Below are 57,671 nucleotides of genomic sequence, written 5' to 3' on the forward strand. Positions count from 1 at the left end.
GACTTCCACAATGATTGAAGGAACAACACAGACCATATTATTTATTCCCACTACCCCCTATCCAACTTTGATGAATCAATATAGAAGGAAACGGATCATTATTACAGAATATAAAACTATAGCTAGAATCAAGGTTACTAAAAATCTTATGTAACCTCCCTAAACTGGCAAAGATAGTAGAAAGGATGGTGATAAAGTTGAAGAGAATAACCATTTCATTAGTGCTTGTCAGCTTGTTAACATTGACAATAGGCTGTGGAGGCGATTCAACCTCACAGGAGCCGGGATTTTTAAGTAACGCGGACTTCGCTGAAGAGGATTATAAAAAAATCGTAGCCTCTAATAACGAGTTAGGATTCAAGTTATTAGCAGAAGTTGAGGCAGATGAAAATAACAATATTTTTATTTCCCCTACTAGTTTATTGCTAGCATTGTCCATGGTATATAACGGCGCTGATAGCATGACAAAAGAAGAAATAGCAAAGACATTACAAGCTGAAGGAATTGAAGTAAACGAGCTAAATAAAGCAAACGCCTCTTTGATAACCATGCTTCATAACAATTCAGACCACACGAAATTGAATATTGCAAACTCGATTTGGCTAAATGAGAACTTTCACTTTCAAGACGATTTCACAAAAAGTAACACTGATTATTTTAACGCAGAAATACAGGAAATAGATGTATCCGATAGCGAGTCATCAGGAATGATTAATGAATGGGTTAAAAAGTCAACGAATAATAAAATCAAAAAAATTGTAGCATCTCGATTGGATCCTGATTTAGTTGCAATACTTATTAACGCAATTTATTTTAAGGGAGAATGGACATATGAATTTAATAAGGATCAAACAGAAGATCGAAGCTTTCATTTAAAAGACGGGACAACAAAAGATATCCCGCTTATGACACTAACGGAGGAATTACTTTATTTGGAAAACGAAAACTTTCAAGCGGTAACACTTCCTTATGGCGATGATGAAATGAGCATGAACATCTTTCTGCCAAAGAAAGACTCCAGTTTAGAAGAGTTTAAAAAAACACTAACAAATGAAACCTGGGAGCAATTGGGCTCGGAGTTCCGTCCCAAAGAGGGCACGATAATGCTGCCAAAATTTCAATTGGAATACGAAACATCGCTGAATGAAACATTAAAGGATCTGGGTATGACGACAGCATTCAATAAGGATGCAGACTTTTCGAAAATGATTAAAGAGGATAACCCATTATGGATTAGTAAAGTTAAACAGAAGACGTTTATCAATGTGAATGAAGAAGGTACAGAAGCAGCTGCAACAACATCAGTTGACGTCGTAACAGAATCAATAACCATCGATGGACCATTTCGTATGGAAGTTAATCGTCCTTTCTTCATTGCAATTACAGACAATGAAACAGACACGATCGTATTTATGGGGGGAATTTCCAATCCACAGAAAGAAGACTAACGCTTTCCATCCTCGATATGATCTACAAAATACCAATTTAAAGAGCGGCTTCGTTCAATTTGCATTTTAGAGCAAGAATTCCTGTTCTTGCTCTTTTTTCGTTCATCCTGTTCCTAATCTCCCAAGTCCGGAGACATAACGCCAAATACATAACGCTTGTGAATCAGGGACATTATCCCAGACTATGAATAAGATACTGTAAAATCTTATAAAAAGGAATGATAGACATGGCATCCCAAGCTTTACCTGTTTCCATCCAAACAATGGTCCTCCAACAACAGGGCACTACTATTTATTACCCACAAGTGATTGGCTTACAAAATGCTCATTCACAGCAAATCATTAATCAAACAATCGCTCAGCTAGCCCAATCCTTGATCCATCAGCAATATCAACAGCAAGGAGCTGATTCATTTACGGAAATGATTGGTTCTTATGAAATCAAAACCAATGAACGTCACATTCTTAGCCTCACACTAACTAATTATGCAATTGCATATCATCATGCAAATGGTTTGACGATAATGAAATCATTAACGTTTGATAGCAAAACCGGGAAACAATACCAATTGAAAGACTTATTTAAGCCTAACAGCAATTATGTAGAAGTTCTCACGAGAATCGTCCAAAAACAGATTAAAGAGCGAGACATTCCGTTGTTGGATGGCCTTTCAAAGATATCACCTAACCAAGACTTTTATATTGCGGACAAATCACTTGTACTTTATTTTCAGCCCATTGAAATCACACCTCACTATTTTGGATTTCCAATGTTCCCTATTTCTGTTTTTGAACTAAGTGATATACTTGATGAAAATGGACCACTTGGCAAAATGGCGGTTAACCAATAATACATGAAAATATAACGATATATTGCATATACCAACAAGCATTTTTCATGTATACTAATATTAAATAAACGATAAAAAATTTAGTAAGGATGAATTGTAATGCCGATACCAACAGATCATTCCAAGCCAATCCGCAAATCTGCCAAAGAAAACGCATTTAGCCAATTACAAAAATGGATCATAGACGGTACTTTGCAGCCTGGGGAAAAGTTGAATGACTCGGAACTTGCAGAAGCGCTCGGAGTCAGTAGAACACCAATCCGTGAATCATTGCAACTTCTTGAGGTTGACGGTTTTGTGAAAATGTATCCCGGAAAGGCAACACAAGTAACAGATGTAGAAAGGGAGTCCATTAATGACCTTCTTCCACCTTTAGCGGCACTGCAAGCATTATCAGCGGAACTAGCTATCCCGCATTTAACAGATGAGGTCATTACGTTACTCGAAGATACAAACAAGCGATTTGCAAATGCGATCCGTTTAGAAAATTATTTTTCAGCACTTAAAATAGATGAGGAATTTCATCAGATTATCGTTGATACCGCAAAGAACCCGTTTATTCATAAAATGGTCGCCTTCTTGCAGTCACATGTCCGGAGATTGTTTTTTCATAACTCGATTATCTTAACAGCGAAGTCGATAGAAGAACATGATACCATCATTACACTAATGAAGGATCACAACGTCACAAAAGTTTCAGCAATCATGCAGGAAAATTGGCTTCGTGCAATTGAGGAGTTTCATAAATTAAGATAAAAAGTTAAGCCGGTCTCCCCTTCTAGGGAAACCGGCTTATTTTATGCCTCAACAAAAGATAACCGTTGTATCCGTACGATCGTACCTGTAAGTGCAATAACGATTAAGGCTGGGAAGAACCATCCAAGCCCCTGATTGTATAATGGAAGAAACTGTTCATAAAGAGAAACAATCTGTTGCAACCATCCAAAATAGTTAATTCCCAATGAATCACATAATGATTTCAACCCATCAATAACACTAATTATAAACGTAACTACCGTTGCTGACGCATACACCAATCGTGAATGGTTAAACAAAGGTGACAAAAACGTTAAAATCATTAAAACAATCGCAAGCGGGTATAGGAACATTAGAACGGGAACCGAGTACGTAATAATATTTGCTAATCCGAAATTTGCAATTACAAATGTAAAGGCAGAAAAGAACCAGACAAACTTTTTATAGCTGACTTTCGGTACTAGTGTGTGAAAGTACTCAGCACAAGCCGTTACCAATCCAATACTTGTTGTCAAACATGCTAGCGTGATAACGATTGCCAGCATCACCGATCCCAGCGTTCCAAAATAATAGGAAGCCGCACTACTGAGAACTGGTCCACCCGTTGCAAAAAGTCCGAATGTTTCCGTGCTTGTTCCGCCCAAATAAGCAATACCAACATAAATGACTCCAAGTAGCGTAATTGCCACTGCACCAGATCTTGCAGTTGCAGATAGTACACCACGTGTAGATTTAACACCCATCGAACGAATCACATTAATAACAATAATGCCGAAAACAAGTGAAGCGAGCGCGTCCATTGTGTTATATCCCTCTAGGAATCCCTGTAGGAATCCTCCGCTTGCATAAGCATCCTGAGGCGGTTGAATGGACCCCATCGGTTTAACAATAACCATGGTCAGCAGAATAACTAGGAGAACAACAATTCCAGGTGCTAGTATTTTCCCAACATTGTCCACGAGTTTCGCAGGATTCAAAGACAACCATAGTGTGACAGTAAAAAATAGGAACGTAAATAGGAGTAACCCTCCTTGTTGAAATCCCTCACTCACAAATGGTGCGATTCCAACGTTATATGCAACTGTACCTGTCCGTGGTGCTGCGAATAATGGTCCAATCGTCAGGTAAAGCATTGATGTAAAAAAGATCGCATATACAGGATGAATTCTACTTGCGAGTTCTTCTAAATTCCGACTCCCAGAAAAACCCATTGCTAAGATTCCAACGAATGGTAATCCGACTCCTGTGATCAAAAATCCTACCACGGCTGGCCAAATATTTGTCCCGGCATATTGCCCTAGCTGTGCTGGAAAAATTAGATTACCTGCCCCAAAAAACAATGCAAACAACATAACTCCTATTACAAAATAGGATGAAAATGATAGTTTGTCCTTCATACCATTCGCTCCTTCTACGATGTAAACTTGATTAACAAACATAAGTTATATGCAATATATCAGTTACGCTATAATACTATCTTTTTGCGCAAAATGCAATATATTACATAATATTCTTTGATAGTTTATAAAATTTTTGACAACTCGACTTTTTAACACCAACTAAAGAAAACGGAAATTCTTTTATTTGCTGAAAAATTGGTATATCCTATTATTAGAAAATATTATTGAGAAAGCTTGGGGGAATTTTGGATGACGATGAAAAAGACACTAACACTCGCTGGTTCTGATTCAAGCGGTGGTGCAGGTATACAAGCAGATTTAAAAACATTCCAGGAAAATGGCGTGTATGGTATGACCGCCCTTACATCTATTGTTGCAATGGATCCAAACAACGGCTGGAACCATAATGTTTTTCCAATTGACGTAGCCATTGTCGAAAAACAATTGGATACCATTTTATCGGTTGATGTCGATGCAATGAAAACAGGCATGCTTGGTTCGGTAGATATTATTGAACTTGGGGCAAGGAAAATTGATGAATACAATCTTGACAAATTTGTCTTGGACCCTGTTATGGTTTGCAAAGGAGAAGATGAAGTATTACAACCGGAAAACACTGATGCAATGCGCGAATTGCTTCTACCACGGGCATTAATCACAACACCTAATCTGTTCGAGGCAGGACAACTTGCACAAACCGGCCCAATCAAAACCATTGATGGTATGAAACAAGCGGCAATAAAAATCCATGAACTTGGGGCAAAAAACGTCGTTATCAAAGGCGGAAAAGCACTTGATCATGAAAAAGCGATTGATCTCTTTTATGATGGAAACGACTTTACCTTGCTGGAGAAGGACAAGCTTGATACAACTTATAACCACGGGGCTGGCTGTACATTTGCGGCCGCTGTTACCGCCAACCTAGCAAACGGAAAATCTGTAAAAGAATCGGTTGAGGCTGCAAAAGACTTTGTCACGGCAGCAATTGCTCACGGCTGGAAACTAAACGAATATGTAGGACCGGTTATGCACGGGGCTTATAACAAATTTGCTGAATAATGGTCATTAACTTCGGGGTTAAATAATGTCTCCGAAGCATAAAGAGTCCCTTGTAGTTTAACTACAAGGGACATTGTTTTTATTAAGGTTTCATTGCATCACGCTAGCAAATTACTGAGACTCTTCCAGCTGGTTTTCAATGTTTGTCATAATTTTACCGGCTTCCTCCCAATTCCCCTCAGACAATGCTTGTTGATAAGCATCAAACAGCTCAGCTAATTGTTGCAATGTTTCATCTGCATCTGTAATCGGCTGTGAAGGCTCATCTGGCTTTTCGTCCTCATCTCCACCATCGCCTTCTTCCGACCCACTTTGATGTTCAGGATCAATTAGATTCAACATCTTATCAAGCGCCTTGTCAAACGAAGGCTCCATGACAATGTTATCTCCATAAGCCAAGATGATCCGCTTCACTTCAGGAAGAGAAGTAGCATTGGAAGATTCAATATAAACCGGTTCTACATAAAGAATCGTATCTTCTATAGGAACTGCTAGCAAATTCCCTCGAATAACTTTTGATCCGCCTTGCGACCATAAATTTAACTGTTTAGAAATGTCACTATCTTGATTGATCCGGTTTTCAATTTGTTGTGGTCCGTATATATTCTTTTGTTTTGGAAAACGATACACAAAAATTTCACCATAGTGATCTCCATCATTGCGAACGCCCATCCATGAAATCATATTTTGCCGCTTTTTCGGTGTATAAGGCATCATTAAAATAAACTCTTCATCTTTTTCTTCCTGCAACTTCATAGTCATGTAGTATGGTTCCATCACAATATCTTCATTGAAGTATTTTTCGGTAGGGAACTGCCAATAGTCCTCCCGATTGTAAAATACCTCCAGGTTTTCCATATGATAGGTTCCGTACATGGAAGCTTGTGTTTTAAACAATTTCTCCGGATAGCGAAAGTGTGCGCGAATATCATCCGGGATTTTCTCCGTAAATAACTTCGGAAACATATTTTGATACGTTTGCATTAACGGATCATCAGGTTGATTCACATAAAAGTTCACTTCTCCTGTATAGGCATCAACAGCCACTTTTACAGGGTTCCTTAAATAGTTTTTGTTACCTTGATAAGGTTCTGAATAAGGATAACGCTCTGCCGTCATGTAGGCATCAATAATCCAGACAAGACTACCATCATCCCGGACCACAATATATGGATCTTTGTCATACGTGAAAAATGGTGCAATTCTTTTTATTCGATCCTTAATATTCCGTGTATCCAGTAATTGGCTATCTTCGGTAATTTGGTCCGATACTAGCATTCGGAAAGACCCTTCATTTAACGCAAATAATAAACGGTTGATACCTTTCAATGGAACCCCAGAATCTGCTTCAAAGTGACTTTCGACATTCTCATCTCCCGATGGGTAATCAAATTCTTCTACCCCACTATTGACAATAACATTCTGGTAATCCTCTTCCCCAAAATAGATCTGTGGACGCGTAACATCTAACGCGCCTTCTGGTGGAAGGTTTTTCACCATATACTCAGGTTGACCTTGCTTTGTCACTTGATTCACGTGGCTCATTGTAATCCCATATCCGTGCGTATATCTTAAATAACGGTTCACCCATGTTTTAGCTTGATCAGGAAGGTCAACCGTACTCAATTCTCGTGCTCCTAAAAAGACTTGTTCATAATCACCATCAATTTTATAGCGATCAATATCGACATCATTAAAATTGTAGTACGTACGGAATGTTTGCAACTGGTTATAAACTTCAAGAAGCGGCCTTGAATCATTCACCCGTATATTTTCAATTGTTTTTTTGTTTCGATCCAACATTGCTTCATCCAGCGAATAATTTCCAGGGTGCTCCATTTCCTTAATACTATCCAAATCGTAAGCATCTCTTGTTAATGCTACATTGTGTTTCAAAAAAGGCTTTTCTTTGGAAAATTCATTTGGCGATACAAGAAAATGCTGCACGCCGACAGATGCCAGTTGTCCAACGATCACCAATCCAATATATAGGACAATAGGAGCAACCATTGATCTTAATTTTCCCCTAATCAATGCTACAATCATCCAAATTGTTCCGATAAGTGCAGCTGCCGCAAGTACATATGACTTTGGAATATTGATAACCTTATCTGTGTAACTTAATCCGTAAACAGCACTTTCTTGAAAAATATTTACCTGGTTTGTTAAAAGCGTACCATAAGGCCCTAAAAGATGGTTACCAGCTAAAAGCAGCCCAATGATTGTAAGTGTTACACCAAGATGTAATTGTGCCAGTCTACTTGACCGATACATTTTAAATGCTGAATAAGCACCTGCTTCTAGTAACAAGAAAAAGATACCCAATCCAAGTAACAGATAAATGATAAATTTTAAAAATGGCAATACAAACATATAGAACGATATATCCAAGTTAAAATAGGGATCTGTTTCCCCAAATGATGCATGATGGATAAATTTCAACATCTGCTCCCATCCGATTCCTTGTGTAACCATACTGCCAATTAAACCAATTAGGACCGATATGCCAAGCATAATCAATGTCATTTTTTTACGCGAGAACATAATCTTCGGCAACTGAACTTGATCAAAGTGACTAATATATGATCGTCGAATCCAGAAAACCGTAAAATATGTACATATCGCAAATAACACAAATCCAATCACACCAAGAAGAACTTTACTCCCCAAAACGGTAGTAAATACTTGTGAAAATCCAAGGGAATCCATCCAGATGTAATCCGTTATCAATTGGTTAGATAATAAACCTATGATCATGATTAATACAATTACTAAGAAAACATACCCAATCCAGCGCAATACGTTTTTCCATTTTCTAGACTGCGTAATGTTAAATGTTTCTTTAAAGTCCAATATTACCCTCCTCCCGACCTTTACTTATTAGTCTATGTAACTATTCTATTCATATAGACGTACGAATGAAAAGGGAAAAGGTTTCAGTAGTTTATTCATCTCCTTATTAAGTAAGGGTTGTCACGAAACAGAAGATACCGTTTAAACGCATTATTTAAAGCCTATTGGGAAACGTAAATGACGAAAACTATAACAGAAAGAAGATGATAACAATGGCCAACGAACAATCAAATCGCAATAATCATCAAACCAATATTGAAAACGAAGATACGCTGACAAATAAACAAGGACATCCTGTTACCAACAATCAGGACATCAGAACCGTTGGAAATCGGGGCCCCGCAACGTTAGAGAACTATGATTTTATCGAGAAAATAAGTCATTTTGATCGGGAACCTGTACCGGAACGGGTTGTACATGCGCGTGGAGCCGGTGCGCATGGTTATTTTGAAACATATGGAACAGTTGGAGATGAACCTGTTTCAAAATACACACGTGCAAAAGTTTTTCAAGAAAAAGGGAAAAAGACGCCTGTATTTGTTCGTTTCTCCACGGTTATCCATGGAAGGCATTCCCCAGAAACATTAAGAGATCCCCGTGGATTTGCTATTAAATTTTATACAGAAGATGGGAACTGGGATTTAGTAGGGAACAATTTGAAAATCTTCTTTATTCGCGATGCGATGAAGTTTCCTGACATGATTCATGCATTTAGGCCAGATCCAGTTTCAAATATTCCAGATAGTCAGCGTTTTTTTGACTTCTGTGCTAATTCACCCGAAACCTTCCATATGGTTACATTTGTTTACTCACCCTGGGGCATCCCTGCAAATTATCGGATGATGCAAGGCTCCGGAGTAAATACCTATAGATGGGTAAATAATGAAGGAGAAGCAGTACTTGTCAAATATCATTGGGAGCCGAAGCAAGGCATTAAAAATTTGACGGTTAAACAAGCAAATGAGATCCAAGCATCAAACTTTAATCACGCAACACAGGATTTATACGATGCGATTGAGCAAGGTGATTATCCTGAATGGGAACTTTATGTGCAAATTATGAGTGATGATGACCATCCAGAATTGGATTTTGATCCGCTTGATGATACAAAACTTTGGCCTGAGGATCAGTTCCCATGGTTACCGGTTGGCAAGCTTACTTTAAATAAAAATCCGGAAAATTACTTTACAGAAGTAGAGCAAGCAGCATTTGGAACAGGAGTACTTGTAGATGGCCTTGATTTTTCTGATGACAAGATGCTGCAAGGTCGTACATTTTCCTATTCCGATACACAACGCTATCGTGTTGGGGCCAACTATTTACAGCTGCCAATTAACGCAGCCAAAAAACGAACGGCAACAAACCAGGAAGGTGGACAAATGCGCCATGAAGCAGAGCATGCACCTGGAAAAAACCCTCACATTAATTATGAACCTTCCATATTAGGTGGATTAAAAGAAGCTGAGCAAATCGGTAAAGAACATACACCAAAGGTTGAAGGAAAACTTGTTCGTGAACCCATTGACAGACAAAGCAACACAAAGCAGGCTGGACAAACCTATCGCAATTTTGAAGACTGGGAAAAGGACGAGTTAATTTCAAACCTAGTGGGAGACCTCTCTCAATGTGACCAAAGAATTCAAGATAAAATGGTCGCTCTTGCGGAAGAAGCAGATGAAGATTATGGCCGTCGTTTACGAGAAGGTTTAGCAAATTCCGTAAAAGATGGATCAAGCCAAAATCCAATTGGAAATAAGGATAGTGAAAAGGCTCCTAAACAAGCTGAACAGAAGGGGAATGATGCAAATCCGTATTAATTGATTTAGCTAAACTTATTTAGTTAAGTGATGATTTAGAGCCTAATCAATCAAATAAGCAAAGCAATCGGTCACCAATCAAAACCCACGTTCGTTAAATAAAGAATCCACCATATGTTCAATAACGCTAATCCATTTAGATTATCCATGACAGAGAGCTTTCCATCTAGAACATAACTAGGATGCGCTGGAACAGATGGTGGATCTGTTTTCACTTTTTAGGGTGGATTTTTGCCCAGATCAAAAACAAACAGACAAAATCTTATTCACTTTTTGCGGTTGATTTTTTAGCGGTTTTATCCTTTGCATCTGTTCCGGACTTAGAATTACTTTTATTTGCTGTAGTTTTACTTGATCCTGCTTTGCTGCTGCTTTTAGATTGTGTCTTTCTCTTTGTATTAGACGACGTTTGTTTTGTAGAAGCTGATTTGCTTTTCGTACCCTTTTTACTGTGTGCTTCTTTTGTATTCGTTGCTTCCGTCTTTTTCTCGTTTGTTTTTACCTTTTCTTCTTTTGGCTCTTTATTTTGTTGTACTTTTTCTTCTTTTACTTCCTTCTCAGCGGCGTCATTTTCTTGTGCTTTTTCCATTTTATCTGACTGTAATGAAGCACCTTGTTCACTGTCCACTTTTTCACTTTCCTCAGCTTTATCTATATTATTACTGTCGACCTGTTTTGATCCATTAGATACTCCGGTCTTAATTTCAGTAATTTGAGCTTTTGTTGCATCGCCAAGTTCTTTTGTTTTATCGACAGTTTTTTTTCTTACTGTATCCGCCTGAAACTTAATGTCACCATGCAATTCTCTGCCGGGTTTAGGAGCAAAAAGCAATGCTGTCGCTACACCTAACATACTACCAACGATTGTTCCTGTCACAATCCCTTTGCCAGTTACTTGTTTTTTGTTTTGTTTCTTTCTCTCTGCCATATTTGTACCTCCTAAAATATATAAAATGTTTTTTCTATAGTAAGTCCCCATCTATAATACTAAAAAATATGGAAGATGAACATACTTGGAAAGGTAGCCATATAAATTAAATAAAAAAAGAGTTAGATCCAATTTTTTGATATATTTTGCGAAGCGAACTAACCAACAAAAAGTGCTCAAACTAATATCGGCTCAAGCACTTTCCATTGATAAGTATTTTTTATCTGTTTAATCCGTCGCAATCATATCCAGCCATTTAATGTCCGCTTCTAAATGGAGTAATGCTCCTTCAACAAGCATCTTCATTGTTTGATTCCCAATTTGGTTCATCTGTTTTTTAAATTGTGTAAGGTGTAGTACATCTTTTATAATTGTCTGCTTCTGAACCTGAATCATACTTTGTTTTTCTTTATAATCTACATGGCTAGCACAAAGATATTTGAAATAAAACTCGTCTTTAAGCAAAGATCGCTCAACAGGTTTTTTTAGCCAGGTCCACAATTCCTTTTTTCCCTGTTCGGTGATCGTATAAAGTTTACGGTCCTTCTGATCATTTCCTGGTGATTCAACAAGATTATCCCGCTCTAATCTATCAAGTGTTGTATACACCTGACCGGCATTTAACGGCCACATGCTTTGAACAAGTTGATCAAAACCAGTTTTTAGCTCATAACCATGACTTGGTTTTTCATATAGTAATGCAAGTAATGAATGTTTTACAGACATAAGTATCCCCGCTTATTCATAAGATATCGCTTCCTTAACAGGAACTCGTGATGCTGTGATGCTTGGTAACCATGCTGCAGCCATTGTAAATAGTATACCACCTGCAACTGCCAAAAATAAACTTACCCATGGAACCGTAAAACTTAATAATGCCTGCGCCTGATCAGATTGTGAATTTAAGTAGATAGCAAGGATGCCATATGCAGTTCCTACAACCACACCGGTAACACCAATAATTAACCCCTCTGCAATGATCATAAGTTTGACTTGCCCCTTTGTAAAACCGATTGCTCGCATTGTACCAATTTCCTTTATCCGCTCAATTGTATTCATGAATAAGGTGTTACTAACTCCTATAGCAGATAGCGCTATAACTAGAAGAAGCAGTCCCTGCATGAGCTCATTCATTCCAGTTACCGCATTGGTCGATTGCTCAACCTTCTGTGATACACTGGAAATACTTGAAAGTTCATTACCATATTTCTCCGATAAATTTGAATAGACAAACGGAGTGCTTGTTTCGCTGGTAGATATTGCCACATGAAATAGGTGGGGCCAATTTAGAACATCCCCCAGAATCGACTCTTCTACAAATGCCAGGTAACTTGTATAATGGGAGGTCTGCACACTTCCTTTTACATAGAAATTAGTCTTTCCAGAAGGTGTATTTAATGTAATACTATCTCCAACTTCTCCTTTCCACTCAGCTAATGCACGCTCTCCGAGATAGAGTATCGGAAGCTGAGTCACTTCATTGACTTCATTTGAAATACGAAAGACTTCGGCTTCATCAGGGTTACCTGAGTAGCTCATCAGTGAAAATTCCCTATCTTCGCCATCCTTTGTTTGCCACGTTATATTTGGAATGTCTGCAAATCGATAGACATTTGTAATACCTTCCATTCCTTGAATAACGTCAAGATCGTCATCCTGCCATGGTGTTTCCTTCGTGACATGAAGATCTCCACCAAACGTACTACGAACTTCATCTTCCATTCCATCTGGAAGTGATTCAAGGGCTGCACTCATGAACATTGCTAAACTGACGCCAATCGCTAGCATCGCAGACGTACTGGCATTACGATTCTCAAATTGTTTAACAGATCTGACCGCCTGTTTTCCAGCGTATTGAAATGTAATCTGAAAAAAGGGACCAATAATCCATTGAATTATTCGCATAAACAATGGATACAAAAGTACAAGGCCAACAAAGAGTAGTAAAAAAGCCCAAGCGTTATCGATCAATCCTATTCCAGTACATATAATACCAGCTATTATTCGTATAATATTTGCTCTTTTGCTAATTTGTTGTGGTACTGCCTTATCTACCATCGCTTCCATAACTGACGTTTTTCCTGCCTGATAAACGGGGAAAACAGCAGTCAGAAAAGGAAACAGTATCCCGACGATTGCCGAAATAATAAGTGGAGATGCCAATTCCAAGTCATATTTGATATTTTGCGAGGCAATTGCTGACATTAGCATTTCCTGAAAAAAATCACCAAACCAAATACCGATCGGAAGAGCAACAGCGGTTCCTATTATCGAAAGAAGCCCGATTTCCTGCAGAACAAGACGATAGATACCTCCATTTGTGTAGCCCAGACTTTTCATTACTGCAAACTCTTTTCTTCGTTCAATAATGCTCGCATAAATCATATTAAAAGCAATAAATCCGCTTATAAATATAGCTAAAATTGCTATTATATCAAATGTATAGTATAGACCTTCCACATCATTATTTTGCATGTCATCCATAACAACTGGCTGCACGAATAAATCAGAAGATGCAAACTCTTTTTGGTAAGAGGCAAGAAGCTTATCCTTTTTTGATGTTTCCTTTGTTTCAAATCGATAGTTTGTGATTTGCCCTTCCAATCCAGTCCAGTTTTGCAGTATATCAAGCGGAACCATAACTTGTGAATAACCGTATTTTGCCTGTTCTTTAGTCCGGGGGCTACTCAGCATCGATCCTTCATAAACAATTGCAGTAACTTCTATATTCCCCATATTTTTAAATGTAACCGTATCGCCAATCCCTTTTTTCCAAAGCTTCGCAGCATTCTCTGTAATAATAAGCCCTTTCCTTGAAAGGTCCCCCTTTTTTACAGTTAGCTCAATTAAACCGTTATCAAAACTTGATACACCTGTAAGCCTTACAGATGTTTGTGCGGAACTCATTCCATCTATTTTAGCGAATCCTCGTTTCAATAAAATGGCATTTCCCATTTTAAATTCATCGCGTGCGAGTAACCAGTCTAATTCTTTCTGTTGAAAAACATGATCATTACTTTGAACCTGGAAATCACTATCACCCATAGACATTTTTTCATAGCTTTCAAGTGTGTTTGAAGTCGTCTGCTTTGCAATCAGCATCCCTGTCATAACAACCACACCGAGAATGATGGAAAAAAGCGTAAAGAAAAACCGCTTTTTATACCTCATTAAATTACGCCATGAAACGCGAAAGGAACTCAGCATAATCATCATCCTCTCTTTTTACTTCTGTCTCAATAATCCCATCTTTAAACAAAATAATTCGATCAGCATAGCCCGCCGAAAACATGTCGTGTGTTACCATGACAATTGTCTGCCCCCTATCTTGATGGAAGGAAGACAATAGCTCTAAAATATCGCTTGATCGCTCCCTGTCCAAGTTACCAGTCGGTTCATCTGCAAGCAAAATGGCTGGTTTGTGGATTAGCGCACGTGCTATTGCCACTCGCTGTTGCTGTCCGCCACTTAATTCATGCGGAAAGCGTTTGTCATAGCCCTCTAAATCCACTGCTTCTAAAAGTTCATGTACAGCTGCTGAATCCACCTTTTTGCCACTTGCATGCAACGGAAAGGCAATGTTTTCATAGACTGATAACGTTGGGAGGAGCTGATAGCTTTGAAACACAAAACCAATCTTTTCACGCCTTATAATGGTCCTTTTTTTCTCTGATTTCGTTTCTAATTCCAGGCCATCAAGTGTAATCGACCCTTCTGTAGGAACGTCCAGCCCTCCAAGCAGTTGAAGGAGTGTGCTTTTCCCGGATCCACTTGGCCCCATAATTGCTACAAACTCACCTTTTTTCACGGAAAAGTCAACACCCTTTAGAACCTGTGTCGCCTCACTCCCAGTTTTATACTCTTTTTTTACACCTTTCATTTGAATCATACTTGTCACCCTTTCGAATTAGATGGATATATTGTATATGACCATGAATAAATAAAATCAGCGATAAAAACAATCCCCCAAACCATCGAAATACCATAAATCGTCTCATTCGCATATGGCGTTTCTCTAACTTTTTCTGTACCGATCCATGATAAGTCCTTCGCATATTCCAGGGATTGGGTTACACCACCAGTTCCGTAAATCCAGAATGCTATTTGAACAACAACGAATACAATAAGATGTGCAATGGAACTCCAGCGATATTTCCTGGCCACATATTTTGGATCCTTCTGTCTATTCATGATTTCTATATCTTTATTTGAAAGAAGTTGGACATTACGCCATCCCCCAATTACTTTACGCATCCAACGATCTAATTTCATAAAGTCAAAAATTCCAAATGTACACGCATAAATTACAAAAATCGTAATAACGATCTGAAATCTTGATATTTCACCTGTTTCCTTATAGATCAACACCGCTAACATAGCTTCAAGAACCAATAGTGCAACAAAACCAATAAGGAACAGCAGGCTAAAGTTACGCTTATCAAAAAGGTAACGTACAACTCCAAACAAAAGCAGTGAAGCAAGGGACAACACTTCTACCGTGATGAACAATTCCCATTGATAAGTAAGAATTAGATCAACCATTCTATCACCTTCATCCATTATATACTGAGTATCTATTCACTTAGTATATAGATACTCAGTATATAAAGCAAGAAAAATTTCATTAAAGCTAAAAAAAGGACTGAACCCTAACAGATCCAGCCTTTAATAAAGGCATAAAAAACACAGGGGTACACAAGCTATTTTACGAGGTGATAATAATGACGGATAAACAAAAGAAGAAATTCCCATTTCCGACCAAAGCAAATATAGATGGTGAGATTAGTGTCAATAACGGACTAGACACGAACAATCCGATAAAGGAAGAGGATAATTTTGCAGGAGATTCTGTTGATGAACACAAAGAGTTGGAAGCGGCTAATGAGGAAATAGCAGAAAGAATTATATCGCAGGTAAATAATAATTCTTAGTATCCAACCTTCCCCTATTGAAAAAGTGGTATGAAATCGTTGTTCATACCACTTGTTATTTAAACTGCACATCCCGCCTACGAATTCGCCAAAAGTACAAAAGGATCAAAACAACGGCATATACGAATACATACATCCATTCCAGCAATAAATGTGTGTTTATATATAAGCGATCATCCCCTAGCAAATCAACAATGGAAAACGCCGGTGGAATGAGCCAAGTTACATAAGAAATAAATTGTGGCAGCGCATCTTCCAGGCCACCTTTTACGAGAGAAATAAGTAACACCAGTACAAGCAGCAGCCAGGAACTAACTGTTTTGGCCCGTGTCATCCAGCTTAGAAAAATGGTAATCGAAATACTTAACAAGGATATTAGTAGATGAGAAACAACAGCAATGAAAATATCCTGAAATGTGACTGAACGATCAAATGCCCCAATCACAAACGGATAGAAAATAGCAAATACGGATAGTACCGAAGTGATGAGAAACACAGACAAAATCTTACTACTAAAAACCTTAATAATACTTTTAACGTGTACAACAGTAATCTGCAGTTGCACTGAATCTGTTATTTGTATGACGGTTACCGATATCCAAGCCGCAATAAAATAAAGAACAGCACAAGAAATCCCGTAGCTGCTTAATACAGGATTTGGCGTATACGTGTAGGAAATGATCGTCCAAAGCAAAAAAAGGCATACAGGGGGGACAAACTGATATGATCGTATATAATCCTGCATGCAATACGTCATCAAATTTTTCATCTTATTGCCTATCCCTCCCAGCATCTTTAGATTCCAATTTCGGTAACACATTCATCTGACGAGAGACAAATTGAATGGTTCCACCTAATGTAAGGATGTTGCTAATTACTTCGTTACTTTTTTCGGCATATACAGTAATAATATGGGACGATGTGGACTGATAAACATGCTTGATAATGGTTGTTGAACTGCAAACAAAAGATACTAGCGTTTCAGATTTCCCTGTAAATTCAATTGTTCGATAATGATTGTTTATCCCAGCCACCGATGTTTCCTTTATTTGTTGTTGTGTCACATGAATTTTTCGATCAGCTAGTTTTTCAGCAAGATACGACTCATGGGATGTAAAAACAATCGTTGTACCTTCTTTTTTTAGCTGTGTCAACGTCTCTATCAGCCTTTCCTGCGAATCAGAATCTAACCCAGATAGCGGTTCATCTAGCAAAAGAAGCTCGGGGTCGGTTAATAAAGCCTGAATAATGTTCACCTTTTGCTTATTTCCTTTTGATAAATACGGCGTGTTAGTATGCTGATAAGCTTCCAAACCAAATTCCCTAATAAGTTCTCTACTGCGCAACTCCAAAACACTAGCTGAAAGCCCCTGAATCTGACCCATATGCTTTAAGTATTCATTAGCTGTAAAGCGTAATAATTTAGGGGGCTGTTCTGGAACATAGCCCATATTTTTTGTTGATCGTTTGACGTCGCCTTGATTGGGAACAATTAATCCGGCGATAATTTTAAGCAAGGTACTTTTACCCGACCCATTTTCCCCGGCAATGGCTATACACTCACCATTCTTTATCGATATAGCTACACCTTTGAATATACATTTTTTATGTACGGTATAATGGATATTTGTGAGTTGTAATACATTCATTTTGGGCTCCTAAATTACGATATTCTAATTTAATTCTTCTTAAAAGTTTTAGAGACAACTTATGCATTATGACACCCTTTTTAGCGACTTTTCCACTTTATTATATCATAATTGATAGAATATTTTATCTCCTAAGTAAAATTGTTCCCTCTACCAATTAAATTAGCAATTAATTCATTTCACCCATAACCATTGCCCTATTTCAAAATGATTAGTCATCCTTTAATCTAGTAATTGACCAAAAATTTGAAAGGGGTTTCACAATGAAGAAGATTAGGCGAACAGGAAAAATTGCACTCATGCTTTTTGCAACACTGCTTATAACTATACCGCTTAGTAACAACTCTGCAAATGCAGAAACGGCTGGAGAAAGCACTGTCAACTTAAGACTTATGGAAACGACGGATATACATGTCCATCTTGCAAATTACGACTATTATCAAGATACGGAAACAAATGAATTTGGGCTAGCGATGACAGCAACGCTAATCAAGCAAGCCCGAAGCGAAGTTAACAATAGCATGCTATTTGATAACGGTGACCTAATCCAAGGTAACCCACTTGGGGATTACATCGCCCAAAAAGGTCTTGAAGAAGGAGAAGTACATCCCGTCTATAAGGCGATGAATCTATTAGACTATGACACGGGAAATATTGGTAACCACGAATTCAACTATGGTATCGATTATTTAAAGGAAGCAATTGACGATGCTAATTTCCCATATATCAATGCAAATGTCTATTATGATGACGGTGATGACGATCCAACAAATGATCAACCGTTTTTTGAACCATATATGATTCTACCTAAACAAGTAGTAGACTCAAACGGCAATACTCAAACAATTAATGTTGGAGTCATAGGCTTTGTTCCACCACAAATCATGCAATGGGACAAAACGAACCTAGAAGGAAAAGTAATTACCAAGGATATCTATGAAACAGCTCAAAAGTATGTTCCAGAAATGAAGGAACAAGGTGCTGATATTATTGTTGCAGTTCCGCATTCTGGACTGGGGTCTGTTGAATTAAAGGAACGCGAAGAAAATGCCACTTACAATTTAACAGAAGTTGAAGGCATTGATGCAATCATGTTTGGCCATGCCCACGAAGTCTTTCCAGGTAAAACATTTGCGGGAATCCCTGGTGTTGACTTAGAAAAGGGAACGATCAATGGTGTACCTTCCGTTGAAGCAGGATTCTGGGGTAACCACTTAGGAATCATTGATCTGAAACTCCAAAAGAATGGAGACAATTGGGATGTCATCGATTCCGGCGCCGAAGTACAATCAATTTATGATGACAGTACCGGTGAAGCACTTGTTGAACCGGATCAGGAAATTCTCGACGCCGTTTCCGAAGATCACCAGGCAACACTTGATTATATTCGATCCCAAGTTGGTGAAACAACTGCACCAATTTATAGTTACTTTGCACTTGTCAAAGATGATCCATCAGTTCAAATTGTTTCAAACGCACAAAAATGGTATACAGAAAAGGCTGTCCAGGATACCGAATATGAAGATTTACCAATTTTATCTGCAGCCGCACCATTTAAAGCTGGTGGCAGAAGTGGAGCCAGCTATTATACGTATATTCCAGAAGGTCCGATTGCCATTAAAAATGTATCTGATCTTTACGTGTATCCAAATACCTTGAAAGTCGTAAAATTAACTGGAAAGCAAATTCACGAATGGTTAGAAATGGCTGCAGGACAATTTAGCCAAATTGACCCGAACGCTTCGGAAGAGCAGTCCTTAATTAACAATGACTTTCCGACATATAACTTTGATGTGATCGATGGTATCACATATGAAATTGATGTTACGGAACCAACCCGCTATAACCAGGATGGTGAGTTAATCAATCCGAATACCCATCGCATCGTGAATTTACAATACAACGGTAAGAACGTTCAAGACGAGCAGGAATTTCTTGTAGCAACAAATAACTACCGTGCCGGTGGAGGAGGTAACTTCCCGAATTTAGACGGTAGCCAGATTGTCCTTTCTCCACAAGCGGAAAACAGGCAAGTAGTAATTGATTATATTCAAGAAAATGGCACAATTGATCCATCTGCAGACGACAACTGGTCATTTGCATCGATTGACAGTAATCCAAAGCTCACATTCCAATCTTCATCGGATGCACAGCAATTCATCCAGCAAGACGGAAATATCACATATCTCGGTGAGGGGACAGACGGCTTTGCCAAATATGCGATTGATCTAACGTCAGATGTGGAAGAAGAACCAGTAACACTATCATCAGTTAAACAAACTATTACCGCATACAAACAATCTGGTGATATTGATCATCCACTGGCCCAAAAACTTGTCAACAAGGTAAAACAAGCCGAACATCAATTAAATAAAGGCCATCATCATCAGGCTGTTAAGAAGATGGAAGGATTCTTGAAACATTTGAACAACAAAGCGATGGGTAAATTCATTAACGCAGAAGCGAGAGAAAATTTAAATAATACTGTTCAAGATTTACTTAATAGCTGGAAATAAACGTGAGAGCTCCATTTATTTAAATCCCCTGTGGTAAACATTACTCCACAGGGGATTTTTTCTTAACTTCATATACAAAAAGGAGATATATCCGATAAAAATTTTTTCACGCCAAAAGAATTTATTGAGGATTGCTTAACATTTCGTACAAGTCTTCTCTTTTCAAAATAAATCCAACTGCCTTGGTGAAAGTCCTTCATATTCAATGCCAAGCATTTTTTGAAACTCTTTTGCATTGCCGGCTGCATCCCCACCTGAATTATTGTTGAATAAAACGATAATATCCTTCGTATCCTTTGTCAGCTTCATGATTCTGTTTTTCCATTCCAAAAGCTCATTACGATTATATTTGTATAAATAGCGAACTTCTCGCCAGTTCGTGGCAGCTCCGTTCGGTTTATTCCATCCATGCAGGTTTCTACCATGCATCCGTACTAATGTCACGTTTTCACTTGTTGTCACAGGAACAATAGGGATAGATCCATCTCCTGCTTGTGGCTCATCAACAATGGAGTGAATCCAGCCCTCTTGCTTCATAAAAGAAAGCGTATTGGCACGATACTTATCACTAAACCAAGTTTGATTTCTAAATTCAAGCGCAACCGGAATATCTCCCATCATTTGCTTGCAAAACCGTAAATAATCCACATTCTCTTTCTTGCAGTCAAACCATGGCGGGAATTGAAATAGCACCATTGCCAGCTTGTTTGCATCCTGGTATGGCTTTAAAGATTCCTTGAAGGCCTGAAACATCTCTTCTCTTGTTTCAAAAGGTAACTCTTGACGCTGGTGTCCTGTCATTCCTTGATAAGCCTTCACAACAAAGCGGAAATTTTCCGGTGTTTCCTTCACCCACTTTAAAGCATTTTTGGTAGGCTGTACCGCATAGAAGGACGCATCGACTTCCACAACTGGAAAATGACTGCTATATTCAGGTAGTTTATCTTTTGCTTTCATGTGAGCAGGATATAGGGAATGATGGTCTCCCCATCCCGTTAAACCTATATAGATCATCATGTTCCCTCCTACTAATATTTTAGCATAGAATTAAAAGTGGAAGTCATATGACGATTTACAATTATTAAGAGCAAACATTTCTAATACCTCTTTTATCCTGTACAGATCATCACAACATTTTGATCAGGATCACGAATGGTAAAAAAAGCAAAATCATCAAAATGGACAATTTCTGATTCAATTTGGTATCCAAGCCTATTCACGTATTCATACGATTTTTGAATATCATCGGTATGGAAATTAAACAATGGATAGTTGGAGGATTGATCTTGCTTTAAAACCCCCTCTGGACCCCCATCCAACGTTAATCCTGTATGATGATTAATCTGCAAATTGTATACCGGTTTGGATACGTTTGATAAGTCAAACTCCTGACCAAGTAATTGAGAGTACCATTTAACTGAACTTGCTAAATCACTTACATGCACAAAGATAGTGTTAATTTGATTTTTAATCGGACTTGTCAAGCGATCACTCCTTCAGACTTTTATAATGCGTATATATTATACTTATACTTCGCTATAACCATATAGAAATCCTTTTAATCATACTCGCTTTCTTTCCACTTTTTCATAAAATGGATAAAATAATGTATTTCATCATAGTATTAAACTAATTGGACATGCATCAGCTAGAGTGAGGGAAGGGAGGTTTTACCTGTGAATTTAATAACAGCCACCAAACAAATCCTCATTCGATTTTTTGCGGAGCGGTTTTATGACCAATCGGCGCAAATGGCTTATTACCTTATGCTATCATTGTTTCCTTTTCTAATTTTTCTCTTTTCACTTATTGGCTTTCTGCAGGTAAATCCTGAGAATATTCTTGTCATGATTGAACCATTTGCTCCTCACGATACGTACATTGTTGTCCGTAATACATTGGAAACCATATTGAATAAAGGACGAGGTGAATTGTTGTCCTTTAGTCTTATAGCGGCTTTTTGGCTGGCATCAATGACCATCCAATCCCTTGTCCGCTCATTAAACAAAGCTTATCAAATCAGACGAAAACAATCGTTCTTTTTGCAGGGGATTATAAGTGATTTACTGCTTACTTTGGGATTTATGATTATACTGTCCTTTTCTTTGCTTGTCCCAATTATCGAGGATTTCGTTCGTACATACGTTCTAACCAGAGTCACCGTAGACGAATTATGGTACCGCTTATGGTTTTTAACGAGATGGGGACTTGGCACATTGTTCTTGTACCTTTTCTTTTCCATTTTGTACAAGGTCGTTCCCAGTATTAGGATACCATGGAGAAGTGTCTTTCCAGGGGCACTTTTTGCAACGATTGGCTGGCAAGTTGTATCAATTGGCTTTTCAAGGTTTGCTGGAATTGGTAATTACGCTGAATTTTATGGACAGCTTGGAAGTATCATTGCTTTAATGGTCTGGTTTTATCTCACAGCAGTTGTTCTCCTAATCGGTGGAATGATTAATGCAAACCTATATAAAAAACGGCCATGATATAAAAAAATAACAGAGCAATTGACTGCCCTGTTACTTTTCTGCTATTAACCTTTACAGTAATTCAGCCAGTGATTCCATGGGTACTCTTTCGGCGGGAAGGACTTAACTGTAATCACTTCATCTTTCGTAGGATGTTTGAATTGCAATTCATGTGCCCATAATGCGATCTGCTGGCCAGGTTTATTTACCTGCTGGCCATACTTTTGGTCACCATAGATTGGAATTTCTGATTCGGAAAGTTGAACACGTATTTGATGAGGACGGCCAGTATGAAGCTTCACCGATAGTAAGCTCAAGTTTTTCATTCGATTAATTGTCTCATAGTTTAATAATGCCTTTTTCGCCTTCTCATGACTAGCAGGCACAGTATGTACAATGTTTTTACGTTTATCTTTGAACAGATAATGTTCCAATTTTGCATGCGCTTTGGCGGGGGCCCCTCTAACAACCGCCAAATACTTCCGTTCAAGCGCATTTCTGCGAATCACATCAGACAACCTTGAAGCAGCTTTGGACGTTTTTGCAAACACCATTGCACCACCAACCGGCCGATCGAGACGATTAACAAGCCCCAAAAACACATTGCCCGGTTTCTGATAACGAACTTTCAAATCATGCTTTAACAATGTCAAAAGATCGTTATCTTTGGATTTGTCCTCCTGAACGGGTATATTGACTGGCTTTTCAACCACTAGTAAATGATTGTCTTCATAAAGAATGGGTATATCCATAGAATGTTTTCAGTCTCCTTGAATACTTGTCAAGCTTAGATAGGGTGGTTATTTTTATTTGCAAAAATCAGTAATACAGTGATTAAACTCCCAAAACTGATTATCAGAATCATTGACTGGTAAACTGTCATTTCACTCACCAAAAAAGGAGTGAGCCACCGCTATAAAAAGCCTTATTATATTGTATCACGAGCCTAGTCTAAAAAGCATTACGTTTGGTTTTTTCTAATAAGAAATGCTCACCTGAACTGAATTTCCCCCATGATTATCCAATCCCATCATGAACCTATAATATTTTCAACCCCATCTAGTCTCATCACCTATCTACGCATATACCGAATATAATTCCAGATTGCCGCCAATAACGCAATAAGGCCACAAACAATAGGCAGTAAGGAAAAAGACCATCTATGAAGTACAAAGCTCCCGGCAATGGAACCTAGTGTAATACCCACATACATTGCTGTTTGATTCCAGGCCATTGCTATTCCAAGCCGCTTAGGAAATCGATTTGCCAGATGAGCTTGATATGCAGAAAATGCAACATATCCAGCAAATGGCCACATTGCTAGAAGAGGCCACATCCAGAATTCGGTTGAAAAGTATACTCCAAATAGGACTAACAAAATCGCTAGTGCTAGTAAACTTATAGTTGATATGATGCTTGCTTCCCATGCATCCGCAATTCTACCGCCTGACAAACTTCCGGCAATCGCCCCAATTCCGTAAACAACGAGGGCAATAGCAACAAAGACAGGAGAAAGCCCCTGAACCGTTTCAAACCCTGTTCCAATGTATGTATACACACCGTATACAGCTCCGGCCCAAAACATTGTAACCGTAACATCCAGCAAAATGTCGCTAAATTTTCCTTTTTCTTTTACGGTACGATCAGCCTCCCGCCGTGGTTGATCAGACCATACTCGCCCATTCAACAAAGCTAAACAAATAGCTATAAAGGCTAATGCAAAAAAGATGAAACGCCAACCAAGAAATTGGCTTCCTATTGTTCCAATTGGTGTACCAGACCATAATGCAGTCAAAAATCCTGATGTTGCAATTGATAACCATCTGCCTCGTTTCCCCTCAGGAGCCGAATCGCCTGTTACTGCAAAGACAGATGAACTAACCATGGAAGCGGAAAGTCCTGCCAAGATTCGACTTGCCAATAACAACAAAAATGACGAAGCTATACCTGTAAATAAATTGGCAACCGTAAAGCCAATTAGTCCAGTTACAATCATTCTGCGTCTGCCCCACTTATCGGATAACGAACCAAACCATGGGGCACTAACAGCATACATCAATGAAAAAGCTGTTACCATCCAACCGGCCTTTGATGAATTAATTTGAAATTCATTTGCGATTGAAGGAAGCAACGGGGAGATGACAAATAAATCAGTTCCCACCATAAATAGCGTAATCCATCCTGTTGCCAGCTGAATACGTTGAAGCCAATATTTACTTATTACCATAATCTAACACCTTCTAACAAACATATCTTTCAATAAATTCCTAACGTCATACATTATGATTTGCCAGGGCAAGTATATCACCTAAGAAGATGAAGCCAATATTTTAGCACTATAATTGATAGAGATATACATCATGGGATTTTTGGCCAGTTACAAGCTAGCTCCTCCTTCTTAGTTAGTAAATTAAGCGAGGTTTTAAATAGCATGGAAAGATACTCGATTTATGATATGAATTACTTTGCCGCGGGGGTTGATGGATTGGGGATATTCTGATTTAAATAAGACAGCAAGTAAAGGTGTTACTGTTTTAGTTTTCCTTTTTCTGTATGTTATTAAACTTTATGGTTTATACCTTTAACTTTCATTGGCTGATTCCCGGAAAGGAACCAGCCATTATTTAAATTAAGCTACAACATCGTAGCCTTGATCTTCTACAGCTTCTTGCATATCTTGAGTGGTGACCTTTGCATCGTCATACGTAACGTCTACCTTACCGGTGGCTAAATCTACCTCAACATTCGTTACGCCACCAAGTTCACCTAATGCTCCTTCAACGGATGATTTACAATGGCCACATGTCATACCTTTTACATTCAGTGTTAACTTTTGCATTCCATTTCACCCCCTTTCAAAGGATTTGTTTTATACTTTAACCCGCTTTAACCGAAGAGAGTTCGAAACAACACTTACAGAGCTGAATGCCATTGCCGCACCAGCTATCCATGGTGCTAATAAACCAATTGCCGCTATTGGGATTCCAGCACTATTATAGGCAAAAGCCCAGAATAGATTCTGACGGATATTTTTAATGGTAGCCTTACTTAATTTGATTGCCTTAGGTATAAGCAACAATTCTCCACCAAGGACGGTGACATCTGCCGCTTCAATCGCTACCTCTGTCCCCGTTCCGATGGCAATACCAATATCAGCAATTGCAAGTGCAGGCGCATCATTCACACCATCCCCAACCATCGCAACTTTCTTATCCTGTGCTTGTACTTCTTTTACCTTGTTCGCTTTTTCTTCCGGAAGCACCTGGGCAATAACACGATCAATTCCGACTTGTTTGGCAATGGCTTGTGCTGTTCGTTCATTATCCCCAGTTAGCATGATAACTTCTAATCCCTGGTCCTTCAGTTTGCCTATTGCCTCCACCGCTGTCTCTTTAATTGTATCAGCAACAGCAACGATTCCACGATATTCGCCATTGACTGCAATTAACATAGCCGTTTTTCCATTTGTTTCATAGGTCATTAACGCTTGCTCTGCGTGGCGGACATCAATATTATGTTCCGTCATCAATTTTCTCGTACCTACAAATACTTCATTGCTAGAAATCACTGCACGAATACCACGACCGGGTATTGCTTCAAAATCATCGGTATCGACGAGTGTCAGATTTTTTTCCGTTGCATAGGCGACAATTGCTTCAGCAAGCGGATGTTCTGATCCTTTTTCTGCACTAGCCAATAATTGTAGTGTTTCCGCATCACCAGTAAAGTCCGTTACTTCTGGTTTCCCTTTGGTGATAGTACCAGTTTTATCAAAAATAATCGCATTTAGTTGGTGTGTACGTTCTAAGTGTTCGCCACCTTTAAAAAGAATTCCGTTTTCAGCAGCTTTACCTGTTCCAACCATAATCGAAGTCGGAGTAGCCAAACCTAACGCACACGGACATGCGATCACGAGAACAGCAATTGCTGCGACTAAAGCAGATTCGAAATCACCAGGTTGTACAAACGCGATCCAAACAATAAATGTTAAGACTGCAATGCCTACAACAATCGGGACAAAATATCCAGATATAACATCAGCCAAACGCTGGATCGGAGCTTTTGAACCTTGGGCATCTTCTACAGCTTTAACAATCGACGCAAGTGCGGTATCCTTACCCACCTTTGTCGCCTCTATTTCAATTGTACCGTTTTTATTCATCGTTGAACCAACAACACTAGCATCAACGTCTTTTTCAATCGGGATGGATTCTCCCGTAAGCATCGACTCGTCTACGGAAGTTCTTCCTTTGACAATAATACCATCTACCGGTATTTTTTCACCAGGTTTGACAATCATGTGATCACCGACCGTCACTTCTTCAACTGGAATCATCACCTCTTCACCATTTCGAATGACACGTGCCTGCTTTGCCTGTAGATTTAACAATTTAGAAATAGCAACTGTTGTTTTGCTTTTTGCGCTCGTTTCCAAATATTTTCCGAATAAAATAAGCGTAATTAAAATAGCACTCGTCTCGAAATAAAGATGTGGCATATAGCTCGGATTGCCAATTGTTTTTAATGCTTCATACAAACTATAAAAATAGGCCGCACTTGTTCCAAGAGCGACTAATACATCCATATTGGCGCCACCGTTACGCAGGTTTTTATAGGCACCAACGTAAAACTGCCACCCAATGATGAATTGTACTGGTGTTGCCAGAGCAAATTGGAACCACGGATTCATAAAAATGTCTGGTATGTTTACACCAAATAAATGTACAAGCATCGTTATTAGTAATGGTGCCGCTAATACAGCGGAGATGATTAGCTTCCATCTCATCCTATTTAACTGCTGTTCTTTTTGAGATTGTTTCTCTTGTTTATCCGCTTTCGCCTTGGCATCATAACCTAGCTTTTTAATTCTGCCAATAATAGCATCTTCGTTCATTAGGTTAGCATTGTACTCTACTGTTGCGCTTTCCGTTGTTAAATTTACAGTTGCATGCTTAACCCCTTCTTGCTTATTAAGTACTTTTTCGATTCGGGAAGAACAAGCTGCACAGGTCATCCCTATCACATCTAACTCGGCTTTTTCCGTCTGAACGCCGTAGCCGATTTTCTCAATCCTATCAGTTATATCGTTAAGAGAAGTTGCCTGCGGATCATAGTCAACACTTGCTTTTTCCGTTGTTAAGTTGACTTGTGCCTGAACCCCGTCCATTTTATTTAAAACCTTTTCAATTCGATTTGAGCAGGCTGCACAGGTCATTCCTGTCACACCAACTGTTGCGTGCTGTTGTTCACTCATAGCCGTCCCCTCCTCACTTGGAAAAATGTTTCATTATATCCATTAGTTCATCAATTGCAGCATCACCTTCACCTGATTTTACGGCGTGAGTAACACAATGTTTCGCATGTCGCTCCGCTACAGAAAATCCGACCTTTTTTAATGCTGCATTAATGGCACTGATTTGTACTAAAATATCAACACAGTAACGGTCTTCTTCAACCATTTTCTGAATACCCCGTACTTGGCCCTCTATTCGTTTCAGCCGGTTTACGACTGCCTGTTTTTCATCATTCGTTCGTGGTGTAATTGGATGATCATGAAGGAACTCGCCCATGTTCGTCACTTCCCTTTATTATTTTATAATAATACTATACCCCCCTAATGTATTGTAGTCAACTAAGAGGCTTTTGTGATTTCCAGTGTTGTCATTCAAATACAATGAAAAGTTAGCGGAAGAATGTAAAGCGGGACATGGGGTCAGGTTTCTTGTCCCTGTCTCCATGCCCCTATGAATATCTCTATTCCTAACTGGGACACTTTTTTTCCTGTCCCATGCCCCATAAAAGTGATTATTCCGCTCTTTCAATCACCGCTTGATGTTCATTTAAAATATCGTTCAGCTTCTCCTTCATTTCATCTGTAGTAACAATACAGTTGATGAAACGAAATTTGCCCTTAATTCTCAACTCATATTTATCATTGATCTCTTTTGAGAAACCATAATATTTATGATTAAAGTCAATTCTTACAAATTCAAATGATTTAATTTTATTCCAGGCTATAAAGCGGGCTCCACAAATTATGCCATCATCCGCTACGGCAAATAAATCGAGAAAATTATATGTATAGAACAAAGGGAGAAGAATCAATGGATATAATGACAACTCGGATTCCATTAAAAACCTTCCGATGAAGAACATAATCAATACAAATAGAAGTATGAAGGAATACATAATGATCCCTGCTTTTTGTTCGGTATATGTCGGAAATTTCACCGGTTTTTGTTGGTAAATTCGAATGGCCGCAATTTCCTCGTCTTTAATCGGAAAAATAACATTCTGCTTTATTTTCATCAATACCTGAATAAATCTATAACCAGCGTAACCGAAGGCAATTAAAAATAGGATATCCATAAGTATGTTCATCTAAATCACTCCTTTCTCAAACAAACTACGGGAGCTTTAATCTCTTATATTTCCGGGATTGTTGTAAGTATATACAAAATAATAATAGCTATCATTACGAATGCGAACGCAATACCTACAACTACAGCTAAAAGGTTTGATTTCCATGTATAGCCTTTAAAATCTGATTCCGAAATAGCGTCATCGACTTTCCTAAAGTGTAGCAGCAAACTGATATTTACCAATCCAATAGTGATCAAGGTTATTATCAGCATCAAAATAAAATCTATTTGAAAAACATAATCTGTCGAATCATGATTCAAATAATATTGCAAAAACATAAAACCACTCAATATTAAATTCCAAATATAACTCATTTTCCGCTGTTTATTCCATTCTCTCCCCATCTTTTGTTTCTCATAATTTGCTACCTGTTCAAAAACAGGAATAAATGATTTCGTTGAGTTACCCTTTATAAGGCCTAAAACAGCTTGAATCAATATCAAGACTCCAAGAACGAAGAAAAATACTGAAAATGTAACACCAAAAACACGGACCATAACGAAAAATAGTATTAATAATGCAAGTATGAGGCTATTTGTTACAGTAATTTGTTTCCCTCTTAATTTCTTTAATTCGATCGATTTCACATTATCTCCCCCACTTTACCGTTTATTTCCTTCTTAGAATCGCAGGTCCGATAAATAGACAGATGAAGAATGTTGCTAAAACATAATAAATCAAATATCTTACCTCAATGAATTGTTGATCTAGTATTTTATCACACACAACCAAATAGATTAGCAACAGAAAGAAGGATAAACCCATTGTTGAAAGCATAAATTTCCTGATTTTATTAATAACCTTTTTATCAGTTTCAGCATCACCTGGTTTTTCCTTGCCATTTGTTCTCCATTCAGTAATGCTTATACCAATAAGAAGTCCGACTAATAATCCCCATTGCATTTTACCCACGATAAGACTTGTAACACCAACTCCGACAATTCCACCAATAAGTATACCAACATACCTATTTCGCATTTTCATTTAACATCTCCTTCAATTTTCACCCTCTTTACCAACCTAAAGTCAACATCATGGGTATAAACAGCTTATCTACTTCAAGGGTATAAAGTTTAATCCAGACTAAAAAGACCTGGAAAACGAATTATTAAACTCTTTACTATAACCAATTACACCAAACAATATTGCTATAATCAACAATGTATGATTATAAAAAGTCCAACAATTTAAGTTCTCCGGTGTTAACTGCATCTAAACAAAACTTTTTACATTAGCGCCATACCAATTTTGACGTTTTTAAATTATTTATGTTGGGAATAAGTATATGAGGTGACAATTATGAGTAACTTCAGAATACGCAACTACCCCAATTACATTGATGTAGATATTGGGCAACACGAAGTAATTATTAATGAACGCTATGAATTTTTTTATAACTTAAACGATGTCTTTATTGCATTGTTATTCCTGCTTGGAAGCATTCTGTTTCTTTGGAGTTCTACCGAAACATATGCTATTTGGATGTTTATCATTGGAAGTGCGCTGTTTTTAATTAGACCTTTGATTCAATTTACTAAAAGATTTCATTTAAAAAGGATTCAAAACTATAAAGAATAGTTTTGGATCCTTTTTCTTACTATTATGGTATTCCAAGCCCGGTATCTGCAAAAGGGGCTGTTTTGATTTCCGTCCTTTTTCTCTTACGCCGATGTTTGCATCGGCATGTTAATTGCATTTATCATTTCCGAGAAAAATAACCCCTCATGCACATTAGTCAGTCATTGAGGGATTACCTCTCTTGTGCCTAGCCCCTTTTGATGGGGTTTAGCTTTATCGTAACCACAAGCATGCCATTTCGACACTTTAGACCCAATTACCATAAATACTTCAACACTAGGTTTAAACATGCTTTTTCATATTATAATGAAGCCTCTCGCAACAAAATGTTCCATACAAATAGATGAATATTCATAGGATTAGTAACATACATTAAAGTTGGAGTTAAATAACTGATAAAGGTTAGGTGAATACATGGATGAGAAGTCATCAAGAAACCAAAAGCCTGTAAATAAAAATGCTAAACAGGAGCAACTGGATCAATATCGTAAAGTAAACACAGGAAAACCAATGACGACCAATCAAGGGAGAAAAATATCAGACGATCAAAACCAATTAAAGGCGGGTGTGCGCGGCCCGACATTGCACGAGGACCACCAATACTTTGAAAAAATGACACACTTTGTAAAAGAAGAGATACCGCAAAGAGTCGTACATCCAAGAGGTTACGGAGCGCATGGGGAGTTTGAATGTTATCAGTCCATGAGACATGTTACAAAAGCGGGATTTTTACAGGAAGCTGGAAAAAAGACCCCTGTATTTAACCGGTTTTCCACCGTACAAGGGAGAGCTGGATCAAAGGATACGGCAAGGGATATGCGTTGCTGGGGCGCCAAGTTTTATACAGAAGAAGGAAATTACGATCTGACAACGATTAATAATCCTGTGCTTATTAATCAAGACGCGATGAAGTTTCCGGATGCGATGCATGCGTATTTCAATAATATACGTGATGATATGCCAACAGCTACCGGTGCACACGACACGTTTTGGGATTATGTCGCCAACAATCCGGAATCGATCCATCAGACCCTATGGATTATGTCTGATCGGGGCGTTATAAAAAACTATCGAATGATGGCATCGTGGTCGATTAATACGTACCTGTTTGTCAATGAAGAAGAGAAAGCGACTTTTGTAAGGTTTGTTTGGAAACCTGTTCTTGGAGAACATGCTCTACTTATGGATGAGGCTCAGAAAATCGGTGGCATCGATCCGGACTACCACCGGCGAGATCTGCACGATGCCATTAACCGTGGGGCTTATCCGGAATATGAATTAGGTGTCCAGCTGATTGCGATGGAGGATGAATTCAAATACGACTTTGATCCTCTCGATCCTGCAAAGTTTTGGCCGGAAGAGGTTGTCCCTGTTCAGCTTATCGGCAGGTTGACATTGAATCGAAATGTGGATAATTACTTCGCGGAAACAGAGCAATCGGCCGTTAGCCCTGGAAATGTTGTTCCGGGCATTGATTTTTCCAATGATCCCGTCCTGCAAGGAAGATTAGCTGCTTATCTACCTGCACACTATCATCGTCTTGGTCCGAATTATCAGGAATTACCGATCAATAAACCGATATGTCCGTTTCATAATAATCAACGAAGAGGAGGTAATACCTTTTCAATCGATGTTGACAAGGTATGGTATCATGAAAATTCGCTAGCAAACAATACGCCGTACACAACACCTCCGGAACAAGGGGGATATAAACATTATCCAAAGAAAGTAGATGGACGCACAATTCGGGCCCGAAGTGACTCATTCAAAGATTACTTTTCACAGCCAAGAATCTTCTGGAATAGTATGACACCAGTTGAAAAGCAGCATTTGATTGAATCACTTAGCTATCAGCTCGGGAGATGTAAAAGCGAATCTGTTCGTCAGCAAGCTGTTAATCTGCTTGTCAACGTTGATAAGGAAATGGCATGTATCATTGCCGACAATGTTGGTGTAGACCACCCAAGCGGGACGAATGTTCCCGTTTCGACAAGTTACCCTTCTCTTAGCATATTTAGTGGACCGAGTTATGCGTATACACAAAAAGTAGGTGTACTAATTGGAAATGGTTTTAACGGGCAAGAGGTAACAAATGTGCTGAACTATCTACAGCAATGCGGAGTGTTTATAGATATTGTAAGTGAAACGCTTGGTACGGTTACAGGGGCGGATGGTACAACGATCGAAGTCGACTATACATTCCTCACAACTAGTCCGTACTTACTTGACTCACTTTTTGTTGTTGGAGGTAGCTCTAAGAATCAAGCTAAATTTAATCAGGACATTTTGTATTACACAAAAGTTGCATATAAACATTATAAGCCAATTGGTGTTGCTCCATCTGGACAGTCCTTTATTCAGCCATCAGAGGAAAATAATTTAAACGGTGTTGTCTTTGCCAAAAACAATCCTAACTTCGGCAAGGATTTTGTCTCCGCAATCGCTAAGCAGCGTTTTTGGGATAGAAAATAATAATACTTTAATCACTTTTAGGGGTTGTTCAAAAAGTCCGGTAAAAATGACACATCGAATTTCTTCGTTAGCGAAAAGGGAACTTCTACTAAGAACGCCCACGTCCTGTGGGCAACGTAGAAGTCAACACTTCCTGTGTAAGTCCGTTCCTCACGTATTAATAGCATACGTTCCGGTACTCAAAGCTACGCTGCCTCGAACTTCTCGGTCCTTTTTATCCTCCTTTTTGAACACGTACTTTTAGGGAAATAACTGGGGTTGTTTCCCTTATTTCATATACCTAAAACGGGAGGTATGTTAGATGAATGATACAAATTTTATAAAGCAAGGCTTATACTTACAAGATTTACCTGCCTGACACCCGGCATATTCATAACATCCTTTTAACGATCAACCAAGCTCATGAATAACAACACAAGTATAATTTTATTACCATTTTCTCTTTTTGCACAACTACCCCACAAAATAGTCGTTATTTACATGGGGTTGGGATTTGCCATATTAATTAATATTCACTTCTATGTTTCTGACCTCGGGACGATGTTTCTGCTCTCACGCCGATGTTTCTCTGCTCGCGCCGATGTTTCTCTGCTCGGGACGATGTTTCTGCTCTCGCGCCGATGTTTCTGCTCTCGCGCCGATGTTTTCGCTCTCACGCCGATGTTTCTCTGCTCGGGACGATGTTTCTGCTCTCACGCCGATGTTTCCCGCTCTCGCGCCGATGTTTCCCGCTCTCGCGCCGATGTTTCTCTGCTCGCGCCGATGTTTCTGCTCTCACGCCGATGTTTCTCTTCTCGCGCCGATGTTTTCGCTCTCGCGCCGATGTTTCTCTTCTCGCGCCGATGTTTCCCGCTCTCGCGCCGATGTTTCTCTGCTCGCGCCGATGTTTCCCGCTCTCGCGCCGATGTTTCTCTGCTCGCGCCGATGTTTCTGCTCTCGCGCCGATGTTTCTTGGTTAAATCATCGGGAGTTGGGCAGGGAAATTGCGGTTAATTACCCCTAATTACCACATCGTCCAGAGAGCAAGCCCTTATCATTGAGCCCATATTCCTCGGTTGCTCAACTGTCTGCTCCCCTTAGAAAAAAGGCTCTTTTACAATTGATGCGCCCACTACCTTATTTTCGAATATCGCTAGTACTTTTTAAAGTAGGTATAATTATCATGGAAATTATAACAATAAGGTATAGCAGAAGAATTAGAACGGAGGTTATCATGGGATTCGCAGTTTTCTTTTTAGCATCTTGGCTGATTACCGCCATATTTGTCATCATGGCAAAAAAGCTTTCCCTTATCGAAAATACAGCGGTTTACTTGTTCTTATTGATTATTACCATTAATGTATCATGGATTATAATTGAAGAATTGAAGCTGATCAAAGAAACTGAAGAGGGCATAAAGTTTGCCGCATATTTACTCAATAGAAGTGTTATCATTCCAATGACATTAATTACACAATTAAATTTTCTTCATCGATCAAATACCGTCCTAAGATTCATATTGACAACCGCTGTTTCTTTAATTATCCTACTTGGATTAAGGGCACTTTCTATCTACTTTGATATTATCACTTACCTTAAATGGAATTTCGGCTACGATATCATTTACTTTGTTATTTTGCATCTTATCACGTATTACGCCTATCAATTATTTCAGTATTTAGCCCGGAACGAGGTGGAAGTTCCATGACTTTATGGGGGCATTTTGATAAAAATGAAATCTACATCCTAAGCGTCCTTGTTGTCCTATGTATAATTTTATTCCTACTGCCAAAGCGATTCCCACGTGATGTGACAATGCTGTTTTTTATATGGGGGTTTGCATGTTCAACACTGTTTGATTTTACAATTGGAGGAGGATTGATTGACTTTTATAAGACAAATGATTTGAACGGCTATGAATTATTTGACTTGCTTACTTACGTCATGTTTGCTCCGATTAGTTATCTCTTTATTTATTTATATGATGTCTTAGGTATTAACAAAAAAACATTTATATGGTATATCTTAGTATGGACGATTTCTGGGCTAGGAGCTGAGTGGATGTCAACAATGATGGGTGTCACAGAACACCAAAATGGCTACCAGACGCCATATTCAGTTGCTGTATTCCTTGTCGTTCTAACGGTAACAGCGCTTTATTATGAGTTGGTGAAGCCTCATCGGAAAGGTTAATCATTTGCGCATACACTCTATTTCCCATTCCAATTTGGTTCCGTCTTTCCCCTCCTTCGCTTTAAGTGTAGGACTGGAATAAAGCTTGTCATTTTATAGATGCAAAATTTAACAATCTTGCCTTTAAATTAAACATCCATTTTTCAACTTACCTACCCGATAGTATTATATAAAAGAGCTGCCGAAACAGCTCAGAGAATAACTAACTATATTTTCAATACTGGAATCAAAAGACCTATTTTCCCCAGCTTGTATATCCGAGTAGTTCAACACCATCTTTACGTGATACTTGCTGCAGATACGACTTAAGGTAATTAAGCCGGTAGTCATCAATCACTGTACGTCCACTGATTTGTCTGCTTCCTCCGGTGGGTAGGTTTTCTTTATAAAAAAGGATAAAATAACCGCAACAATAGAAAGAACAGTGATCACCATAAAGGCAACATTCACGCCATATATCATCGGATTTAAAATCGCAGGATCCCGCTTTGCCACTTCTCCTGTCGTGGTCATGACAGTCACAATAATCGCCGTTCCAATTGAAGCAGAGACCTGGCGCATCGTATTATTCATCGCTGTCCCATGTGCGATTAACCGCTTTGGCAATTGATTTAATCCAGCCGTTGTCACGGGCATCATCACCATCGACAATCCAAACATTCGGATCGAATAATAAATAGTCAGATAAGCAAACGAAGTAGAAGTCGTCAGGGTTGCAAATGGCAGCGTTGTAACAGCCATGATGGTTAATCCCGTAATTGCCAACCATTTAGCGCCAATTTTATCAAAAATACGCCCTGTGATCGGTGACATCAGCCCCATGACAAGTGCCCCGGGTAAAATGGCCAATCCGGACTCCATCGCTGTAAAGTCCCGCATATTTTGCATATAAAGCGGGATCAATGTTTCAATCCCAATGAGACCCATAAATGCGAGCATCCCAATGCCAGTCGTCAGTGTGAAAATAAAATATTTAAATACCCTGAATTCCAGCATCGGATGGTCAAGCCGCAGCTGCCTTACAATAAACAGAACCAAAGTAATCACACCTATTGTTAAGGTAAGAATGGTCATAAAATTTCCCCAGCCGAAATTTCCTGCACAGGTGAAGCCATAAAGCAATCCCCCGAATCCAAATGAGGATAGAATAATTGATACGATATCGACTTTCGGATGGGTCAGTTCTGTAACATTTTTCATGGTACGCACAGCAATACCAATAAGCAAAAGGGCAATAGGCAAAATGACAAAGAACATAACACGCCAGGAATAGGCATTGATGAGCCAACCGGACAGGGCAGGCCCGATAGCTGGAGCAAATTGGATAACGAGACCTGCCAGTCCCATTGCTGCACCACGCTTATGAATGGGATAAATTAATAAAAAGACAGTTTGCATTAGTGGCATCATAATCCCGGCACCGGCTGACTGCACAATCCGTCCAAGTAAAAGAACACCGAAGTTCGGCGCTACCCCTGCAATCAACGTTCCAAAGGCAAAAATGCTCATTGCAGAGATAAAGAGCTGCCGTGTTGTAAAGCGCTCAATTAAGAAGGCTGTAACGGGAATCATCACACCATTAACGAGCATAAAAACGGTTGTTAACCACTGGCCTGTATTCGCGCTGATATGCATTTCTTTCATAATCGGAGGAATCGCTGTAATCATCGTCGTCTGATTTAGGATTGAAATAAATGCTCCTGCCAATAGTAAGGCAACAATTGTCTTTCTGTTATATGTTTGGGATGTCATTCATACCTACCTCATTCTTCCTATACTTATAAAAATACTTTATTATGGCAATTTGTTTATCATAACCTGTTTCCCATCCATTTGAAAAGCAAGAAGCATCGTTTTCCATTTTTTAATAAGTAAGGTGTCTTAAGCCTGAGTGTGTTTAGTGTTGCTAAATAAAAGTTTAAATAAAATCCAATTTTAACCCTTATACCAGCAGTAATTAAAAAACCATTATTTTGAAAGAACGATTGATCAAAATAATGGCCTTCTGTTTGATTAAACAATAATTTTTTATAATAAAGTTTGATCATTTTTTACTTCACTAAGGCTTCCTAACTCATTAATAATGTCTCAAGCATAATTTTTAACTGCTATTCTAATCTCTCTTCCCCTGGATTTTATGATAAAGGGACATGGATGGCCCAAATAGCTGTTGGAACTGCTATTGCTCCAGCTATCATAGATGTTAAGAGGTCTGTAGTATCTGTACCACCGATATATAACAAAATAATAACCGCAATTAATAAGAGAAGGAATGGTATAGCCTTCACAAATTGGCTAATCCTTTTCTTCCTTCTACCTTCCCTTTGTTACTGTATGTTGTGATTATAGTCCAACTGCCGGAAGAGCAATTATACTAAGAATAGTTGCTACTCCAAAAAGTATTGATTGTAAAATACCAGAGCTTATCATTGCACCAACCCATAAGATTACGGTTATTAAAACAAGTGTAGGAATTTTGTTTTGTACCACATCCCAAACAATCCGATATTTAATGGAAAAATAACCATGAATCATCATATTGTTGGTTTAGAATAAAGTTTGATTAAAATGAGCTGATAAAGCCTGGTTTAACAACACAGCTAGAGCCTGTTATTGAAAAAAAGATTGATCAAAACAGGCTCTCAACATATTTCGCTCCATAGAATTTTTATAAAAAAGTTTGATCATTTTCTGTTTGGGTTATTCCATTAAAGCGCACTTTACTGGACTACAAGCAGAAAGAAATTATAAAAACTTCTCTGGGTTTCTTACTTTTAGTGCTAATACATAACCGCAATTTACACAAAAATAAGCATCAACTTCAGAACTTTTTATAATTGCCTTTCTCTTAAATAATGACCCATATCCTTTGAATTCCCCCATTTTCATCTCTTTTGAACTGCACTCTGGGCAAATCTTATCTCTGTTCAAAGGATTTCCCTACAATTTACAAATGATTTAATGTGATTGATATTCCCTATACGACATATAAGAAGATGTAGTTAATGTACAAAAAAGAACAAAAAAGAAACCGATCATCATCAAATTACTTGGAAGGAACACACAAAGTAACATAATGAGACCACCAATAAACAAAGGTAAAGAGAATGGGCGTATTACAATATTCCACAGTTGATTAGAATTTTTTTTGTTTTCCTTGGTATTATTAAGATCAAGTTGAAATCTTGGAAGAGTATTAGCTGTGGTGATAAGAACGATACCTACACTAACAGGTATTAAATATAAAAGGTTAACTTCTATACCTGTTACCAATAGAATTAAACCAAGATGAAGTATAAACAGAATTATAGTAACTGATAAGAAAATGCTTTCGATTCCTTTTTTATATCGAGTATAAGAGCTTTGAAATGATATAAGTTTTGGAATAATTATTAAATTACTGTTCACTAAACACATTGAGAATGGGACACTAAATAATATTACTCCAGTTGCCCCGAATTTTGATTCTTCTGTTGCTGTATTTGAGAAAAACAAATAAACACTAACTGCAAAAGATAAGAACATAAGGAAACTAATGCAAATTTTTTTCATCATAATTCATCTCCCTTTCTGTTGGAATTAAACTGAACAATCCACTTCAAAACATCCTGAAAAACGGTTGAATTTAATGAGTAATAAACATACTGTCCCTTTTTTATGGCAAATACTAATTCAGCATTCTTTAGAACAGATAGGTGTTGAGATATTCCAGCCTTACTTATTTCAAAATTCTCGGCAATTTCTCCAGCAGTCAAATCCCCCTTCCGTAAAAGGTCTAATATTTTTCTTCTATTTTCATCAGACAGAGCTTTAAATAATTCGTTGACGGACAATCATTTTTCCTCCATTTACTAATATTTAAGCATTTACTTAATTACTTAAATTATAATTGAATGGATTATAATGTCAATAGGCATACCCATACTATTTTTAAATTAACTGCGTTAGTTTATTAACCTTATATCACCACTTGGAAGGTTTTGGTACTTAATCTATCTTATTGACACTCAAAGTGACATATTAACTGTCAATCTTTTTTGTTTGTACAATACTTGTTGTCGTAGTGAAAAGAAGCTGTCAATTTAATTGTCAATTTCGTCTTAGAAGAAGGTAAAACCTAATGAATATGCACCCATAAACGGAACCCTTTACGCTATTGGATCCAATCTCGAATTTGTATTGAGTTTATATTGAAACAAACGTTTGATTTATTATTGAAAGGTGGAGCTAGTATAGTTTCATGGACACATCTAAGTTAAATTTATACAATGAATTTCAAGGAGGATGTGTCCAATGATTACAAGAAATAATGGTAAACGTTTTTTCACATTATTATTCCTTTCATTTACCGAACTAAAAATTGGCTGCTCTAAATCAATTGGCTTGTACATATCTGTAACCATGATTTTTTTAGCAAGCAAATGATAAAACAACGTAACACCACTTCCAAAAGGCAAGTGTGTATCTGCATCAAACTCACTAGCAATTTCTCGAATACCTCGTGAATTATTAAATAGACGATTCATAAGAGACATTGATAAATCGTCAATTTGTTGGTTAGCCATTTCCCGGTATACATCATAGCTCCGAATATCAAAATAATCATGGATATAACTAATATTTCTAGCCATGGTCTTATCAATTTCTTCCTCTGTTACAATACCCCAACTAATTCTTTACGATCCCAGTATTCCCGTTCAATTTCGAATTTCTCTAATACACGTTCTTCTAGTAGCTTATCTTTCATTTTGATAGTATGAGCGACTTCAAATACACCTTGTCCCTTATCAACTGTTAATAAAAAGTCCGTTGTCATAACAATTGGATCGCCTGTTTTTGGATCAGCTGGATGTTTAATTCCAAGCTCTTCCGCAATGACAATCGTCTCTTCTTGTGGTAATAAAGGATACTGTTCATGAATATCTAATACAACATCGGAAAATTCAGTCAAATAAAAGTAATTTCGTTCTAAATCCGATAAAAACTCATGTTGTCTACTGGTCTTTATACCTTTTAATCTCGTTGACCGACCTAGTGAGGAAACATCCTGAATTTTTAGCCATGGCTGATAATCTGCCCCACATCCAGTTCCTCTACCTTCTTTAATCCATTTATCGACTTTAGATGTTCTTTTCCTTTTCGCCACAAAAACACCCCTTTAGACAATCATATCCAAAGGGGTAAAACATCGCAACTTTTTTATAAACGTCGCGACTTTATTTTAAACATCGCATCTTTTTTACAAACGTCGCGACTTTATTTTAAACCTACAACAAAATGTAGCTTTAAAATAAAGTTTGATCAGAAAGACATTACAAACCCGTATAACTGTAATCAAGATAAATCCATTTTGAAAAAAAGATTGATCAAAAATGGATTCTCTCTTTGTGAAATGAGGTACAATTTTTATAAAAAAGTTTGATCATTTTCTACCTTTATTGCTATCAATACCAGACGTAGGGTGCCTCCTGTAAGTCCGTGAGCTGGATACCGCCATGGTTCGGTATAGCGTATTTCAGAGGGCGTATTTCTACTTTACACCACTACGTCATCCGGGACCTGTCAGTTCTGGCGCATGCAGGATGTATTGACGGGATGGTTTTCAGAAACTTGGTTCCGTCATTCCCATCCTCCGTTGTAAAGTTGGAATTCTTAATCATTCCTCGCATTTCAAGCTTGAAGGCGTTTATAGCGGAACTTGTCGCGCGCGCCCGTTTGTGTAACTACCATTATCTTATTTTCACCATAAAGGGACCCCTTTGGACACTGCATCCAGTGGACACGGTATTTTTTTGTTCCGAATAATTGACTATTCAATTAATACTTTAAAATGTTGGTGAACACTAGAGTTGGATATTAAAAAAGTAAATTAAGCAGGGTTTATATGTTTAAAATATAATATGCCATCATATTGTTTGGAAGGAATAAAAGATACTGGCATGCCCCCTCCTTCATAAGCTTTCCATTTTTGTTGTGCCCAATCGAGTGAACAAGAAATAAAGCAATTTTGGTGTGGAGAGTGACTAAGAATCCATTCCAAATGTTTTGTATTAACTTTTTTAATTGAATACTCTCTTCCTATGTAATCTTTCATTTTTCCTTCTTTCGCGTATAGACCGATGACAAAGCTATCCTGTTTCATCGAATCGGGTAAGTTTTCAACAAAAGATCGATAAGGTGAAAAACGACTGACGCTACTTTCTTTTTTTATGTGCATATTGTGAGCCCAAATAATAAATTTCTCATTCGGATAAATTTCTTTTGCTAAAAACTCAAGGTTCTTCGCCATCAATTCGTCCCTAAGCTTAAACAGTTTTGAAAACCCCTTTTCCATCGATGCCTTAAAATAGGTTAATCGATTATCGAGTGTTTGACCAATAATTTTAGCTAAAAGTTCATTGGGAAAGTTCTGTGTTTTTATCTGACGTATCAGTTCCCTACCCATGTTTTCTAATTTTTTCGCCTCTTGACGTAACCGCAGGCGCTGTATGATACCCTCTTTAAATAACATTTCCGTAACATGTTCATCCCATTCAACGTACCTTTCTTTTAAGGGACTTGGTAAATGGTTTTGTAAGAAGGCTGAAAAATGCTTTTCTTTACTTTGCTGAACATCTACACCCGTGAAATGTAATGAACTAGAATGTTCTTTGGATTTAATATACCGAAATAGTTCAAGATTAGATTCATTATGCCAGGCACGGCCGACAGATCCTTTCATAAACCTCTTTGCATCTATTTTTGGTGATCGATAGTCGCCGGTGGAACAGTCTCCCATTTCACTCTCAAAAGCTATTATATTGAATCCCAGTTCCTCATGGAGGTATTTAATCAGGTTAACTTTTGTAACACTATACTGCTTGACACAATGGCTGCTTTCACCCAGAAAAATAAATCGTTTGTTTTGTAACATCGGCTTAAGAAAATCGAAGTTTTGATTGTTTAGTTCTGTGCTTTTTGACTTTATCTCATTGGCTAAACTGTCCATATGTCCTCCTTAAAATACTTACTTTATATATTTGCATACTCTACATTTTGACCATATAGGCTTCTATAATAACCATTAAGTTTCATCAATTCTTCATGTTTTCCGTTTTCTTCAATTTTCCCATCTTTTAGTACAATAATGAAATCAGCATCCTTAATAGTACTTAGACGATGAGCAATAACAACTCGTGTGCATCTCATTTCATTTAAATGTTTATCAATCCCCTTTTCATTAAGGTTATCCAATGAACTAGTGGCTTCATCCAATAATAAAATAGAAGGTTTTTGTAAAATTGCTCGTGCTAACATAATCCTCTGTTTCTGTCCGCCGGAGATATTCATGGACATTTCTGATACAGGGGTATGATACCCCAACGGCATTTGCATAATTTCATCATGTATTTGCGCGACTTTGGCTGCGTTAACAACATTTTCCATGGAAGGACTATCATCATACACAGATATATTATGAAGAATTGATTTATTAAATAGTGTTGCATCTTGCGGAACAACCCCAATATTTCGGCGTAACCACTGTTTATCCAATTGCTTTAAATTAATATCATCGTAGAGAATGTTACCACTATTAGGATCATATAATCCAAGTAACATTCGTGCTAATGTACTCTTACCAGACCCTGATGGGCCAACTATAGCTACCTTTTGCCCAGCCTTAATCTTTAAAGAAATATCTTTAAGTGCAGGTTCACTATATTTAGTATAGGAAAAGCTTACCCTGTCTAGTTTGATATCTCCACGTAAGTACTTGGGGCATCTCGTATGTACCGATTGTTCATCTGCTGGGGCTTCCAATACATCATTCATCCTTTGTAAATACGTATTCATCATGAACATACTTTTAGCTGTTTCAATTAGAGATGATACAGATCCAAAAAAGATACCAGTTAACGAGAAAAACGCTACCATTGTACCAACTGTGATGTTTCCAACTTGTACTTGGTGCAATGATAAGCCTAAAATAACAAGTGGAGCAGCTAGTTCTAAACTAGTCATATACGCATTTATATTATTGGAAAAATACTCCTTCTTCTTAAAAGCAGATAATGCATTTTTAAATAGTTGTTCCCATTGTTGATAGATTTTATTTTCTACACCCGCCATCTTAATTCCGAAGATACCGTAAATGGTTTCAACTTGAACACCTTGGAACTCCGATTGTTCAGATAACTCTTCTTCCGCACGTTTCTTTAATTTATTTTGTGTTGAAGTCAGTAACAGGACATTTAACAATCCAAACAGCATAACCCATCCTGCTAGCCACAGCGAATTCATAGCCATATACACTAGGATAATCAGAACTATAGTAGAATCTAATAAACTCATAATGGTCTGTTGAGAAAAAAGTTCACGAATCATTACATGAGAATTTACTCGGTAGACTATGTCTCCAAATGACCTTGTCTGAAAGTATTGAAAAGGTAAATGAATCAAGTGTTTAAAAAATCTACCCATGAATCTCCAGTCTAGGTGTACCATTAAATTAGCTAAAAAACGACCACGAAGAAAGGATAATATCCCTTGAAATATAACTAAACCAATAACACTAATAAAGAAAACAGGAAGAATACCATAATTTCCCGGCAATACGACTTCGTCGATTGCAAATTTGGAAATTACAGGCATGGCGATTGTCATTAATTGAATGAACATAGACCATAACAAAATGGAAAGAAGCAATCTTGGTTTTTCTAATGTTATTTTTAGGTAGGGTAACCATACATTTTTTTGTTTTACCCGTTCGAATTTGCAACTAGGTTCAAGAGTCAAATAATAGTTCGAAAAATGTAGATGGAACTCCTCCTTGGAATAAACAGATCTTCCAACGGCAGGGTCAAGTACATAATATTTGTTTTTCTTTATTCTCTCTAGGACAACATAGTGGTAGTTATTCCAATAAGCGATGACCGGTGCGGTTATACTCCTTATCTCATTAGTTTTAAGCACTTCTGTTTCAAATTCGATACTAGCGGCTGTATTTGATAGTGCTAAAAGCGAAACACCATCTCTCCCACTTCCGAGTCTTTCCTGCAGTTCATGAAAACTGACATAACTTTTATAGTAAGCTAATATCATGGATAAACATGTGATTGCGCAATCCGTTTGTGCGATTTGCTTTTTAAATGGTACCCTTTTTCTTGTTTTAATTTTTGTGTTCATGGATTATCCCCCTTACTCATTCAACCCAAGGGTTAAAATAGACGGTACAGTTCGCGGAAAGGCCAGTCTTAAAAATCCATATCCTATCCCTGCCTTCCCTAACATTAATCCTGGGCTTTTGGCACCTGATGGCATACCATATCTTGTTTTCCCTGCTCTCACTTCAGAAGCTATATTAACACCAGCTTTCAGCGCCAATTCTTCTAGGTCATTACGTTGAAATTGATCCGCGACCAATAACAGTAGATCCAGATTACCTAGATCACCATGGCATAAACTGTGTGTACCCCCAAATCCATTTTTTAGTGTTTGGTCTAATGAAACTCTTATTTCATTCTCAATATCACGATCATTTGGAAAATAGTTCATTAACATTAATCTACTCATTCCAATTCCGGTGGCTCCGTGACACCACATCGGATTACTATATTTTGCGGTTTCATCACGTAAATCTAACCAGTTTTGATGTTTTTTATCGAACAATGATCGTTCATAGTTTAGAGATTCCATAACCGCGTTACTGTATTTTTCATTTCGAGTAACCGAATACAATGCTGCTAATGACCAAGAAAAGCCTGAAGAACCATGCGAAAGACCCGTAAGTGGTTTTGTTAGTTGACTTGAATGCCAGCCAATACCAGTTGATTGTTTTACTGCCTTCTTTAAAAGTAATTCACCACACAAATTGGCGATTTCTAATAAATATGATTCACCCGTTTTTTGATAAATATGAATACAAGTAATGATTAAGCCCGCGGAACCTCCCAAAAAGTCAAGGGATTTATCTTCGTTAATTAGTACCATAGCTTTTTCCAATACATTTCTAGCTTCTAGTAAATACTGTTGATTATCGAATATAATCGAAAAATTACTTAAAACATAAGCATAGGCTCCATATCCATAAAATGCAGATATTGGCAGCTGATTACTGATATTACAAATTGCTGTATGAATGGTTTTTTCTGCTAAAATTTTATACTTTTCTTTTTTCGATACATGATATAAATTCGCGTAGAATAGGCCAATCCCTAGCAATCCATCATATAGATCGAATTCAACTGGACTGAACATTAACTGATCATTCATATTTACATTTACTCCCAGCCAGGTTATATCATTTTCAGAACCAAATATAGCTTCTTTCTCTAACTCATCTCCAATTTGTATAGCTAGTTCCAGAAATTGTTTTGAGGTGTTAGGTGTTAATGATGAATTAGAATAGTTTTCATAGTTTATCTTCTTACCATTAAATTGATGATTTGGGCTAGAATATTGTGCTATAAGTGAATTTCGGATGAAGGTTAATTGGCTTTCCATATCTGCTTCACTTAGCAATTTTATTTTTTCCATCAAACAATCAAAATTACAAACACGGAAAAAGTTTCCCTTAGCTTTACCTAATGGATGATATAAATCCGTAGAATTTGCATGGCAACAAAAATACGGTATGTCACCCTTCAATACATCCCTACATTCATACTTGATAAGCATAAAACGGATAAATGGTATGTTTCGCTAACAGATTCTCTACCGAATAATGTTTTCCAATTTGTTGAACTAAAGCATCAAAATGGCTACCAATCTCTAAACTTGGTATCACAGTACGACTTTGAAATACTTCTTCCAACGTATCTTTGTAATCTATATTTCCACTGTAAAAGTGATAACGTGCTATTGCTGAATAAATTAATTCATCAGGATATGGATCCGTAAAGAATGGCAGCATTATACTCCCCCCTGGTAGAATTCCTCCAAAGGACTTTTAATGTATCCGTTTGCTTCTAGTAATTCATAAGGGTGTTGCTTTTTGTCCAATGCTTGATTTCTTAGCTTTAGTAATGGTAGAACTTCTGCCTTTTTCAAATTTTCCTTTGCCTTTTTATCTTTCTTTTGTTGATTTAAGGAAATCGCCTGCTGAATCACATCCGATTTTAGTTGGTGAAAGTCCGAATCAAGTGGATTTTCCTCCACTATTTTTTGTGCCAGTTTTTTAATATCGCTATCTTTCAAACTATCAAAAATACCAAGGGCTGCTACTTCAACACTTAAGTTTTCAATCGTGTCCTGGCGTTTATACTCGATTCTATTTTGGTGTTCTTTAAACGCCTCCTGAATACGTCCTGCCATTTCTGTATTTCGCTTATGATTCAGCATGACATCATCCAAGTTAATCATAATATCTCCATACTTCATCATGTCGGCTAAATTGTTGGTTCGGATAGCTGTCATCATTGGTTGAATCGTTTGCATGTCCTCTTTAGCAGTCTTTTTCAGTACTTGTGGTGTAATGATTTCATTTGTGTTATTCTCATCAAATAATGCTCGTTCCTGTGCTAAAATAAATAGATTTACAGCAACAGCAGTAATCCCTTGGCATTCATAATAAAATGCCTTCTTTATCTCTTCTGTAAGTTCAGAATAGGTTTTTAAGCACTGTAATTCCCAAAGGGTTTCGAGGAAGAACTCCCATTCTTCACTGTCTTCCGCCATGCGATCCCAAATAATTGCACCATCACTTGCAGCCCGTCTTGCCTGCCTAAAGTTACCTTTGAATAGCTTTTGTGCCTTAGATGTGCCAATTAACACCGTAGGAATGCCAACTGTATTAGATAGTGTCACAAAAAAATTCAGCATCTCTTCCTGATCATTTTTAGAATGTAGTAAGTGCTGGATTTCATCGATTACCAGAACACCAATACCATACATACTTGCTAATGAAGTCATGTGCAACAACATGGTCGATGTCACTCGGTTTAAGTAACCGAATTTTTCAAGATATCTTGTTCCTAACAAGTCATCAATCGCTTTAAAGAAACTTTTACATAGAGTAGATAGGCTTCCATCATAAGGACAGTCAATTTTAAGCCATACAATTTGGGTCCGATTAAACGGTTGCCCCTTGTATTCTTCATGCTTGATTACCTGCGGATACATAAGCAAAAGACGTTCAATTGCCGTTGTTTTACCAATTCCAGAAATACCAATAATGGATAAACTATCGGCGGTCGAGCGAATATAATTCAGTCTTTCATCGATATATTTATGTGTGGCCTCTTCTTCACGCAACTCATGCAATACACGAATACGCTCTAAAAATGTTATGTCTAAAGGATTACGTGCTAAGTAACCCCTACGAATCAACGTTGATAATCGACGTTCTACCTTAAAGTGAATCGGTAATGGCTGAATAAAGTTTCTCACACGCTTTAACACGTGATATCGAATATTCGTTGCACTTAATTTATCTTGTTTACTAATTCGTGGGGTCACCATAAATCTTTCTAGCACATCATCCTCACTGAAAATCGCTGGAAGGGATTCGATGAAAGGATTATTGGTATATTCACTTAAAGGTTGTTCCTTATAGACGCCTTTCTCAAATTCTCCTTTTAAGACAACCATGTCATTTGTTTTTCCCAAATTCCTCATCTCGCTTCTTCTTTAGTTTTTCCATAAGTCGTGAGGTTGGTTTTTTTGGTGGTGCGTCATCAACCTTCTCTTTTGTAGAGAAATCAATCACTTCAGCTTCTTCACCAACTTTATCGGATGATAAGTCAAACCTTTCAGCTTCACGGTTTAACTGTTTCTCAACATCCTTGTTGTCACGAATAGAGGCTATTTTAGCCTTTTTACTTGTTGGTTGATTAAAAGATTGCTTTTTGTTCTTCACAGCTTTTTTAATAATCTCTTCCATTGCTGTATCTGTATTTACTGTTAGCTGAACTTGATTCGTACGCTCCATTTCTTCTAGTTCATTTCGAAGTTGTTGTTGGAAGACAATTTCTTCTAGGAAATCACCTTTGTATTGCTGATTTGGTTCTAATAAGGTGCAAGTTTCAAAGTCCATTCCGTTATCATGAGGTATATAGATTTTTTCAATATGTCGTGGGTCATAAACAATTTCCACACTACGATTTTTCAACTTTAAATACCATTGCTCATCAATCGCTTGGCGAGAACCATACAAAAGGTTTTTAAACTTGATTCCAGCTCTTGAAATTATCGCTTTTCCACGTGGAAGTACGTTCAAGCGAAGAATGTTCCTATCAACCGTTCTTAGTCTTCCTGTACGATTTTGAATGCCCCAATTCCATAAATTAATCGGTGTTGGCACTAGTCCATCAGCCACCATTTCTTTCTCAACGAGATATTTATCAATGACCTTTTGGTTATGATGCAGCACCATCGTAATAATAAGAGACGTAAATTCCTTTAAATTCAGCGTTGCATTTAAGCGATAATCCTGATCACCACGTTCTCGATATTCCTTCTGAATAGCTCCCGGTGCCTTTTGCTTCACCTTTCCATTAAAAGTGCGGAACTTCCTCTCAACAATCCCCTTTAAATCCCCACGATACGCTGTGGTGTTCTCAATTTTAATATTAAGATTGTTAATTAAGTTGTCTACCGAATAACCTTCAAATTCACCTCGGTCAGCAATAATAATTTCTGGCAAATGATGTGTTGGCCATTGCTCAGGAGTTATATCAATTCCATATTGCTTACAAAATTCTACTTTGTCTGCAACCATATTATCTAAAGCCATCATTGCACCAATCCATGATGGACCTTCTAGTCCGACGTAGAGACCTGTAATAATGCGTGAATACACATCTAGTACCGCATAAATAACTGGTCGTCCAATTACTTTATTTACATCAAGCGAGCTAACTAAATAAATATCTGCAATGGTTGCATCAATCTGAAATCTAGTTCCAGGACCATTTGTTTCTGATTTAGAATTACCTAAAATCGGACGATGCTTCAACTCATACTCTTTCGTACTTTTACGAAATTGAATATCTTTTTTTGGGTCTTCAAGCTTTTTAAACCAATAGTAAAACTGATGGTATGAGGGAGTTCGGGTAGCATCCCAAATACGGTACTTCAGTTCACCGTTTTCCTTATAGCGATCAGAATAGAAGTCACGAAGCATAAAATTATAGGCATCTTTTAAAGAGTAGTTATTCTTTTTCCTGTAGTACTTGTTGATAACGTGTTCAATTTGGACCTTTACTTCTTCCGTAATGTTAATACCGGTTTGATATTTATTATTTATATTTACTTTTCGAGGACGACCGATTTTTTCTTTCGTTAAAGCTTTCGTTTTGCCTTTACCACCTGAATTAGAGTAGTCAGGTAACATGGCGTTTTTTGCCATACCACGTTGCCAATATCGGCTGAGTAGTTTTTTTACCTTAGTAGGAGTAACATTTAACCCTTCCGCAATTTCCTTTATCTTCTTCTCTCTACCCCTTTTTTGAAGGAGTGCATCCATATGTCCTAAACAGTACGTTTGAATAGTCCCCCAATCGTTTTCGCGCTTTTGAATTTGCGTTTCTGTTAAATCGCTATCAATTACAACTCTTGAAAAGGGATCTGCTATCACTAATAACTCTTTTTGTTCGATATCTGTAACTAATGTAGAATAAAGTTCTTTTTTAGGCATAGATGTATGTGCATCAATATCTACAGTAAAAACATATGATTCCTCTATCTCAACAACACGAATCCGTTTTGAATCCTTCGTATATTGAAGCACTTGATTAATATAAATCATCCGTATTTCACCTTCTTCAATCTACTTTCATCAATGGATTTAATATCAATCTGCTGCTCTAAACTTAGGGTCTTAAGCATATCTATAACGATGATTTTTTGAGCAAGCAAATAATAAAAAAGTGTTACACCACTACCAAAAGGCAAATGAGTGTCAGTATCAAATTCATTCGTAATGGTACGGATGCTATATTTGTTATTTAATAGTCTTTGCATTAAAGACAAGGATAAGTCTTCAATATATTGAGAATCCATTTCTCGGAATATATCATAATCTCGAATGTCATAGTAATCATGAATATAACTAATGTTGCGTGTCACTATTTTAGGGATATTCTCATCTGTAACAATAGCCCAATCAATATTTTTCCGTCGCCAATACTCTCGTTCAATTTCGAACTTTTCAAGTACACGTTCTTTAAGTAATTCGTCTTTCATTTTGATTGTTCGAGCAACTTCAAACACACCTTGTCCTTTATTAACCGTTAATAAAAAGTCAGTTGTCATAACAATTGGATCGCCTGTTTTCGGGTCTACTGGGTGTTTAATTCCAAGCTCTTCTGCAATTACAATCGTCTCTTCTTGTGGTAATAAAGGATACTGTTCACGAATATCTAATACAACATCGGAAAATTCAGTCAAATAAAAGTAATTTCGTTCCAAATCCGATAAAAACTCATGTTGTCTACTGGTCTTTATACCTTTTAATCTCGTTGACCGACCTAGTGAGGAAACATCTTGAATTTTTAACCATGGCTGATAATCTACCCCACTGCCAGTTCCTCTACCTTCTTTAATCCACTTATCGACTTTAGATGTTCTTTTTCTTTTCGCCACAAAAACACCCCTTTAGACTATCATATCCAAAGGGGTGAAACGGTGCAACTTTTTTATAAACGGTATAACTTTATTTTAAACGGTACATCTTTTTTATAAACGGTACGACTTTATTTCAAACCTACACAAAATCTAACCAACTAAAATATCCCTACTCCACCGTCACACTCTTCGCTAAATTCCGTGGCTTATCGACATCACAATCACGATGTAACGCCGCATAATACGCCAATAACTGTAACGGAACAACTGTAATAAGTGGAGTTAATAGTTCATGCACATGCGGTAAAACAAATGCATCATTATCTTGTTCCAAACCTTTCATACTGACAACCATCGCATTTGCACCACGAGCGACTACTTCTTGCACATTGCTCCGGATTGCATAGTTCACATCTGTCTGTGTTGCTAATGCAATAACTGGTGTACCTTCTTCAATTAGCGCGATGGTTCCGTGTTTCAATTCACCGCCAGCAAATCCTTCTGCCTGTATATAGGAGATTTCTTTAAGTTTTAATGCACCTTCCAGACAAACAAAGTAGTCGCTGCTACGACCGATGAAGAAGGCGTTACGTGTTGTTTCCAAATAATTTTTAGCGAGATCTTCAATTGCTTCTTTCTGATCTGTTAAAACCTCCATTGCATTTGCGACAATCGCTAGCTCCTGCATTGGATCAAAGTCTAACTCAAGACCTTTTGCCTGGGCTGTATCAACTGCTAAAATTGCTAATACAGCAATTTGTGCAGTATATGCCTTCGTTGATGCTACGGCGATTTCTGGCCCTGCATAAAGGTTTAACGTATAATCCGCTTCACGAGAAAGGGTGGATCCTGGCACATTTGTAATCGTTAGTGCTGGATGTCCCATTTCTTTAATTTTTACTAATACTGCACGACTATCGGCTGTTTCCCCACTTTGTGAAATAAACACAAATAATGGTTTTTCCGATAGAAGTGGCATGTTATATGAGAATTCACTTGCTACATGGACTTCAACTGGAATGTTAGCTAATTTTTCAATGAACTGCTTTCCAACTAATCCTGCGTGGTAGCTTGTGCCACACGCAATAATATACACACGGTCACATGCCTTCATTGCCTCACGTACTTCAGCATTAAGCTTCAATTCATTGTTTTCATTTTGATATTCATTAATGATTTTCCGCATCACAAATGGCTGTTCATCGATTTCCTTCAACATAAAATGCGGGTATGTTCCTTTTTCAATATCACTCGCATCAATTTGTGCTGTGTATGGCTTACGATCAACGACAGTACCATTCAGTTTTTGAACCTCAACAAAGCTACGATTCACCAATACAATTTCCTGGTCAAAAATCTCCAAATATTGATCGGTTGCGTTTAATGTTGCCATTGCATCACTTGCCACAACATTGAAACCATCACCTAAGCCTACTAATAATGGGCTTTTGTTTTTTGCCACATATAGTGTATCCTGATCTTCCGCATCGATCATGCCAATTGCGTAAGAACCTTTTAAAAGACTCATTGTTTGGCGAAACGCTTCAGCAGTATCTTGGTATTTTTGAAAAAGCTTTTCGATTAGCTGAACAACTACTTCGGTATCTGTTTCGCTAATGAAATTTACATCGCTAAGATATTCCTTTTTCAAGTCCTGATAGTTTTCAATAACCCCATTATGAACCAGTGTAAATCTGCCCGACTTGCTTTGATGCGGGTGTGCATTTTCTTCGCTCGGTACACCATGTGTCGCCCAGCGCGTATGGCCAATTCCCATTGTTGCATGAACGGAGCTATCTACTCGATCTCTTAGTGTTGCAATACGCCCTTTTACTTTAAAAAGATTCATTCCATTATCATTTAACATCGCAATTCCGGCTGAATCATAGCCACGGTATTCTAATTTCCCCAGTCCATTTAATAAAATTTCCTTTGTATCGTTTTGTCCGATATATCCTACAATTCCACACATATCGTTGTTTCCTCCTTGTATGAATGGGGCAACAAACGACCTTTCTCTGAGAAAAATGCTAAAACATCTTTCTAGAAGCAAAAGGTCAGAAGGGGAAGAAATCGGTTGAGTTAGCCGATTTTATAGATTCTGACTTCCGACATCTTGCCTTTAACTTCTGCACGGGGCGTTTTGCTGCCCCTTTCTCGTGATTGTTTATCTAGTCATCTTTGCTTTTCCTTTTGTACAACAAGTCACCTCATTGGTTTATAGAAAAAAGCATAACGATTGAGATGTGCAATCGGGAGGAATCCGCCGAATAAATTCGATTAACCTCCACCTCGTCAACTATTTTCCTTCATCGGTCTGAAAATAGTTCTGGCGCTTTTTTTACTCTCAAATTTCTGCCCACCTTTCTATATTTAAATACAATATCCACCCTATAATCAAAGAGCGTACAATCCATTTTAACCGACAATGGAGAGAATGGTCAATCTTTATTTTAGGGGTGGTGTTATTTAGTGTATGAAGATAAACAGAACATGTTCCTTTATTCCTTCTACTGAACATTTTTAGATATTGATACTGTCCAAAAATCCGACCCTACACCACATAAAAAGCAGGCAATACCGCATCCGGGCGGTTTCACCTGCTTCCCCTATCTTACAGTCTATACATGCTGTTCTTGCACTTGATGCCTCGCCAAAAAGTCTAGCATCAGATTGTAAACCTTAATCTCATTTTCCTTTTTCGAAAAACCATGCCCTTCATCTTCCATGACAAAATATTCAACATCCCGACCTTTTTCCCTTAGCTTCTCAACAATTTGGTCAGATTCCTCTTTCACAACGCGCGGATCTTTTGCCCCCTGGATCACGAGCATCGGCTTCACCATGCCGTCCAAATACGTGACAGGTGAATCCTTAATAAACCGCTCCTTATCACGTTCCGGGTCACCGATCCAGCGTTCCATAATTGGCTTCCAGTGTGGTGGGACGGAATTAACAAAGGTAAACAAGTCACTTGGTCCGAAAATATCAACGACAGCTTTGAAATATTCTGGATGCCGTCCATGCAACAACAAGGCCATATATCCGCCGTAGCTGCCACCAACCAAAAATAATTTTTCACGGTCGGAAATATTATTAGCAAACAACCACTCTATTCCTGCCACACAATCTAGTCTTGGCCCTTCTCCCCAGTCCTGTTCTACCAGCTTTACAAATGAAGACCCGTAACCGGTGCTACCCCGGAAGTTCGGTGCAAAAATGCTATATCCGCGATTAAGAAAACATTGAAACATTGAACGAAAAGTTTTACGCTCTGCAGCCTGCGGACCCCCGTGTGGCCAGAAGATGGTATGACCATTATCTAATTCCGGATCTGCTTTAAACAACAGTGACTCGATTTCCATGCCATCATACGATGTGTATGAGATTACTTCCGGCTCAACCATATCATTATGACTAACACCTAGCACAGAGTTGTTCGTTAATTTTGTCCAGTTATCGCCATCAACTGAATGGAAAATATTCATCGGTTCCGTTGTATTAATCCCCAATACATATAGCGCTCCAGATTGTGCCACATGAATTTGACCGATCACATCAACAGGCAATGACAATTTTTCTATTTCTTCACTTGCAAGATCATAACGATACAAATGATCAGCGACACCATCCTGTGTCACAAGATAGAAGGTATTTTTCTCCTTATTAAAATTTAATGATTCAATACTTTCTTGGTCAACACTGATGACAGAGGAAAACTCGTTTGTCTGTAAATCGAATTTTGCGAGATAACTATACTCACTTTCATAATCTGTTACAAAGTATATAGTAGAATCATCAACAAAAACCGGATCAAATGTCACATGAACTTTTTCAGAATCAGGTGTTAGGCTTAACTCTTGGCCATTCGTTTTAACAATGCCCGTTACGTATGTATTCGCAAATGCCCGCAAATAAACAAATGACTTCTCATCGTCTGATACCGCAGCCAGTTCAGTCGGTGATAATTCACCCGTATTAATTAACATATCAGAGTCATCCGCTAAATTTCGAACACGTGCATTTAAAAACGATGGATTCCCTTCTGAAGTCATATAATAAATCCGCTCACCATCATCACTCAGATGCGAAAAGAAATATTTCTCCTCTTCATCACCAGTAATTAGTGGTTGTGGTAGGCCGCCATCATAGGGAATAGCATATACTTGATGATTTTCATCCCCATCTTTATCAAACCCGGCTAATACATATCGCTTCTTTGGGTCGAATTTTATAAAACTGCATGACTCATCTTGATGAGCAAATAAATATGGATAGTTGTCAGGTAAATCCATTGCCCATAGGTTCATTTTACCATTTAAATTTGTATTGAAGACTAGCCGCTTCTCGTCTTTGCTTACTGCAAAATTCGTGATTGCATACGTTCTAAAAAATTGCTCCACAGTTGGTTTTGGAAACTGAATCATTCTCATACCCCCTAGATTTATTTAGATATGTGAATTCCGAGATGTTTGAATAGTTATAAAAAATTTAATAGTGTTATTATATACTACTTTGTACTGCTTTAATAGGGGGTATTTAACTAACCATAATATTTTTCAGATTTATGCCCTAAAGATGATTACTAGTTCTTCAGCTCTATACTTGCTACTACTGTCGAAAAGAGGCAAATTATTGGGGTATATATCGTGTTCCTTATTCGATAAAATTCGCCGTTATTCTTCTTATTTCCCAGGAAATATAAACTACAACTTCGGTAAAAGCACACTAAAGGTAGTTCCTTCACCAGGCTCACTCTCAACCATAATTGTGCCATCATGCAATTCGATAATCTTTTTGACAATAGATAGACCAAGACCTGTGCTGACAACTGTTCGATTTCGTGCTTTATCTACTTTATAAAAACGATCGAATAGATTTGGAATGTCTTCCTTAGCGATCCCTATTCCCGTATCTGAAAATAATACTCGAATTCCCGATTTTTCAACACTTGCCTTTATGGCTATCATCCCACCTGATTTGGTATAGCGTATTGCATTCGTAAGCAAGTTCATCCACACCTGGTGCAACAGCTTTTGATCACCAAAAATAGTGATGATGTCATCTATTTCCATATCAATTGCTAGTTCCTTTTCCTGCCACTGCCATCGTGTTGTAGAAACCACTTCTTTTATCTGTTCTGCTAAATTGTAGGTAATTTTATCGTCCAGTTTTGTTTCTTTATCTAACATGGATAGTGTTAATAACTGCTTACTTAACATGGATAAACGCTTTGTTTCATTCTCGATTATTTCCAGGTAATGATTCCGCTCATCTATTGTCAGATCTTCTAATCGAAGTGTTTTTGAGAAACCCTGAATCGATGTTAGTGGTGATTGAATTTCATGGGATACATTTGACACAAACTCTTGGCGTTTTTCTTCTACCTTCTCAAGATTTGTACTCATCTGGGAAAAATGTTTAGCAAGGTCGCCTATCTCATCACGGCGTTTAACAGGAAGTTTTAAATGATAATTCCCACCGGCTATTTTTTTGGTAGCCTCTGTTAACGCATGGACTGGTTTAACAATATAGCGGGTACTTAATAACACAAGCAAAAAGCTGATTAAAAGTACCAATACGAGCAGTACTGCTAAAAACACACGCATTTCACCGAATTGTCGCTCTGTGTTTGCGCGAACGAATAATGCAACATGTTTTCCATCAACTTCAACAGGAACGCCAACTGTATTTCTTAATTCATTACTAAAAAAACCGGTAATAAACAGCTTCCATGGGTAATTGGCAATCCCGTGATAGGTATCCCCTTTTAGAACTTTGTTTATTTTATCCGATGATAATTCCGTGTTATCAAACTCAATGCCAATATGAGTTCTATTTCCATCTTCATCAATTATATAAAAGGTATAACCTAATTCCGTCATATTTTCTAAATAATTACGGATATCACCCTCATGGCTCTCGCTGTATACAGTAACAATGTCATTGGCAATTTGCGTCACTTTTTGATCGTTTTTCGGTTTTAAAAATTGGTGATAGTATACGTTTGTTGCAATAAAAGCAATGATTGAACTGCTAATCATGATCAGCATGGTTACAACAATAATCCGTACATATAACGTTCGCATAACTAATACCCTCACTTTTTCTTTATGACTGTCTCCCAAAAGATTATTGCTTTTTGCACAATAGATTTAAAATGCAACGTAACTAGAAGTTGCTCTCCCGCCGTTCCGGAAATACACTGGTGTTGTGATTTAAAAACCCATTACATTCAGCTATGCTTGAGTGAATTTCTGTTCAAGGGAGAAAAAGTCCGTATAATGTTAGAATCCATGATTTTTCCCCTGTCGATAATCAGAGCACCACTACCAGCGGAGGCAGAATACATAGACTCCTTGAAAATACAGATCAATTTTCTGCGTGCGATGTAACGCTGACGAAGTCTTCCTTGTCCTGCGGGAACAATGGTTTTCGGTGGGGCGAGTTAGCGCAGCCCCAGCACGTGTCTGAAGACCCCGCAGCGGCGGTTTTCCGCTTCGGAGGCTGAAGCCGTGCCCGCGGAAAGCGAAGTATTCTGACGGAGCGGATCCAAGCACTAGTCATCATTAGAACCAGAGAGAACGTTGCAAAAGAGAATTTTCACAGTGCCGCAGTTTCTATCAACTACGAAATTTAAAAACAACAATCATTGCGTAAAAAGCTTTCTTTATCTAACAAGTCCATTCGCAATTCATTCCATTTTGATTCTGATGATACAGTTTCAAGATGAACAGAAGATGAACACACCATTACATCTTAGATCTCTAACTTGTATCCTAACCCGCGTACTGTTTGAATTGA

49 protein-coding genes and 3 pseudogenes (1 of these 52 running past the window's edge) are annotated in these 57,671 nt (G+C 37.9%); 12 read left to right on the plus strand and 40 right to left on the minus strand.

Annotation, left to right across the window (positions count from 1 at the left end; all coding sequences use genetic code 11):
- Window positions 1–197 precede the first annotated feature (197 nt).
- The 3 genes from ACW2QC_RS14205 (at window position 198) to ACW2QC_RS14215 (ending at window position 3,055) form a co-directional block, all read left to right on the plus strand.
- Window positions 198–1,448 carry a serpin family protein gene (locus ACW2QC_RS14205; RefSeq protein WP_457544626.1) on the plus strand — a complete coding sequence of 417 codons (1,251 nt, stop codon included), beginning with the start codon at window positions 198–200 and terminating at the stop codon, window positions 1,446–1,448.
- A 227-nt stretch (window positions 1,449–1,675) separates the two neighbouring features.
- Complete coding sequence (locus ACW2QC_RS14210) at window positions 1,676–2,299, plus strand: DUF3298 domain-containing protein (protein ID WP_457544627.1); 624 nt, start codon at window positions 1,676–1,678, stop codon at window positions 2,297–2,299.
- Between the two features lie 99 nt (window positions 2,300–2,398).
- Entirely contained in the window at window positions 2,399–3,055 is a 657-nt protein-coding gene (locus tag ACW2QC_RS14215) for a GntR family transcriptional regulator (protein WP_457544628.1), read from the plus strand.
- A 41-nt stretch (window positions 3,056–3,096) separates the two neighbouring features.
- Here the strand turns inward: ACW2QC_RS14215 and brnQ are convergent, their stop codons facing one another.
- A complete protein-coding gene (gene brnQ / locus ACW2QC_RS14220; RefSeq protein ID WP_457544629.1) occupies window positions 3,097–4,452 on the minus strand; it encodes a branched-chain amino acid transport system II carrier protein in 1,356 nt (451 codons plus the stop codon).
- Between the two features lie 252 nt (window positions 4,453–4,704).
- On the opposite strand from brnQ, the gene pdxK reads away from it, so the two are divergent.
- Window positions 4,705–5,514 carry a pyridoxine/pyridoxal/pyridoxamine kinase gene (pdxK, locus tag ACW2QC_RS14225; protein ID WP_457544630.1) on the plus strand — a complete coding sequence of 270 codons (810 nt, stop codon included), beginning with the start codon at window positions 4,705–4,707 and terminating at the stop codon, window positions 5,512–5,514.
- Between the two features lie 111 nt (window positions 5,515–5,625).
- Here the strand turns inward: pdxK and ACW2QC_RS14230 are convergent, their stop codons facing one another.
- On the minus strand, window positions 5,626–8,367 hold the full coding sequence (locus tag ACW2QC_RS14230; RefSeq protein ID WP_457544631.1) for a UPF0182 family membrane protein: 2,742 nt from the start codon (window positions 8,365–8,367) through the stop codon (window positions 5,626–5,628).
- Window positions 8,368–8,570: 203 nt separating this feature from the next.
- Here ACW2QC_RS14230 and ACW2QC_RS14235 point away from each other — a divergent pair, with 203 nt between their 5' ends.
- Complete coding sequence (locus ACW2QC_RS14235) at window positions 8,571–10,184, plus strand: catalase (protein ID WP_457544632.1); 1,614 nt, start codon at window positions 8,571–8,573, stop codon at window positions 10,182–10,184.
- A 262-nt stretch (window positions 10,185–10,446) separates the two neighbouring features.
- Here the strand turns inward: ACW2QC_RS14235 and ACW2QC_RS14240 are convergent, their stop codons facing one another.
- The 5 genes from ACW2QC_RS14240 to ACW2QC_RS14260 all read right to left on the minus strand — a co-directional run bounded on the left by ACW2QC_RS14240 (window position 10,447) and on the right by ACW2QC_RS14260 (window position 15,654).
- A complete protein-coding gene (locus ACW2QC_RS14240; RefSeq protein ID WP_457544633.1) occupies window positions 10,447–11,112 on the minus strand; it encodes a YtxH domain-containing protein in 666 nt (221 codons plus the stop codon).
- A 228-nt stretch (window positions 11,113–11,340) separates the two neighbouring features.
- The gene (locus tag ACW2QC_RS14245) at window positions 11,341–11,838 is read right to left on the minus strand and encodes a PadR family transcriptional regulator (RefSeq protein ID WP_457544634.1); all 498 of its coding nucleotides are present in this window, start codon (window positions 11,836–11,838) and stop codon (window positions 11,341–11,343) included.
- 12 nt (window positions 11,839–11,850) lie between these two features.
- On the minus strand, window positions 11,851–14,283 hold the full coding sequence (locus ACW2QC_RS14250; RefSeq protein ID WP_457544635.1) for an ABC transporter permease: 2,433 nt from the start codon (window positions 14,281–14,283) through the stop codon (window positions 11,851–11,853).
- A 4-nt stretch (window positions 14,284–14,287) separates the two neighbouring features.
- Window positions 14,288–15,001 carry an ABC transporter ATP-binding protein gene (locus ACW2QC_RS14255; protein ID WP_457544636.1) on the minus strand — a complete coding sequence of 238 codons (714 nt, stop codon included), beginning with the start codon at window positions 14,999–15,001 and terminating at the stop codon, window positions 14,288–14,290.
- A gap of 5 nt (window positions 15,002–15,006) precedes the next feature.
- Window positions 15,007–15,654 carry a hypothetical protein gene (locus tag ACW2QC_RS14260; protein WP_457544637.1) on the minus strand — a complete coding sequence of 216 codons (648 nt, stop codon included), beginning with the start codon at window positions 15,652–15,654 and terminating at the stop codon, window positions 15,007–15,009.
- 179 nt (window positions 15,655–15,833) lie between these two features.
- Here ACW2QC_RS14260 and ACW2QC_RS14265 point away from each other — a divergent pair, with 179 nt between their 5' ends.
- Window positions 15,834–16,043 (plus strand): hypothetical protein, encoded by a 210-nt coding sequence (locus ACW2QC_RS14265; protein WP_457544638.1) that lies wholly within the window; start codon window positions 15,834–15,836, stop codon window positions 16,041–16,043.
- Window positions 16,044–16,098: 55 nt separating this feature from the next.
- On the opposite strand, the gene ACW2QC_RS14270 is transcribed toward ACW2QC_RS14265, so the two are convergent.
- Both ACW2QC_RS14270 and ACW2QC_RS14275 read right to left on the minus strand, forming a co-directional pair.
- The gene (locus tag ACW2QC_RS14270) at window positions 16,099–16,812 is read right to left on the minus strand and encodes a hypothetical protein (protein ID WP_457544639.1); all 714 of its coding nucleotides are present in this window, start codon (window positions 16,810–16,812) and stop codon (window positions 16,099–16,101) included.
- Between the two features lies 1 nt (window position 16,813).
- A complete protein-coding gene (locus ACW2QC_RS14275; RefSeq protein ID WP_457544640.1) occupies window positions 16,814–17,692 on the minus strand; it encodes an ATP-binding cassette domain-containing protein in 879 nt (292 codons plus the stop codon).
- 263 nt (window positions 17,693–17,955) lie between these two features.
- Between ACW2QC_RS14275 and ACW2QC_RS14280 the strand changes: the two genes are divergently transcribed.
- Window positions 17,956–20,208: a bifunctional 2',3'-cyclic-nucleotide 2'-phosphodiesterase/3'-nucleotidase gene (locus ACW2QC_RS14280; RefSeq protein ID WP_457544641.1), complete on the plus strand. Its 2,253-nt coding sequence runs from the start codon at window positions 17,956–17,958 to the stop codon at window positions 20,206–20,208.
- A 162-nt stretch (window positions 20,209–20,370) separates the two neighbouring features.
- Here the strand turns inward: ACW2QC_RS14280 and ACW2QC_RS14285 are convergent, their stop codons facing one another.
- A complete protein-coding gene (locus ACW2QC_RS14285; protein ID WP_457544688.1) occupies window positions 20,371–21,222 on the minus strand; it encodes a DUF72 domain-containing protein in 852 nt (283 codons plus the stop codon).
- A gap of 95 nt (window positions 21,223–21,317) precedes the next feature.
- Window positions 21,318–21,692 (minus strand): VOC family protein, encoded by a 375-nt coding sequence (locus ACW2QC_RS14290; protein ID WP_457544642.1) that lies wholly within the window; start codon window positions 21,690–21,692, stop codon window positions 21,318–21,320.
- 192 nt (window positions 21,693–21,884) lie between these two features.
- On the opposite strand from ACW2QC_RS14290, the gene ACW2QC_RS14295 reads away from it, so the two are divergent.
- Window positions 21,885–22,697: a YihY/virulence factor BrkB family protein gene (locus tag ACW2QC_RS14295; RefSeq protein ID WP_457544643.1), complete on the plus strand. Its 813-nt coding sequence runs from the start codon at window positions 21,885–21,887 to the stop codon at window positions 22,695–22,697.
- Window positions 22,698–22,744: 47 nt separating this feature from the next.
- On the opposite strand, the gene ACW2QC_RS14300 is transcribed toward ACW2QC_RS14295, so the two are convergent.
- The 9 genes from ACW2QC_RS14300 to ACW2QC_RS14340 form a co-directional block, all read right to left on the minus strand.
- Window positions 22,745–23,431, minus strand: coding sequence for an RluA family pseudouridine synthase (locus ACW2QC_RS14300; RefSeq protein ID WP_457544644.1), 687 nt, complete (start codon window positions 23,429–23,431; stop codon window positions 22,745–22,747).
- Between the two features lie 35 nt (window positions 23,432–23,466).
- Window positions 23,467–23,562, minus strand: coding sequence for a putative holin-like toxin (locus ACW2QC_RS14305; protein WP_457544645.1), 96 nt, complete (start codon window positions 23,560–23,562; stop codon window positions 23,467–23,469).
- Window positions 23,563–23,751: 189 nt separating this feature from the next.
- Complete coding sequence (locus tag ACW2QC_RS14310; protein WP_457544646.1) at window positions 23,752–24,906, minus strand: MFS transporter; 1,155 nt, start codon at window positions 24,904–24,906, stop codon at window positions 23,752–23,754.
- A 402-nt stretch (window positions 24,907–25,308) separates the two neighbouring features.
- The gene (gene copZ / locus ACW2QC_RS14315; protein ID WP_457544647.1) at window positions 25,309–25,518 is read right to left on the minus strand and encodes a copper chaperone CopZ; all 210 of its coding nucleotides are present in this window, start codon (window positions 25,516–25,518) and stop codon (window positions 25,309–25,311) included.
- A 30-nt stretch (window positions 25,519–25,548) separates the two neighbouring features.
- Complete coding sequence (locus tag ACW2QC_RS14320; RefSeq protein WP_457544648.1) at window positions 25,549–27,933, minus strand: heavy metal translocating P-type ATPase; 2,385 nt, start codon at window positions 27,931–27,933, stop codon at window positions 25,549–25,551.
- A gap of 13 nt (window positions 27,934–27,946) precedes the next feature.
- Window positions 27,947–28,249 (minus strand): metal-sensing transcriptional repressor, encoded by a 303-nt coding sequence (locus tag ACW2QC_RS14325; protein WP_457544649.1) that lies wholly within the window; start codon window positions 28,247–28,249, stop codon window positions 27,947–27,949.
- Between the two features lie 235 nt (window positions 28,250–28,484).
- A complete protein-coding gene (locus ACW2QC_RS14330) occupies window positions 28,485–29,060 on the minus strand; it encodes a hypothetical protein (protein WP_457544650.1) in 576 nt (191 codons plus the stop codon).
- A 44-nt stretch (window positions 29,061–29,104) separates the two neighbouring features.
- On the minus strand, window positions 29,105–29,689 hold the full coding sequence (locus tag ACW2QC_RS14335) for a hypothetical protein (protein ID WP_457544651.1): 585 nt from the start codon (window positions 29,687–29,689) through the stop codon (window positions 29,105–29,107).
- 22 nt (window positions 29,690–29,711) lie between these two features.
- The gene (locus ACW2QC_RS14340) at window positions 29,712–30,086 is read right to left on the minus strand and encodes a hypothetical protein (protein WP_457544652.1); all 375 of its coding nucleotides are present in this window, start codon (window positions 30,084–30,086) and stop codon (window positions 29,712–29,714) included.
- Between the two features lie 315 nt (window positions 30,087–30,401).
- On the opposite strand from ACW2QC_RS14340, the gene ACW2QC_RS14345 reads away from it, so the two are divergent.
- On the plus strand, window positions 30,402–30,680 hold the full coding sequence (locus ACW2QC_RS14345; protein ID WP_457544653.1) for a YrhK family protein: 279 nt from the start codon (window positions 30,402–30,404) through the stop codon (window positions 30,678–30,680).
- 414 nt (window positions 30,681–31,094) lie between these two features.
- Window positions 31,095–33,152, plus strand: coding sequence for a catalase (locus tag ACW2QC_RS14350; protein WP_457544654.1), 2,058 nt, complete (start codon window positions 31,095–31,097; stop codon window positions 33,150–33,152).
- A gap of 518 nt (window positions 33,153–33,670) precedes the next feature.
- Here the strand turns inward: ACW2QC_RS14350 and ACW2QC_RS14355 are convergent.
- Entirely contained in the window at window positions 33,671–33,808 is a 138-nt protein-coding gene (locus ACW2QC_RS14355; RefSeq protein ID WP_457544655.1) for a hypothetical protein, read from the minus strand.
- Complete coding sequence (locus ACW2QC_RS14360; RefSeq protein ID WP_457544656.1) at window positions 33,805–33,930, minus strand: hypothetical protein; 126 nt, start codon at window positions 33,928–33,930, stop codon at window positions 33,805–33,807. The genes ACW2QC_RS14355 and ACW2QC_RS14360 overlap by 4 nt, the downstream gene beginning before the upstream one ends.
- A gap of 435 nt (window positions 33,931–34,365) precedes the next feature.
- Here ACW2QC_RS14360 and ACW2QC_RS14365 point away from each other — a divergent pair, with 435 nt between their 5' ends.
- Both ACW2QC_RS14365 and ACW2QC_RS14370 read left to right on the plus strand, forming a co-directional pair.
- Complete coding sequence (locus tag ACW2QC_RS14365) at window positions 34,366–34,839, plus strand: hypothetical protein (protein WP_457544657.1); 474 nt, start codon at window positions 34,366–34,368, stop codon at window positions 34,837–34,839.
- Window positions 34,836–35,324, plus strand: coding sequence for a hypothetical protein (locus tag ACW2QC_RS14370; RefSeq protein ID WP_457544658.1), 489 nt, complete (start codon window positions 34,836–34,838; stop codon window positions 35,322–35,324). Before ACW2QC_RS14365 ends, ACW2QC_RS14370 begins: the two co-directional genes overlap by 4 nt.
- 241 nt (window positions 35,325–35,565) lie before the next feature.
- Here ACW2QC_RS14370 and ACW2QC_RS14375 read toward each other — a convergent pair.
- The 18 genes and pseudogenes from ACW2QC_RS14375 to ACW2QC_RS14460 form a co-directional block, all read right to left on the minus strand.
- A pseudogene (locus tag ACW2QC_RS14375) lies at window positions 35,566–35,664 on the minus strand (family 1 glycosylhydrolase); the annotation flags it as partial.
- Entirely contained in the window at window positions 35,658–37,076 is a 1,419-nt protein-coding gene (locus tag ACW2QC_RS14380) for an MDR family MFS transporter (RefSeq protein WP_457544659.1), read from the minus strand. The gene ACW2QC_RS14380 and the pseudogene ACW2QC_RS14375, both read right to left, overlap by 7 nt.
- 383 nt (window positions 37,077–37,459) lie before the next feature.
- A complete protein-coding gene (locus ACW2QC_RS14385) occupies window positions 37,460–37,612 on the minus strand; it encodes a hypothetical protein (RefSeq protein ID WP_457544660.1) in 153 nt (50 codons plus the stop codon).
- A gap of 55 nt (window positions 37,613–37,667) precedes the next feature.
- Window positions 37,668–37,862 (minus strand): HepT-like ribonuclease domain-containing protein, encoded by a 195-nt coding sequence (locus ACW2QC_RS14390; RefSeq protein WP_457544661.1) that lies wholly within the window; start codon window positions 37,860–37,862, stop codon window positions 37,668–37,670.
- A 420-nt stretch (window positions 37,863–38,282) separates the two neighbouring features.
- Entirely contained in the window at window positions 38,283–38,879 is a 597-nt protein-coding gene (locus ACW2QC_RS14395; RefSeq protein ID WP_457544662.1) for a hypothetical protein, read from the minus strand.
- On the minus strand, window positions 38,876–39,157 hold the full coding sequence (locus ACW2QC_RS14400; protein WP_457544663.1) for an autorepressor SdpR family transcription factor: 282 nt from the start codon (window positions 39,155–39,157) through the stop codon (window positions 38,876–38,878). The genes ACW2QC_RS14395 and ACW2QC_RS14400 overlap by 4 nt, the downstream gene beginning before the upstream one ends.
- A gap of 417 nt (window positions 39,158–39,574) precedes the next feature.
- A pseudogene (locus ACW2QC_RS14405) lies at window positions 39,575–40,470 on the minus strand (TnsA endonuclease N-terminal domain-containing protein).
- 723 nt (window positions 40,471–41,193) lie between these two features.
- Window positions 41,194–42,312 (minus strand): erythromycin esterase family protein, encoded by a 1,119-nt coding sequence (locus tag ACW2QC_RS14410; RefSeq protein WP_457544664.1) that lies wholly within the window; start codon window positions 42,310–42,312, stop codon window positions 41,194–41,196.
- 23 nt (window positions 42,313–42,335) lie between these two features.
- The gene (locus ACW2QC_RS14415; protein WP_457544665.1) at window positions 42,336–44,489 is read right to left on the minus strand and encodes a peptidase domain-containing ABC transporter; all 2,154 of its coding nucleotides are present in this window, start codon (window positions 44,487–44,489) and stop codon (window positions 42,336–42,338) included.
- A 12-nt stretch (window positions 44,490–44,501) separates the two neighbouring features.
- Window positions 44,502–45,950, minus strand: coding sequence for a type 2 lanthipeptide synthetase LanM (gene lanM, locus ACW2QC_RS14420; RefSeq protein WP_457544666.1), 1,449 nt, complete (start codon window positions 45,948–45,950; stop codon window positions 44,502–44,504).
- Window positions 45,951–45,975: 25 nt separating this feature from the next.
- Window positions 45,976–46,215: pseudogene (locus tag ACW2QC_RS14425) on the minus strand (TniQ family protein); the annotation flags it as partial.
- A complete protein-coding gene (locus ACW2QC_RS14430; protein ID WP_457544667.1) occupies window positions 46,215–47,918 on the minus strand; it encodes an ATP-binding protein in 1,704 nt (567 codons plus the stop codon). The pseudogene ACW2QC_RS14425 and the gene ACW2QC_RS14430, both read right to left, overlap by 1 nt.
- Window positions 47,893–50,049 (minus strand): Mu transposase C-terminal domain-containing protein, encoded by a 2,157-nt coding sequence (locus tag ACW2QC_RS14435; protein WP_457544668.1) that lies wholly within the window; start codon window positions 50,047–50,049, stop codon window positions 47,893–47,895. The genes ACW2QC_RS14430 and ACW2QC_RS14435 overlap by 26 nt, the downstream gene beginning before the upstream one ends.
- Window positions 50,046–50,885 carry a TnsA endonuclease N-terminal domain-containing protein gene (locus ACW2QC_RS14440; RefSeq protein ID WP_457544669.1) on the minus strand — a complete coding sequence of 280 codons (840 nt, stop codon included), beginning with the start codon at window positions 50,883–50,885 and terminating at the stop codon, window positions 50,046–50,048. Before ACW2QC_RS14440 ends, ACW2QC_RS14435 begins: the two co-directional genes overlap by 4 nt.
- A 151-nt stretch (window positions 50,886–51,036) precedes the next feature.
- A complete protein-coding gene (glmS, locus tag ACW2QC_RS14445) occupies window positions 51,037–52,839 on the minus strand; it encodes a glutamine--fructose-6-phosphate transaminase (isomerizing) (RefSeq protein ID WP_457544670.1) in 1,803 nt (600 codons plus the stop codon).
- 649 nt (window positions 52,840–53,488) lie between these two features.
- Complete coding sequence (locus ACW2QC_RS14450) at window positions 53,489–55,294, minus strand: S9 family peptidase (RefSeq protein ID WP_457544671.1); 1,806 nt, start codon at window positions 55,292–55,294, stop codon at window positions 53,489–53,491.
- 279 nt (window positions 55,295–55,573) lie between these two features.
- Window positions 55,574–56,956: a HAMP domain-containing sensor histidine kinase gene (locus ACW2QC_RS14455; protein ID WP_457544672.1), complete on the minus strand. Its 1,383-nt coding sequence runs from the start codon at window positions 56,954–56,956 to the stop codon at window positions 55,574–55,576.
- A 670-nt stretch (window positions 56,957–57,626) separates the two neighbouring features.
- Window positions 57,627–57,671: the final stretch of a response regulator transcription factor gene (locus ACW2QC_RS14460; protein WP_457544673.1), read on the minus strand. It continues 642 nt past the right edge of the window; the window shows 45 of its 687 coding nt (coding positions 643–687); its start codon lies beyond the right edge, outside the window; the stop codon is at window positions 57,627–57,629.

Source organism: Virgibacillus sp. FSP13 (assembly GCF_054048505.1).

What these genes read in the sequence shown, in the direction of transcription:
- ACW2QC_RS14210 (WP_457544627.1), top strand. Translation starts at nt 1,676, where the DNA reads ATGGCATCCCAAGCTTTACCTGTTTCCATCCAAACAATGGTCCTCCAA.
- ACW2QC_RS14215 (WP_457544628.1), top strand. Translation starts at nt 2,399, where the DNA reads ATGCCGATACCAACAGATCATTCCAAGCCAATCCGCAAATCTGCCAAA.
- brnQ (WP_457544629.1), bottom strand. Translation starts at nt 4,452, where the DNA reads ATGAAGGACAAACTATCATTTTCATCCTATTTTGTAATAGGAGTTATG.
- pdxK (WP_457544630.1), top strand. Translation starts at nt 4,705, where the DNA reads ATGACGATGAAAAAGACACTAACACTCGCTGGTTCTGATTCAAGCGGT.
- ACW2QC_RS14235 (WP_457544632.1), top strand. Translation starts at nt 8,571, where the DNA reads ATGATAACAATGGCCAACGAACAATCAAATCGCAATAATCATCAAACC.
- ACW2QC_RS14240 (WP_457544633.1), bottom strand. Translation starts at nt 11,112, where the DNA reads ATGGCAGAGAGAAAGAAACAAAACAAAAAACAAGTAACTGGCAAAGGG.
- ACW2QC_RS14245 (WP_457544634.1), bottom strand. Translation starts at nt 11,838, where the DNA reads ATGTCTGTAAAACATTCATTACTTGCATTACTATATGAAAAACCAAGT.
- ACW2QC_RS14250 (WP_457544635.1), bottom strand. Translation starts at nt 14,283, where the DNA reads ATGAGGTATAAAAAGCGGTTTTTCTTTACGCTTTTTTCCATCATTCTC.
- ACW2QC_RS14255 (WP_457544636.1), bottom strand. Translation starts at nt 15,001, where the DNA reads ATGATTCAAATGAAAGGTGTAAAAAAAGAGTATAAAACTGGGAGTGAG.
- ACW2QC_RS14260 (WP_457544637.1), bottom strand. Translation starts at nt 15,654, where the DNA reads ATGGTTGATCTAATTCTTACTTATCAATGGGAATTGTTCATCACGGTA.
- ACW2QC_RS14265 (WP_457544638.1), top strand. Translation starts at nt 15,834, where the DNA reads ATGACGGATAAACAAAAGAAGAAATTCCCATTTCCGACCAAAGCAAAT.
- ACW2QC_RS14270 (WP_457544639.1), bottom strand. Translation starts at nt 16,812, where the DNA reads ATGAAAAATTTGATGACGTATTGCATGCAGGATTATATACGATCATAT.
- ACW2QC_RS14275 (WP_457544640.1), bottom strand. Translation starts at nt 17,692, where the DNA reads ATGAATGTATTACAACTCACAAATATCCATTATACCGTACATAAAAAA.
- ACW2QC_RS14280 (WP_457544641.1), top strand. Translation starts at nt 17,956, where the DNA reads ATGAAGAAGATTAGGCGAACAGGAAAAATTGCACTCATGCTTTTTGCA.
- ACW2QC_RS14285 (WP_457544688.1), bottom strand. Translation starts at nt 21,222, where the DNA reads ATGATCTATATAGGTTTAACGGGATGGGGAGACCATCATTCCCTATAT.
- ACW2QC_RS14300 (WP_457544644.1), bottom strand. Translation starts at nt 23,431, where the DNA reads ATGGATATACCCATTCTTTATGAAGACAATCATTTACTAGTGGTTGAA.
- ACW2QC_RS14305 (WP_457544645.1), bottom strand. Translation starts at nt 23,562, where the DNA reads ATGACAGTTTACCAGTCAATGATTCTGATAATCAGTTTTGGGAGTTTA.
- ACW2QC_RS14310 (WP_457544646.1), bottom strand. Translation starts at nt 24,906, where the DNA reads ATGGTAATAAGTAAATATTGGCTTCAACGTATTCAGCTGGCAACAGGA.
- copZ (WP_457544647.1), bottom strand. Translation starts at nt 25,518, where the DNA reads ATGCAAAAGTTAACACTGAATGTAAAAGGTATGACATGTGGCCATTGT.
- ACW2QC_RS14320 (WP_457544648.1), bottom strand. Translation starts at nt 27,933, where the DNA reads ATGAGTGAACAACAGCACGCAACAGTTGGTGTGACAGGAATGACCTGT.
- ACW2QC_RS14325 (WP_457544649.1), bottom strand. Translation starts at nt 28,249, where the DNA reads ATGGGCGAGTTCCTTCATGATCATCCAATTACACCACGAACGAATGAT.
- ACW2QC_RS14330 (WP_457544650.1), bottom strand. Translation starts at nt 29,060, where the DNA reads ATGAACATACTTATGGATATCCTATTTTTAATTGCCTTCGGTTACGCT.
- ACW2QC_RS14340 (WP_457544652.1), bottom strand. Translation starts at nt 30,086, where the DNA reads ATGAAAATGCGAAATAGGTATGTTGGTATACTTATTGGTGGAATTGTC.
- ACW2QC_RS14345 (WP_457544653.1), top strand. Translation starts at nt 30,402, where the DNA reads ATGAGTAACTTCAGAATACGCAACTACCCCAATTACATTGATGTAGAT.
- ACW2QC_RS14350 (WP_457544654.1), top strand. Translation starts at nt 31,095, where the DNA reads ATGGATGAGAAGTCATCAAGAAACCAAAAGCCTGTAAATAAAAATGCT.
- ACW2QC_RS14365 (WP_457544657.1), top strand. Translation starts at nt 34,366, where the DNA reads ATGGGATTCGCAGTTTTCTTTTTAGCATCTTGGCTGATTACCGCCATA.
- ACW2QC_RS14370 (WP_457544658.1), top strand. Translation starts at nt 34,836, where the DNA reads ATGACTTTATGGGGGCATTTTGATAAAAATGAAATCTACATCCTAAGC.
- ACW2QC_RS14380 (WP_457544659.1), bottom strand. Translation starts at nt 37,076, where the DNA reads ATGACATCCCAAACATATAACAGAAAGACAATTGTTGCCTTACTATTG.
- ACW2QC_RS14390 (WP_457544661.1), bottom strand. Translation starts at nt 37,862, where the DNA reads ATGATGATTCATGGTTATTTTTCCATTAAATATCGGATTGTTTGGGAT.
- ACW2QC_RS14395 (WP_457544662.1), bottom strand. Translation starts at nt 38,879, where the DNA reads ATGATGAAAAAAATTTGCATTAGTTTCCTTATGTTCTTATCTTTTGCA.
- ACW2QC_RS14410 (WP_457544664.1), bottom strand. Translation starts at nt 42,312, where the DNA reads ATGGACAGTTTAGCCAATGAGATAAAGTCAAAAAGCACAGAACTAAAC.
- ACW2QC_RS14415 (WP_457544665.1), bottom strand. Translation starts at nt 44,489, where the DNA reads ATGAACACAAAAATTAAAACAAGAAAAAGGGTACCATTTAAAAAGCAA.
- ACW2QC_RS14430 (WP_457544667.1), bottom strand. Translation starts at nt 47,918, where the DNA reads ATGAGGAATTTGGGAAAAACAAATGACATGGTTGTCTTAAAAGGAGAA.
- ACW2QC_RS14435 (WP_457544668.1), bottom strand. Translation starts at nt 50,049, where the DNA reads ATGATTTATATTAATCAAGTGCTTCAATATACGAAGGATTCAAAACGG.
- glmS (WP_457544670.1), bottom strand. Translation starts at nt 52,839, where the DNA reads ATGTGTGGAATTGTAGGATATATCGGACAAAACGATACAAAGGAAATT.
- ACW2QC_RS14450 (WP_457544671.1), bottom strand. Translation starts at nt 55,294, where the DNA reads ATGATTCAGTTTCCAAAACCAACTGTGGAGCAATTTTTTAGAACGTAT.
- ACW2QC_RS14455 (WP_457544672.1), bottom strand. Translation starts at nt 56,956, where the DNA reads ATGCGAACGTTATATGTACGGATTATTGTTGTAACCATGCTGATCATG.